The following is a 56373-nucleotide window of genomic DNA, read 5'->3' on the forward strand; positions in this document are numbered from 1 at the left end:
CCAAGTCGCGCTCGCTGGCCGGCCTGCGCGTCGGTTTCGCCTGCGGGCAGGCGCACCTGATCGACGCGCTCGTGCGAGTCAAGGACAGCTTCAATTCCTACCCGATCGATCGCTTGGCCTCCGCCGGCGCCGTGGCCTCGCTCGATGACGAGGCGTGGTTCCGCAAGACACGCGACCAGGTCGTCGACACGCGCGAAGGCCTGACTCTGCAGCTCGAAGACCTGGGCTTCGAGGTGCTGCCGTCGCAGGCCAACTTCGTGTTCGCGCGCCACCCGCAGCGCGATGCGGCCGAGCTGGCCGCGCTGCTGCGCGAGCGCGCGGTGCTGGTGCGGCATTTCAGGCAGCCGCGTATCGCGCAGTACCTGCGCATCAGCATCGGCACGCGGGATCAGTGCAGCACGCTCGTGCAGTGCTTGAGCGAAATCCTCGCCTGAAACCCTGAGAGAAATCCTGTCGATGTCGACCCTTCACGCCGATCCGCGCGCCGTGGCCTGCGCATCGTTCTGGCAAGCCTTGAGCGACAAGCTCGAGAGCCTGCAGTCCTTGTCCGGCCACGCGCTGGTGGGTGAATTGAATGCGCTGCTGCAGCCCTTCTTTCCGAACCTGGCGGCCGAAGTGCTGGGCGACCCGCCGGCTTTCACGCTCGTGCTGACAGCGCACGGCGCCGAAGACGATTTCGAGGACCTCATGGCGCTGGTGCACAGCGCGCCCGCGTTGCCGCAGGTCGAGGTGGAGGCCTTCCGGCAGCGCATGCGCGAAGGTTTCAGCATGCGCATGAACGACTTCGAACTGGCCAGCGCGGACGTTCTCGTGAAGCACGAGCCCTACAAGGGGCGGGTGGCGCTGGAGATCGGCTTTGCCAAGCCCATTCCGATGGACATGCAGGACCACGCGCGCCACATGAGTCTGATCATGCTCGATCACATCCTGGGCGAGTACGACTTCGCCGTGAAGGTCGGGCCGGTCGATCACGTCGAGGCCGATGCGCAAGCGGATTTCGATGGCGTGCCGCTCGACGGCTTCGTGTCTCTGTTCGATGCGTGCTGGCGCGAGGACCTGGGCCACACCGGCGTGTTTCCCTCAGGCGAGCACGGCTGGTCGGGCCTGACCGCCACGCGCACCGCCGAGGACGGCAGCGAGGTCGAGGCGGTCGTGATGCGAAACGACGCCGCGAATGCACTGCTCGGGCGCGCCGACCTGGGGCATCGGCTTTCGGCTGCCGTCCCCGTCGAATCGGGCGAAGAGCTGGACGAGGCCCGTGTCTACGAAGACCGGCTGACCGCGCTGCTGCAGACGCACGGCGAAGGCTGCTGCACGCACATCGTGCTGGAGGAGGGCGTTCGCACCGTGCACTTCCATGTGGCCGATCCGCAGGCGGCCATCGCGCATGCGCAATCGGTTCAGGAAGCGTTGGAGTTGCCGGTGACGCTGGCCCTGGCCTTCGACCCGACCTGGAAGTCGTACCGCACCTGGCTGGCCTGAGCGCGGCCGGGCCCTCGGTGCGGCGTCAGTAGCGCGTCTGGCTCAGCTCGGCGAACAGCTCGCCGTAGATCTTGTAGCGTGAGGCGCTGATCGGTCCGGGTTGCGTCGCCGTTTCGACGTTCGAGATCACGCCGCAGCCGGGTTCGTGCAGGTGGGTGCAGTTGTAGAACTTGCAGTCGCCCGTGTGCTCGGCGATGTCGGGCATGAGGCCGGCGAGCTGCATCGGCTCGATGTGGTTCAGGCCGAATTCCTGGAAGCCCGGCGAGTCGATGAGGCCCGTGGTGCGGGCCTCGTCGATCCAGTACCAAGTGGTGCTGGTGGTCGTGTGCTTGCCCGAGTTGAGCGCCTGCGAAATCTCTTGCGTCAGCACGCTCGCACCGGGCACCAGCAGGTTGGTGAGCGTGCTCTTGCCCGAGCCCGACGGGCCGAGCACCAGGGTCGACTTGCCCGCCAGCAGCTTCATCAACGAGGCGTAGTCCGCCTCGCCCGAGGCCTTGAGCGACAGCGGCAGCACGCCATGGTGCATGCGGCGATAGGGCGCCAGCTTGGCCCAGGCGCGCGCAAAGGGCTCGACGAGGTCGCTCTTGTTGAGCGCGATGATGGGCGTGATGCGTTGGGCCTCGGCCGCGATCAGCGCGCGCGCCAACTGGTGTTCGGAGAACTCCGGCTCGGCCGCGATCAGGATCAGCACATGGTCGAGGTTGGCCGCGAACGACTTGGTGCGGATCTCGTCCTGCCGGTAGAAGAGGTTGCGGCGCGGCAGCACCTCTTCGATGGTGCCTTCGTCTTCGGTGGCCTGCCAGCGCACGCGGTCGCCGACCACGGCCTGGCTCTTCTTGCCGCGCGGGTGGCAGATCAGCCGCTCGCCCGTGGGCGTTTCGACGAGGCAGTGACGCCCGTGGCTGGCGACGACGAGGCCGTCGTGGTGCGCCTTCCCCGTGTTGTGTGCTGCGGGGGTGAAGGCGGCGCGGCCCGGCTTAGCCACAGGCGTGTGTCCTCATGCGGCGGGGCTCGCAACCAGCGCGTCGGCCTGCCGGGCGCAATCGAAATCCGTGATCGAGAGACCGTTCACGTCGTGCGTGTTGAAGCGCACCACGCAGCGGTTGTAGTGCACCGACAGGTCGGGGTGGTGGTCCTGCGTGTGGGCCACCATGGCCAGTGCGTTCACGAAGGCGATGGTCTCGAAGTAGTTCGCGAAGGTGAAGGTCTTCTCGATCGCGACATTGGCGCCGTCGCCGGTGAGCTTCCAGCCGTCGAGTTGGGCCAGGCCCGAGACGATCTCGGTGGCGCTCAGGGCCTTGCGGGCCGGGAGGTTTTTCCAGTCCTTGGGTTTGAACATGCTGCTCATGAGGGGCTTCGCTGAAATAGGGGGTCGAGGATCACGCCGCGGCCATGCGCGCAAGGCGCTCGGAGGCGGGCGGGTGGGAGTAGTAGAACTTGACGAACACCGGGTCGGGCGTGAGCGTCGAGGCGTTGTCCTGGTAGAGCTTGAGCAGGGCGGCCGACAGGTCGGCGCCGCTGGTCTGCGCCACGGCGTAGGCGTCGGCCTCGAACTCGTGCTTGCGCGACAGGCGCGCCGGCAGCGGGGCGACGAAGAAGCTGAACACCGGCACGGCCAGCATGAACAGCAGCAGCGCCAGCGCGTTGTTGGGCGCGGCCGGCGACAGGTTGGGCTGCACGCCCAGGCCGGCGTAGAACCAGACCTGGGTCGACACCCAGCCCAGCAATGCGAAACCGGCGAGGCTCAGCGCGAACATCGCGATGAGTCGCTTCACGATGTGGCGGTGCTTGAAGTGGCCGAGTTCGTGCGCGAGCACGGCTTCGACTTCGCCGGCGTTGAGCTGGCGCAGCAGCGTGTCGTAGAACACCACGCGCTTGCTGGCGCCGAAGCCGGTGAAGTAGGCATTGGCGTGCGCGCTGCGCGTGCTGCCGTCCATCACGAACAGGCCCTTGGCGGCGAAGCCGCAGCGCTTCATGAGCGCCGTGACGCGCGCCTTGAGCGTCGGGTCGTCCAGCGGCTTGAACTTGTTGAACAGCGGCGCGATGAAGGTTGGGTAGATCAGCATCAGCAGCAGGTTGAAGCCCATCCACGCGCCCCAGGCCCAGAGCCACCACAGCGTGCCGGCCGCGCCCATGAGCCACAGGATGAGCGCCGCGATCGGCAGCCCGATCAGCGCGCCGAGCAGCGTCGACTTGACGGCGTCGGTGAGCCAGAGCTTCCAGGTCATCTTGTTGAAGCCGAAGCGCTCCTCGAGCCTGAAGGTCTGCCACAGCGTGAACGGCAGTTCCAGCAGGCCGCCGATGAGTGCAAAGGCCGCCAGCAGCGCCAGTTGCTGCACCATGCCGCCGCCCAGCCACACCAGCAGCAGCTTGTTCAGCATGTCGAGCCCGCCGAGCAGCGTCCAGCCCAACAGCAAGGCGGCGCCCCAGGCCATCTCGATGAGCCCGAAGCGCGCCTTGGCGATGGTGTAGTCGGCGGCCTTCTGGTGCGCGGCCAGCGTGATGGTCTGCGCGAAGGCGGCCGGCACGGCGCCGCGGTGGCGCGCCACATGGCGCACCTGGCGGGTGGCCAGCCAGAACTTCACGAGCAGGCCCGCCACGAGCGCCGCCGCGAAGGCAAGGGTGAAGATGAGCGAGTAAGACATCATGAAGCGGCGAGTTTAGTCCCCGGTATATCGGGGCGCAGGCCTTCGACGACAATCCTGCGATGCCCGAATCCCTTGACCCGACGCCCCCCGCAGCCGCCCCCACCCTGAAGAAAAGCGACCAGAACCTGGTCTGGCTCGACTGCGAAATGAGCGGCCTCGACCCCGAGAAAGAGCGCCTGCTCGAGATCGCCGTGGTCGTCACCGGCCCCGACCTCACGCCCCGCATCGACGGCCCCGTGCTCGTCATTCACCAGAGCGACGCCGTGCTCGACGCCATGGACGCCTGGAACAAGGGCACCCACGGCCGCAGCGGCCTGATCGACAAGGTGAAGGCCTCCACGCTGGACGAAGCCGCGGCCGAGCAGCAGCTGCTCGAATTCATCGCCAAGTACATCCCCAGGAGCGGCTCGCCGATGTGCGGCAACACCATCGGGCAGGACCGGCGTTTCTTGGTCAAGTTCATGCCCAAGCTCGAGGCGTACTTCCACTACCGCAACCTCGACGTCAGCACCCTCAAGGAGCTGGCCAAGCGCTGGAAGCCCGCGGCCTACACCGCCTTCAAGAAGCAGCAGGCGCACACCGCGCTGGCCGACGTGCACGAGTCCATCGAGGAGCTGGCGCACTACCGGGAAACCTTCCTGCGCTTGGTGGATTGACAACAATTAGGTAAAAACCCGAAGCCGTGCCATAATCGCAGGCTTCGCTGATTTGAACGCGTCTTTGGACACAGATCAGCGTCTCTCGCATCTCCCTATCTTGCACACCGCGCCCGATCGCATCCGCTGATCAAAAAGGGCCGCAGCCTCCGACGAAAGCCGGAAGTTGAATGTCGTTGGATGGTTGATGTTTTTAACCACCAACGGGGCGCCGCCTACGGCAGCGCTCGCGTTTGAGATTGATATTCATGACCGACGCTTTTGAAGCGCAGGGCGAACTCGCGCCTGTGCAATCCGCTACCCACAACGAATTCACCGCTGTCGCGGAAACCGTGTCCGAGGCCCCGATCCTCGACGCACTGGACGCCGCAGCCCCCGAGGCCGCCGAAGCCGAAGCGCCTGCCGCGCCCAACGGTTTCATCAAGCTGGGCCTGGCCCCCGAACTGATCGCCGCCGTGGCAGACATGGGTTTCACCCAGCCGACCACCGTGCAGGAAAAGGTCGTGCCGATCGCCATGGGCGAAGCCGGTTCGGCCCGCTTCGTCGACCTGATGGTGTCGAGCCAGACCGGCTCGGGCAAGACCGCCGCCTTCCTGCTGCCCGTGCTGCACACGCTGATCAAGCGCCAGGCCGAAGCCGAAGCCGAAGCCAAGGCCGAGTTCCAGCGCCTGGCCGCTGAAGCCGCTGCCCGCGGCGAAGCGCCGCTCAAGAAGCCCAAGCGCAAGGACCCGACCAACGCCCGTCATTTCAAGGCCGCCACCCCCGGCGCCCTGATCCTGTGCCCGACGCGCGAACTCGCGCAGCAGGTTGCACACGACGCCATCGAACTGGTTCGCCATTGCCGCGGCCTGCGCGTTGCCAACGTGGTGGGCGGCATGCCTTACCAGCTGCAGATCGCCAAGCTGCAGAACGCCGACCTCGTGGTTGCCACGCCGGGCCGTCTGCTCGACCTGCAGCGCTCGCAGCAGCTCAAGCTCGACCAGGTCAAGTTCCTGGTGGTCGACGAAGCCGACCGCATGCTCGACCTCGGCTTTGCCGACGACCTGGCTGAAGTCAACCAGCTCACCATCGAGCGCCAGCAGACCATGATGTTCAGCGCCACCTTCGCGCCGCGCATCCAGCAGCTGGCCCAGCGCGTCATGCGCGAGCCGCAGCGCATCACCATCGACAGCCCGCAAGAGAAGCACGCCAACATCAAGCAGTCGCTGTACTGGGCCGACAACAGCCAGCACAAGCGCAAGCTGCTCGACCACTGGCTGCGCGACACCAGCATCAACCAGGCGATCGTGTTCGCCAGCACGCAAGTCGAGTGCGACGGCCTGGCCAACGACCTGCAGCAAGAAGGCTTCAGCGCTGTCGCGCTGCACGGCGCCCTGAGCCAGGGCCTGCGCAACCGCCGCCTGATGGCACTGCGCCAGGGCCAGGTGCAGATCCTGGTGGCCACCGACGTTGCCGCCCGCGGCATCGACGTGCCGACCATCACCCACGTCTTCAACTTCGGCCTGCCGATGAAGGCCGAGGACTACACCCACCGCATCGGCCGCACCGGCCGTGCCGGCCGCGATGGCCTGGCCATCACGTTCGCCGAGTTCCGCGATCGCCGCAAGATCATGGACATCGAGCAGTACAGCCGCCAGCAGTTCAAGGCGGAAGTGGTTGCCGGTCTCGAGCCGCAACAGCGCATGCCGCAATCGCGTCCCCCGATGGGCGAGTACCGCGGCGGCCGCGGCGACAACTTCTCGCGCGATCGCAAGTTCGGCAATGGCGGTGCAGGCGGCGGCGGTGGCTACCGCGGCAACAACAACGGCGGCGGCTATGCCGGCGCCAGCGGCTTCAACGACCGCAACGCACGCGGCCCGGCCCAGGGCCAAGGCCCGCGCGGCTTCCAGGGCGGCCAGAACGCCGGCTTCGGCGGCGGCCGTGACGAAGGCGGCAATGGCGGCGGCTACGGTCGCAAGCCGGGCTGGGGCGACAGCGCCCCGCGCGGCGGCCACGGCCATGGCGGCGGTCGCGGCGACGGCGGTTTCGCACCCCGTGAAGGCTTTGCGCCCCGCGAAGGTTTCGCACCGCGCGGCAACGGCGCCGGTCACGGCGGCCCGGGCAAGGTGTTCGTGCCCCGCGACGCGCAAAAGCGTGCGTTCAAGCCCAGCCGCTGATCGCCCCCGCAAGCGGCCCTGAAAAGGGCTGCTTCCCCCCAAAAAGCCCGCGCTTCTCACGAACGCGGGCTTTTTCGTTGTCGGGTTTCCGAGCACTCCGGCGCCCATGAAGTTGGTTGACACCTGAATCGATGAAAAGTAATGTAATAGTGCATTGCTTCTCCCCGGTCCGTTCGCGGCTGCCGGTTCATCGACACCTGTTCTCGACTTTCGATCATGAAAATTGCGATTCTTGGGGGGGGCCACGGCGCCTATGCGGCCGCTGCGGACCTGTCTGAAACCGGCCATGAAGTGCGCCTGTGGCGCCGCGACGCCGCCGCGCTCGAACCCGTCGTGCAGGCCGGCGCGATCACGCTGAAAGACGCCGCCGGGGCGCGCGAGGTGCCCATTGCGCTCGCCACCGCCGACATCGGGGCCGCGCTGAAGGGCGCCGAACTCATCGTCATTCCCACGCCCGCCATCGCCCAGCACGACATCGCGCTGGCCATGGCGCCGCACCTGGTCGACGGCCAGGTCGTGTTCCTGCCGCCGGGCACCTTCGGCAGCTACGTGATGGCGCAGGCGGTGAAGGCCGCCGGCAACCGCGCCGACGTGGCCTGGGCCGAGACCGGCACCTTGCCGTACCTTGCGCGCAAGCACGGCGAGCGCGAGGTCAATGTCACCATCCGCGCGATCCGCCTGCCCACCGGCGTCTACCCGGCGCGCAAGGAGGCGCAGGCGATCGAGGTCATCCGCCGCGCCTACCCGGCCGTGCACGGCTGCGGCGACGCGCTGTCGGGCGCGTTGATGAACGCCGGCCCCGTCATCCACCCGCCGCTGATGGTGATGAACGCCGCGCCGCTGCAGCACTTCGAGCGCTGGGACATCCACAACGAAGGCACGCAGCGCGCTGTGCGCGACGTGACCGACCGGCTCGACCGCGAGCGCATGGCCGTGCGCGAGGCCTTCGGGCAGGGCGCGCCGCACTATCCGCTGGCCGACCACTACAACAACGACCAGTGGATGTACGGCGATGCGCACAAGCAGCTCGTCAAGTCGGGCGACTGGCGCGAGAACATCGACCTGCACACGCACCGCTACATCACCGAAGACACCGAACTCGGCCTGGCCTTCCTGGCCTCGGCCGCGCGCCATGCGGGCGTGGATGCGCCCATTGCGCACGGCCTGCTGGCCATCGTCGGCGGCTTCCTCGGGCGCGACCTGCGCCAGGGCCCGCGCACCTTCGAAAGCCTGGGCCTGGCCAGCCTGAGCGCGAGCCAGCTCAAGCAGAGGCTGCACGATGGCGAATGAGCCCGCGCCGCCGCGCTTTGCCGCCGTGGGCGCCGGCCGCATGGGGCGCGGCATCGCCATCGCGTTCGCCTATGCGGGCCACCGCATCGCGCTGATCGACCTGCGCCCGCGCACGCCCGAGGCCTGGCAGCGCTTGCGCGGCGAGGCGCAAGCGGAAATCGCGGCGAGCCTTTCCGGCCTTGCGCAGCTCGGCGTGATCGACGCCTCGCAGGTCGAACGCATCGCCGCGCGCGTGGACTTCGTGAACGCAGCAGAAGCACCGCGCGTACTGGCCGCCGCCGAGCTGGTGTTCGAAGGCGTGCCCGAAACCATGGACGCCAAGCGTGAGGCCTTCGAGCAGCTCAACCGCCATTGCAGCGACGACGCGATCCTCACCTCGACCACCAGCAGCATCCTCGTGACGCAGCTGGCCGCGCTGGTGCGCCGGCCCGAGCGCTTCCTGAACATGCACTGGCTCAACCCGGCCTACGTGATCCCCGTGGTCGAGCTGAGCTGCCACCCCGGCACCGACGCCGGCGTGCTTGCGCGCACCAAGGCACTGATGGAGGCCATCGGCAAGCTGCCCGTGGTCTGCGGCGCCTCGCCGGGCTACATCGTGCCGCGCCTGCAGGCGCTCGTGATGAACGAGGCGGCCCGCATGATCGAAGAAGGCGCTGCCACAGCGGAAGAGATCGACAAGGCCACGCGCTACGGCCTGGGCCTGCGCTTCGCGGCGCTCGGCGTGGTCGAGTTCATCGACTTCGGCGGCTGCGACATCCTGCACCATGCGAGCCGCGAGATGTCGGCCTCGCTCGACGCGGGCCGCTACACCGCGCCGGCCATCGTCGGGCGCATGGTCGAGGAAGGGCGGCTGGGCCTCAAGACCGGCAGCGGCTTCTACGACTACGCGGGCCGCGACACCGCCGCCTACCGCCGCGACGTGCTCTCGCGCACGCTCGGCGAACTGAAGCACGCCGGCCTGTGGCGTGCGCCGGCCGACGAGACGCTGTCATGACGATCCGCCGCGCCTTCGCCGACCTGTCGGTGGGGCAGGTGCACCACGCCATGTGCGGCGACGCGCAGGCGCCGGCCGTGCTGCTGCTGCACCAGTCGCCGCGCAGCTGGGCCGAGTACCGCGAGGTGCTGCCGCTCGTTGCCGGCGCGGGCTACCGCACCATCGCCATGGACACGGCGGGCTTCGGCGATTCGGCCGACGGCGGCGTGCCGGCAAGCATTGCGCAGTGGGCGCGCGTCGCGTGCGAGCTGCTCGATGCGCTCGGCATCGCGCAGGCCGACGTGGTGGGGCACCACACCGGCGGCGTGATCGCGATCGAGCTGGCCGCTGCGTTTCCCGAGCGCGTGCGCAGCCTCGTGCTCTCGTCCACGCCGTACACCGACGAGGTGTTTCGCCGCGCCCGCGCGCAGCGTCCGCCCATCGACGAAGTGGCGCCCAGTGACGACGGCAGCCACCTCGCCGCGCTGTGGCAGAAGCGGCAGGCCTTCTATCCGCCGGGGCGGCCCGACCTGCTCGAGGCCTTCGTGCGCGATGCGATGAAGGTCGGCCACCGTGTCGAAGAAGGGCACCGCGCCGTGGCTTCGTACTGCATAGAAGAGCGCATCGGCCGCGTGACGCAGCCGACGCTCATCGTGCGCGCCACGCTCGACCCGTTCGCCGCGCCGCATGCGGCAGAGCTGCAGCATCAACTGCCGCAGGCGCGCATCGTCGACATCGACGGCGGCATGGTGCCCTTGCCCGACCAGATGCCCGAGGCCTTCGCGCGCACGGTGCTCGACTTTCTGGCGACACGGCCATGAAGGCCGTTCGCATCCATGGCTTCGATGCGGTGCCGGTGCTCGAAGACGTGGCCGAGCCCGTGGCGCGACCCGGTCGCACCCTTGTGCGCATGCAGGCCGCCACCGTCGGCCACATCGACCGCACCGTGTGGCAAGGCCGCTTCCTGCGGCATCCGCCGTTGCCGTACACGCCGGGCGTGGAGGCTGCGGGCGTTGTCGTCGCGAGCGAGCGGTATGCAGAAGGGCAACGCGTGTGGTTGCGCGGCAGTGGCTTGGGCACGCTGTTCGACGGCACCTGGTGCGAGCTGATCGATGCACCCGACGACGCACTCGGTGTATTGCCCGATGCCGTGCCGATGACGCTCGGCGCTGCGTTCTTCTCGCCCACCACATCGGCCTGGGTGGCCTTGCATGAGGTCGCCCGATTGCAGCCTGGAGAGCAAGTGTTGGTGACGGGCGCAAGCGGCGCGGTGGGTTCTCTGGTGATGCAGCTGGCACACGATGCAGGCTGCGCCGCGACGCCTGTCGATCCGAAAGCCGCACCGCCTGAAGTCGCCAGCGCCGACCTGCTCATCGACACCGTCGGCGGCGATGTGCTCGCCGCCGCCTTGCCGGCCGTGCGCCCCGGCGGTCGCGCCGTGCTGGTCGGCTACACCGCCGGCCCCACGCTGCAGCTGGACATCGCGCACTTCCTGCAGCGCGACGTGGCGCTGTTGCCGCTCAACATGTTCCGGCGCGAAGCCGCAGGCCGCGCAGCCGCTCCAGAGTTGCTTGCGCGGCTGGCCGACGGCCGCCTGCACCTCGACGTGCAGCCCTTCCCGCTCGCCGATGCAGCCCTCGCACTCGACTGGATCGCCCAACGTGGCCATCGCGGCCGCGCGGTGCTCGTGCTTTAGTCAGACCTCAGGCCGCACGCTTCAGTCTTCGTCCGGCACCTCGACCGGCACATGCACATGCAGGTCGATCATCTGCCGCAGCGTCTGCTTGAGCTCTTCGGCGCGTCGCAGGCCGAAGGGTTCGAGCACGCGGCGCTCGTGCTCGCGCGCCAGCTCCATCAGGTGCTCGACCGCCTTCAGCCCCGCGGGCGTGATGCGCACCAGCGTGATGCGGCGATCACTTTCATGGGGCAGGCGCTCGACCTGGCCGCGCGCTTCCATGCGGTCGAGCAGCCGCGTCACTGTCGGCTGCTTGGTCACCGTGACCTGCGCGAGTTGGCCGATGCTGACCGCGTCGCTGCCGGCCAGCGACGCCATCACGCGCCACTCCGACACCGAAAAACCCTGCTGCCGCGCCACCTCGTGGAACTCCGAAGAGATCAGCTGGCTGGCCTGCGCAAGCAGCGCGGGCAGGTAGTCATCGACGAAGCGATGCGTTTCCTTGGATGGTTCAGACATGAAGGCGCCTCCTGTTTGCCGCAGGCATGCGGATTGCATGGCTAGGGTAATTCATGATTGTGGATACATTCATTTCTAAACATTATAGGAACCGTGATGTGACCCCGGGGCCGCATCCTCCCACGAGAAAGAAGAAGGACATCCATGGCTGAGCGTTCGTTCGTCGAAGAAGTCAAGAAGCTGAGACTTACTGGTGGAGAAGTGTTCCGCGGCGAAGGCATTCTGGCCGTCACCAAGGCCCTGCTGGAGTCGGGGGTGTCGTACGTGGCGGGCTACCAGGGCGCGCCCATCTCGCACCTGATGGACGTGCTGGCCGACGCACAGGACATCCTGGCCGACCACGGCATCCGCTTCGAGAACAGCGCCAGCGAAGCCACCGCCGCTGCCACGCTGGCCGCTTCCGTCAACTACCCGCTGCGCGGCGCCGTCACCTTCAAGGCGACAGTCGGCACCAACGTGGCGTCCGATGCGCTGGCCAACCTGGCCTCGGGCGGCGTCACCGGCGGCGCGCTCATCATCGTGGGCGAGGACTACGGCGAAGGCTCGTCGATCATGCAGGAGCGCAGCCATGCGTTCGCCATGAAGTCGCAGATCTGGCTGCTCGATCCGCGGCCCAACCTGCCGAGCATCGTCGATGCGGTGAAGACCGGTTTCGACCTCTCGGAGGCCAGCCACACGCCCGTGATGCTGCAGCTGCGCATCCGCGCCTGCCACGTGCACGGCCACTTCATTGCCGGCGACAACAAGCGCGCCAAGTTCACGCTGAAGGAAGCGCTGGAGAACCCGCAGCGCGACGTCAGCCGCATCGTGCTGCCCCCCGCGAGCTTCGTGCACGAACAAGAGAAGGTGAAAGACCGCTGGCCCGCCGCCGTGCGCTTCATCGAAGAGCGCCAGCTCAACGAGTTCTTCTCCGAGGACGCCGACGACATCGGCATCATCGTGCAGGGCGGCAGCTACAACACGCTGCTGCGTGCGCTCGAACGCCTGGGCCTGGCCGACGTGTACGGCGAGACCCGCGTGCCGCTGTACGTGATGAACGTGGCCTACCCCGTCATCGAGAGCGAAGTCATCCGCTTCTGCGAGGGCAAGCGCGCCGTGCTCATCGTGGAGGAAGGCCAACCCAACTTCGTCGAGCAGAACCTCGCGACCATCCTGCGCCAGGCCGGCTCCACCACCGCGCTGCACGGCAAGGACATGCTGCCCGTGGCCGGCGAGTACACGACGCTCGAACTGCTCAAGGGCACGCGCACCTTCTGCGAGCGCTACGAACGCCTCGCGCCGCTGCCCGTGCCCGCACCGGTGCGCAAGGTGATTCCGCTGAAGGAAGTGGCCGCCATCGGCGTCGACGATGCGCCCGAGCCCGCGCAGCCGTCGAGCGCGCTCGGCGACGTGGTGCATTCGCGCCCGCCGGGCTTTTGCACCGGCTGCCCCGAGCGCCCGATCTTCAGCGCGATGAAGCTGGTCGAGCGCGAACTCGGTGCGCACCACGTGAGCGCCGACATCGGCTGCCACCTGTTCTCGATCCTGCCGCCCTTCAACATCGGCAACACGACGATGGGCTACGGCCTCGGCGGTGCGGGCGCTTCGGCACTCAACGCGCCCGCGGGCAAGCGCGCGATCTCGATGATGGGCGACGGCGGCTTCTGGCACAACGGCCTGACGAGCGGCGTGGCCAACGCGGTCTTCAACAAGAGCGACAACCTCACCATCATCGTCGACAACAACTACACCTCGGCCACGGGCGGGCAGGACATCCTCTCGTCCACGGCTGTCAACAAGACGCGCAGCACCGGCCACGAAATCGAGCGCGCCGTGCGCGGCGTCGGCGTCGAATGGGTGAAGACGATGCGCCGCACCTACGACGTCGCCGGCATGCGCGACGCGCTGAAAGACGCACTCACCACCACCAAGAAGGGCCCCAAGGTCCTCATCGCGCAGTCGGAGTGCATGCTCAACAAGCAGCGGCGCGAGAAGCCGCTGGTGCGCAAAGCCATCGCCGACGGCAAGCGCATGGTGCGCGACAAGTTCGGCGTCGACGCCGACACCTGCACCGGCGACCACTCGTGCATCCGCCTGTCGGGCTGCCCGTCGCTCTCGATCAAGCCCAACCCCGACCCGCTGCGCGTCGACCCCGTCGCCACCGTGCTCGACAGCTGCGTGGGCTGCGGCAACTGCGGCGACGTCTCGCACGCCGCCGTGCTGTGCCCCTCGTTCTACAAGGCGCAGGTCGTGAGCAACCCGACCGCCTGGGACCGTTTCCGCCAGCGCGTGCGCACCGCCGTCATCGGCTGGATGCAGCGCGGCGACGCGCGCCGCCGTGACGCCTATGCCTTCTGACGCCATGACGAACAAGGTTCAACCCATCAAGATCGCCATCCTCGCCATGGGCGGGGAGGGCGGCGGCGTGCTCGCCGACTGGATCGTCGACATGGGCGAGGCCAACGGCTACGTCGCCCAGACCACCTCCGTGCCGGGCGTGGCCCAGCGCACCGGCGCGACCATCTACTACGTCGAGCTGTACCCCGATGCACAGGCCCACGCCGACGGCGGGCGCCCCGTGCTCGCGCTGATGCCGCTGCCGGGCGACGTCGACGTGGTGCTCGCCTCCGAGCTCATGGAGGCCGGCCGCGCGGTGCAGCGCGGGCTGGTCACGCGCGACCGCACCACGCTCATCGCATCGACGCACCGCGTCTTCTCCATCGCCGAAAAGAGCGCCATGGGCGACGGCCGCGTCGACAGCGATCAGCTGCTCGCCCACACCGCGCGCGCCGCCAAGCGCTTCATCCGCTTCGACATGGCACAGGCCGCCGAAGCCTCGGGCAGCGTGATCAGCGCCGTGCTGTTCGGCACGCTGGCGGGCTCGGGCGTGCTGCCCTTCGGCCGCGCGCAGTTCGAGGCCACCATCGAGCGCGGCGGCGTGGGCGTGAAGCCCAGCCTCAAGGCCTTCGGTGCGGCATTCGACCGCGCCCAGGACGGCGACGACGGCGAACCCGCCAAGGTGGCACCGGCCGCCACGCCCGCACCGCAGCCGCGCCACCCGGCCGTGCGCGCACTGGTCGAGCGCGTGCAGCGCGACTTTCCGCTGCCCGCACACGACTTCCTGCTCGAAGGCGTACGCCGCCTCATCGACTACCAGGACCTGGCCTACGCCGGCCTCTACCTCGACCGCATGGCCGCTGTGGCCAAACTGCCCGACGACGCCCACCGCCTGCTGCGCGAAACCGCGCGCCACCTCGCGCTGTGGATGTCCTACGAAGACACGGCCCGCGTCGCCGCCCTGAAGACTCGCGCCACCCGCTTCGAGCGCGTGCACGGCGAGGCCGGCGTGCAGCCGGGCCAGCTGCTCGCCATCCACGAGTACATGCACCCGCGCCTGCAGGAAATCTGCGAGACGCTGCCCGGCGGCCTCGGCCGCTGGCTCATGCACTCCACGTTGCCCAGGAAGATCGTCGAGCGCTTCACGCAGCATGGCCGCGTGATCCGCACCAGCTCGCTGCGCGGCTACCTGATGCTGCGCATGGTCGCGGCCTGCAAGCGCTGGCGCCGCTCGACGATGCGCTACGCCGACGAAAACCGCCGCATCGAAGAATGGCTGCAACGCATCGCCGCCACCGCGCCACGCAACCCCGCGCTCGCCGTCGAACTCGCCCAGTGCCAGCGCCTGGTCAAGGGCTACAGCGACACGCACGAGCGCGGCCTGCGCAACTACGACACCGTGATGCGCGCATTCGAACGTGCGGGTGCCGCGCTGGCGCCCGCCACTCTGCGCGAACTGCGCGACGCGGCGCTGGCCGACGAACACGGCCACAAGCTGCAGGCCGCGCTGGTGCAGCACGCCTTGGCCTGAAGGGACCCGAACCATGACCGCCCCCACGCTCCAGCTTCGCGTCGCCGAAGCGCGCGCCCTCAACCCGCTGATCCGCCTGCTGCGCCTGCGCGCTGAAGACGGCCGCGCGCTGCCCGGCTTCGCCGCCGGCGCGCACATCCGCGTGCAGGTGACGCTGGCCGACGGCACCACCGACTGGCGCCACTACTCGCTCATCAACTTCGCCACCGAGCGCAACGCCACCAACGCACCGACCGACTACGTGATCGCCGTGCGCAAGGAGGCCGACGGCCGCGGCGGCTCGCGCTTCATGCACGAAGGGCTGACCGAGGGCAGCGTGCTCACCATCGAGCCGCCGAAGAACGACTTTCCGCTGCACACCGGCCCGGGCGGCACGGTGCTGGTGGCCGGCGGCATCGGCGTGACACCGCTGGCGTCGATGGCCGCGCGCCGCCGCGCCGAAGGCGCCGCCGTGCGCATGCACTACGCCGGCCGCAGCCGCGACCTGATGGCCTTCCTGCCCGAGCTGCAGGCGCTGCTGGGCGACGACCTGCGCGTGCACGCCGACGCCGAGGCCGGTGCACCGCTGGACATCGACGCGCTGCTCGACGCCGTGCCCGCCGGCGACCGCCTCTACGTGTGCGGTCCCAAGGTCATGCTCGACGCCGTGCTCGCGCGCACCCAGGCCCGCGGCTGGGAACACGACCGCGTGCACTTCGAGCTCTTCACCGAACCCGTCGTGGAGGAGGGCGACCGGCCCTTCGAGGTGGAGCTTGCCCAGTCGGGCCAGCGCTTCACCGTGCCGGTCGGCCAGAGCATCCTCGACTGCCTCATCGAACACGGCTGCGACCCGATGTTCGACTGCAAGCGCGGCGAATGCGGCGTGTGCGCCGTGCCCGTGATCGAGGGCGAGATCGACCACCGCGACTACGTGCTCACCGCCCGCGAGAAGGCGGAAGGCACCGTCATGCAGATCTGCATCTCGCGCGCCAAGGGAGCGCGCCTGGTGCTCGACCTCTGAGAAAAGCCAGCCAGGAAGGAGCCAGGAGAACCATGCCTTCGTACCGAGACAACCCCGATGCCGTTCGCGCGCTCGTGCAGAACGACCGCGTACACCGCGACCTGTACACCAGCCAGGAGCTCTTCGAGCTGGAGCAGGAGCACTTCTTCGCCAACACCTGGAACTACGTCGGCCACGAGAGCCAGCTGCCGAAGTCGGGCGACTGGATCACCAACGAGATCGCGGGCCGCCCGCTGATCGTCGTGCGCCACAGCGACGGCAGCGTGCGCGTCATGATGAACCGCTGTGCCCACAAGGGCTCGCGCCTGGTGAACGGGCCCTGCGGCAACACCGGCAAGTTCTTTCGCTGCCCGTACCACGCCTGGACCTTCAAGACCGACGGCGCGCCGCTGGCCATTCCGCTGAAGACCGGCTACGAGCACACGCAGCTGCACGAGTGCGAGTCGGGCAAGGGCCTCACCCCCGTGAAGCACGTGCGCAGCCACCGCGGCTTCATCTTCGTGAAGATCAACGACGCCGGCCCCGACTTCGACGCGTATTTCGGCGATTCGCTGAGCTCCATCGACAACATGGCCGACCGCTCGCCCGAGGGCGAACTCGAAATCGCCGGCGGCTGCCTGCGCTTCATGCACCAGTGCAACTGGAAGATGTTCGTCGAGAACCTCAACGACACCATGCACCCCATGGTGGCGCACGAGTCGTCGGCCGGCACCGCCAAGCGCATGTGGGCCGACAAGCCCGAGGACGAACCCAAGCCCATGGCCGTGGAGCAGTTCGTGCCCTTCATGTCCGACTACAAGTTCTTCGAGGACATGGGCATCCGCACGTACGACCACGGCCACAGCTTCACGGGCGTGCACTTCAGCATCCACAGCAAGTACAAGGCGATCCCCGAGTACGACGACGCCATGAAGGCGCGCTACGGCGAAGAGAAGACGGCGCAGATCCTGGGCATGGCGCGGCACAACACCGTGTACTACCCGAACCTCACGATCAAGGGCGCGATCCAGGCGATCCGCGTGGTCAAGCCCATCTCGGCCGACAAGACCCTCATCGAGAGCTGGACCTTCCGCCTCAAGGGCGCGCCGCCCGAGCTGCTGCAGCGCACCACCATGTACAACCGCCTCATCAACTCGCCGTTCTCGGTGGTGGGCCACGACGACCTGCAGGCCTACCGCGGCATGCAGGCCGGCCTGCACGCCAGCGGCAACGAGTGGGTGAGCCTGCACCGTGACTACGACGCATCGGAGTTGAAGGGCGGCGAGATCACCACGGGCGGCACCAACGAGCTGCCCATGCGCAATCAATATCGCAGCTGGGTGCAGCGCATGACGGAGACGATGTAATGGCCGCCGTCAATATCACCCGCCAGGACCTCGTCGACTTCGTCGTCAACGAAGCGCGCCTGCTCGACACCCGCCGCTACGAGGAATGGAACGCACTCTTCACCGACGACGCGTTCTATTGGATTCCGCTCGTGCCCGACCAGGAAGACGGCCTGAACCACACCTCGCACCTGTACGAGGACAAGCTGCTGCGCGAGCTGCGCATCGAGCGCCTGAAGAGCCCGCGCGCGTTTTCGCAGCAGCCCCAAAGCCGCTGCCACCACCTGCTGCAGGTGCCCGTGGTCGAGACCTTCGACACCGAGGCCCAGCGCTTCGTGGTGCGCACCGAGTTCCACTACACCGAGTCGCAGGGCGACGAGCTGCAGTTCTACGTCGGCACCTTCTTCCATCACCTCACGGTGCAGGACGGCGCGCTGCGCATGACGCTCAAGCGCGTCGACCTGCTCAACTGCGACGCGGCGCTTCCGGCCGTGCAGCTCTTCATCTGACAGGGACGCGATGACCCACGCCACCGTCCACCAGGTGTTCGCCGCCACGGCCGCGCGCACCCCGCAGGCCGAATTTCTCTTCACCGAATCGGTGACCGCCGCCGCCTACGGCATCGCCGCCGGCGCCATCCGCTGGGGCGAAGCCGCCGCAGAAATCGAGCGGCTGCGCAGCGCCTACGCGCAGGCCGGCTACGGCCACGGCCACCGCGTTGGCCTGCTGCTGGAGAACCGGCCCGCCTTCATCTTCCACTGGCTCGCGCTGAACGCGTTGGGCGCGAGCGTGGTGCCGATCAACGCCGAGATGCGCTCGGCCGAGCTGGTCTACCTCATCGGCCACAGCGAGATCGGCCTGGCCGTCACGCTGCCCGAGCGCGCCGCCGACCTGCAGGCCGCCGCCGCGCAAGCCGGCGTGGCCTTCGAGACCATGGGCCCCGACGATGCCGTACCACCCGCGAAGACCGCCGCGCCGCGCGCCGGCGAGCCCGTGGGCACCGACACCGAATGCGGCCTGCTCTACACCTCGGGCACCACCGGCCGGCCCAAGGGCTGCATCCTGAGCAACGCGTACTTCCTGCGCGCGGGCGAGTGGTATGCGGCGCTGGACGGCGTGTGCAGCATCCGTCCCGATGCCGAGCGCGTGATCACGCCGCTGCCGCTCAACCACATGAACGCGATGGCGTTCTCGACCATGGTCGTGCTCATTGCCGGCGGCTGCCTCGTGCAGCTCGACCGCTTCCACCCGAAGAGCTGGCTGGCCAGCGCGAAGGAAAGCGGCGCGACCATCGTCCACTACCTGGGCGTGATGCCCGCGATGCTGCTGTCGGCACCCGCGTCGGCGGCCGACCGCGACCACGCGATCCGCTGGGGCTTCGGCGCCGGTGTCGACCGCAAGAACCACGCGCCCTTCGAGGAGCGCTTCGGCTTCCCGCTGGTCGAGGCCTGGGCCATGACCGAGACCGGCGCGGCCGCCTGCATCATGGCCAACCGCGAGCCGCGCCTCGTGGGCACCAGCTGCTTCGGACGGCAGGAAGACTTCGTCGAGATCCGCCTCATGGGCGAGGACGGCAGCGACGTGGGCACCGACATGCCCGGCGAACTGCTGGTGCGCTCGGCCGGTGCCGACCCGCGCCGCTATTTCTTCTCCGGCTACCTGAAGGACGAAGAAGCCACGCGCGAAGCCTGGGCCGACGGCTGGTTCCACACCGGCGACCTCGTGCGCCGCGACGCCGACGGCAACTTCTTCTTCGTCGATCGCAAGAAGAACGTGATCCGCCGCAGCGGCGAGAACATCTCGGCCGTCGAGGTCGAGAGCGTGCTCAACCAGCACCCGGCCGTGAAGACCTCGGCCGTGGCCGCCACGCCCGATGCGGTGCGCGGCGACGAAGTGCTGGCCTGCATCGTGCTGCGCGAAGACACCGGGGTGGCGCAACGGGAAGCGATCGCGGCCAGCATCGTCCAGCATGCGCTGGCGCAGCTGGCGTACTACAAGGCGCCCGGCTACGTGGCCTTCGTCGACGCGCTGCCGCTCACGCCTTCGCAGAAGATCCAGCGCGGTCAGCTGCGCGAGATGGCGCAGACGCTGCCGGGCCAGGGCCATTGCATCGACACGCGCTCCATGAAAAAGAGGCAGGCATGACCAAGCGACGGCTCTCTTACGAAGGCGTCGCGGTCGCGGTGCCCGTCACCGTGCCCTACGTGCGCTACTCCACGCGCACCGCGCACTGGTTCGTCGGCCAGGCCATCGACGCGCTGGTGCAGGCCAGCGGCGTGGCCAAGGAACAGATCGACGGCCTGTGCCTGAGCAGCTTCTCGCTCGCGCCCGACACGGCCGTGGGCGTCACGCAGCACCTGGGCCTGTCGCCGCGCTGGCTCGACCACATGCCCACCGGCGGTGCCTCGGGCGTGATGTGCCTGCGCCGCGCCGCGCGTGCCGTGCAGGCGGGCGATGCCGACATCGTCGCCTGCGTGGGCGCCGACACCAACCACGTCGACTCCTTCCGCCAGACGCTGGGCAGCTTCAGCAACTTCGCGCGCGACGCCAGCTACCCCTACGGCTCGGGCGGCCCGAACTCGATCTTCGCGTTCATCACCGCCAACTACATGCGCACCTACGGCGCCACGCGCGAAGACTTCGGCTGCATCTGCGTGGACCAGCGCACCAACGCGCTGGGCAACCCGAACGCCATGTTCAAGAAGGGCCTCACGCTCGACGAGTACATGGCCGCGCGGCCCATCTCCGACCCGATCCACCTGTTCGACTGCGTGATGCCCTGCGCGGGCGCCGACGCCTTCCTCGTGATGAGCGAGGAGCGCGCGCGCGACCTGGGCCTGGCGCACGTCGTGATCCGCGGCGCCATCGAGCGCCACAACGCCTACGCCGAAGACCCGGTGATGGTGCAGGGCGGCTGGCGCAAGGACCGCGACGACCTCTATGCCCAGGCCGGCGTGCAGCCCGCCGCGCTCGACTTCGTGCAGACCTACGACGACTACCCCGTCATCGTGATGATGCAGTTCGAGGACCTGGGCTTCTGCGAGAAGGGCGAGGGCTCGGCCTTCGTGCAGGCGAACACCATGACCTTCGACGGCAGCTTTCCGAACAACACCAGCGGCGGCCAGCTCTCGGCCGGGCAGGCCGGTGCGGCGGGTGGTTTCCTCGGCATGGTCGAGGCGATCCGCCAACTGACCGACCAGGCCGGCGCCCGCGCCGTACCCAATGCCCAGCTGGGCCTTGTCGCCGGCTTCGGCATGGTGACCTACGACCGCTGCCTGTGCACAGGCGCCGTCATCCTCGGGAGACCCGCATGACGATGCCCATGATGCGCCCCCCGCGCAAGAACCCGGTGCTGCGCACCCGGCAGATGAACCTGCCGCCCGGCGCACGCGGCCGCGTCGCGCTCGGCCTCACGGCCGCCGCCGCCGAAGGCCGCTTCGAGCTGCAGACCTGCGAGGACTGCGGCACGGTGCAGTACCCGCCGCGCGAGGTCTGCCACAAGTGCCTGTCGTCGGCGCTGCGCTGGCGCCAGCAGAGCGGCGAGGGCGCGCTGCTCGGCAGCACCACGCTGCACCACAGCAACGACCTGTTCTTTCGCGAGCGGCTGCCCTGGCGGCTGGGCCTGGTGCACCTGGATGCCGGCCCGACGCTCATGGTCCACCTGCACGGCGAGGTCGGCGATGCGCCCACGCGCGTGCGTGTCGGCGCCCGGCTCGACCGCGCCGGCCAGGCCGTCCTCATTGCTTTTCCGACTGAAGGGAGTCCCCACATGGCCGACGACAAGATGCTGCGCGAAATGACCAGCGACCCGAAGTTCCGCAAGGTGCTGGTGACCGACGGCAAGACCGAGACGGGCCAGGCCCTCGTGCGTGCGCTGGTGAAGGCCGGTGCCGACATCGTCTGGGTCGGCCATGCCGAGCCGTGGAAGAAGATGGGCGACGGGCTGGACGACATCTCGGCCCTGCCGCAGGTCACGCTGGTGCCGCTGGACCTCACCAACGGCCGCCAGGTGACCGAGCTGGCCGGCTCCATCGGCGGCAAGGTCGACATCGTGATCAACAACGCCGAGGTGCACCGCACCTTCGGCATCGGTGCGCGGCGCGGCACCGACGTGGCCAAGGCCGAGATGGACATCAACTACTTCGGCCTGCTGCGCCTGGCGCAGGAGTTCGGCCCCGCGCTCAAGGGCCGCTCGGCCGACGGGGCCACGGGCGCGACGGCGTGGGTCAACCTGCTGTCGATCTACGCGCTGAGCAACTTCCCGCCGCACGGCACCTTCAGTGCCTCGAAGGCCGCGGCGCATTCGCTGGCGCAGTGCCTGCGCGCCGAGATGCGGCCCGCCGGCATCCGCGTGATCAACGTGTTCCCCGGCCCCATCGACGACGAATGGAACCAGCACACGCCGCCGCCCAAGCTGGCACCCGCCACGCTGGCCAACGCCATCGTGAAGGCGCTGCGCGACGGCGTGGAAGACGTGTACCCCGGCGACGTGGCGCAGGAGTGGCTGGAGCGCTGGCGCGACAACCCCAAGGTGCTCGAACGCGAACTCGCGGCGGGCGGCTGAGCAGAGGAATCACACGATGACCACGACCACCAACGAACTGATGTCCGCCGCCGAAGTCCTCGGCAGCCTCGTGACCGCCATGGCCAGCGGCCGCATCCGCGTGATCGATCTCACGCAGACGCTCACGCCCGAGTTTCCTCAGATCGCGCTGCCGCCTGAGATGGGCCAGTGCTGGCCCTTCCGCATCGAGGAGGTGTCCAAGTACGACGAGCGCGGTCCGGGCTGGTACTGGAACAACTTTTCCTGCGGCGAGCACACCGGCACGCACTTCGACGCGCCGATCCACTGGATATCGGGCCGCGACCTGCCGAACAACTCGGTCGACACCATCCCCGTGCAGCACTTCGTGGCGCCGGCCTGCGTGATCGACTGCTCGCCGCAGGTGAAGGACGACCCCGACTACCTGCTGACGCTCGAAGATATCGAGGCCTACGAGGCCGCGCACGGCCGCATCCCCAAGGGCGCGTGGGTGCTCATGCGCACCGACTGGTCCAAGCGCACCGACCCCGAGGCGTACCAGAACTTCGATGAAACGGGCCAGCACACGCCCGGCCCGAGCACCGAGGCCGTGCGCTTCCTGGTCGAGCAGCGCGACGTGCTGGGCTTCGGCTCCGAAGCCATCGGCACGGACGCGGGGCAGGGCTACCACCTGCGCCCGCCCTACCCCTGCCACTACTACATGCACGGCGCGGGCCGCTACGGCCTGCAGTGCCTGAGCAACCTCGACCTGCTGCCGGCATCGGGCGCGGTACTGATCTGCCCGCCGCTGAAGATCGAGAAGGGCAGCGGCAGCCCGCTGCGCGTGCTGGCCCTGGTGGGAGCCACGGCATGAGCGCCGCCGCACCCCGGGTCGCGGCCGTCACCGGCGGCAGCGCCGGCATCGGCAAGGCCATTTGCGAAGACCTGCTCGCGCAAGGCTACGAGGTGGTTTCGCTCGCACGCCGCAAGGCCGAGATCGACCACCCCAAGATGCACAGCCTCGAGGTCGACCTGGCCGACCGCGCCGCCACCGGCCAGGCCGTGCGCGAACTGGTCGAGCGCTTCGCACCGACCACGATCGTCCACAACGCCGGCGTCATCCGCGCCGCGCTGCTGCCCGACGTGAAGCTCGACGACCTCGATGCGCTGGTCGACCTGCACCTGGGCTGCGCCATCCAGCTCGTGCAAGGCGCACTGCCCGCGATGCGTGCGCAGCGCTTCGGTCGCGTAGTGCTGCTGTCGTCGCGCGCCGCGCTGGGCCTGGCCACGCGCACCAGCTACTCGGCCACCAAGGCCGGCATGCTGGGCATGGCGCGCACCTGGGCGCTGGAACTCGCGGCCGACGGCATCACGGTGAACGTGGTGGCGCCGGGCCCGATCCGCACCGACATGTTCTACGACGTGGTCGAGGCGGGCAGCGAGAAGGAGCGCGCGCTCGCGGCCTCGGTGCCCGTCAAGCGCCTGGGCGAATCGGCTGACGTGGCACGCGCCGTGCGTTTCTTCGCCGCGCCCGAGAACAGCTTCGTCACCGGCCAGGTCTTGTATGTCTGCGGCGGCACCAGCGTCGGCAGCCTCGCCCTCTAGTTTCATTTCAGCGTCCGTTTCGTTCCGTTCAAAAACATCACCTCTGGAGCATCGCCATGAAAGTCCTGAACCGAATTCGCACCCTCGCGGCCGTCGCCGCGGGCCTCGGCGCGCTGAGCGCCGCCAGCGCGTGGGCCGCCGATCTCAAGGTCGGCTTCATCACCTCGCTGTCGGGGCCGGTGTCGTCGCTGGGCATTCCGTACGAAAAGGGCATGAAGGCCGCGCTCGCCTACAAGGCCGACCTGGGCGGCCGCAAGATCCAGCTGGTGCAGCTCGACGATGCGTCCGACCCCACCACGGCCGCGCGCAACGCACGCAAGATGATCGACGAGGACAAGGTCGACGTCATCATCGGCACGGCCGGTTCGCCCGGCGCGCTGGCCATTGCCGGCGTGGCGCGCGAAACCAAGACGCCGCTGATCTCCATCGCCAACGCCAACCTGCCGGGCGAAGAGGGCGCGTGGATGGTCACGCTGCCGCAGCCCGCGCCGCTCATGGTGAGCGCGGTGGTCGAGCGCATGAAGAAGTCGGGCGTGAAGACGGTGGGCTACATCGGCTTTTCCGACGCCTGGGGCGACCTGGTGTACGGCGCGCTGCAAAAGAGCGCCGAGCCGGCCGGCATCAAGATCGTGTCGAACGAGCGCTATGCGCGCGGCGACGCCTCGGTGACCGGGCAGGTGCTCAAGATCGTGGCGCTGCGCCCCGACGCGGTGATCACCGGCACCTCGGGCACGCCGGGCGCGCTGCCCTACCTGGCCCTCTCGGAGCGCGGCTACAAGGGCCAGATCTACGGCATGCATGCGCTCATCAACCCCGACTTCGTGCGCGTGGGCGGTGCGTCGGTCGAAGGCCTGCTGGCCCCCACCGGCCCGGTGATCGTGGCCGAGCAGCTGCCCGCCGACAACCCGATCCGCAAGGTGTCGATGGACTTCCGCGCGGCGTATCAGAAAGCCAACGGCGCGCCGCCGACCGACGCTTTCTCGGCCTACACCTTCGATGCATGGCTGGTGTACCTGGACGCCGCCCAGCGCGCGCTCGCCACCAAGGCCGAGCCGGGCACGCCGCAGTTCCGCCTGGCGCTGCGCGACGCCATCGTGAGCACCAAGGAGCTGGTGGGCACGCACTCGGTCTACAACTTCAAGCCCACCGAGCGCTACGGCTCGGACGACCGCTCGCGCGTCGTCGTGAAGCTCGAGAAGGGCCAGTGGAAGCTGGTGCCCTGAACGCCCTCGCGTCGATCCGATGAACGCCGCCCACCCCATGCACCCGCTTCTTCGTTCCCTGCGCCGCCGGCGCGCGACCGGCACCGTGCTGTTCGCCGCCGCGCTGCTGGCCGGCTGCGCCGCGACCGCGCCCAGTGGCAATGGCGAAGTCACCATCAAGCGCGACCGCTACGGCGTGCCGCACGTCTACGCCAGCGACACGCGCGGCCTGTTCCACGGCTTCGGCTATGCCGTCGCCGAAGACCGGCTCTACCAGCTGGAGATGGCGCGGCGCTCGGGCAACGGCAGCGTGGCCGAGGTGCTGGGGGCCGAGTTCGTCGCGACCGACAAGGCCACGCGCGCCAACATCGATCCGGTGTCGATCCGCCGCCAGATCGATGCGCTGAACGCGGACGACCGCGCCATGTTCGAAGGCTATGCCGCGGGCGTCAACGCGCGCATCCGCGACGTGCTGGCCGACCGCGGCAAGCTGATGCCGCGCGAGTTCATCGACAACGGCTTCGAGCCGGCGCCCTGGACCGCCGACGACGTGGCCATGGTCTGGATCGGCCTGATCCTCAACCGCTTCTTCGCGGGCACCGCCGAGGTGGCCAACCTCTCGCTGCTCAACCAGCTCAAGGCGGCGCGCGGCGACGTGGCCGGCCTGCAGCTGTACGAGCAGCTGCGCTGGCTCGAAGACCCGACCGCGCCGACCATCGTGCCGCGCGGCAACGCGAACCGGCTGGCAAGCGCCGAGCCCGGCGACGCCGCGCTCGCGCCGGTCTCCGCGCAGGCCGCCGCCGACTTCCGCGCCACCCAGGTCGCCCGCATGGGCCTGGCCGCCACCGAAGGCATGCCGACCGCCAGCAACGCCTGGGTGCTGGGCCCCTCGCGCAGCAAGGAAGGCGTGGCCGTCCTGTACAACGGCCCGCAGCAGGGCTTCAACAACCCGTCGTTCGTGCACGGCATCGGCCTGCACGGCGCGGGCTACGACCTCACGGGCCTCACGCCCATCGGCCTGCTGCCCGTGCTGTTCGGTACCAACGGCACCATCGCCTGGGGATCGACGGTGGGCTCGCTCGACACCAACGACATCTACCAGGAAGAACTGAACCCGGCCAACCGCCACGAATACAAGTACGACGGCGCCTACCGCCCGATGACCCGGCGCACCGACGTCATCCGCGTGAAGGGCGCCGCGCCGCAGAGCGTGGACATCTACGCCACGGTGCACGGCTTCGTGCAGAGCTGGGACGTGGACAACGCCCGCGCCTACACCGCGCGCAGCACCTGGCAGGGCCGCGAGGTCGAGACCATGCTCGGCTGGGCGCGTGCCGCGCGGGCGCGCGACTGGTCGGGCTTTCTTGCGCAGGGCGAGCGCGTGGCCGCGTCCATCACCTGGTTCTATGCCGACGTGGCGGGCAACATCGGCGCCGTGGGCCTGGGCCGCATGCCGCGCCGCCCGGCCACGCAGGACATCCGCTTTCCCGCACGCGGCGACGGCAGCATGGAGTGGCAGGGCAGCCTGCCGTTCAGCGCCAACCCGCGCGCCTACAACCCCGCGCAGGGCTACCTCGCGAGCTGGAACAACCAGATCGCCGAAGGCCTGCGCGCGGACGGCGCGAACTTCTCGCACGTCGACCGCGTGGCCGAAATCCACGCGCAGCTGCAGGGCACGGCCAAGCTGGGCGCCGACGAGATCTGGCGCGTGAGCCAGGGCGCGGCATTGGCCGACCTGAACGCGCGCTACTTCGTGCCCCTCATCGTCGACGCGGCGAAGGGCCTGCCGGCGGGCGACCCCGCGCGCCGCGCGGCCGACCTGCTCGCGAACTGGGACCTGAAGAACCGCGTCGCCCCGGGCGGCGAGGTGTACGACAACCGCGCCACCACCGTGCTGCGCGCGTGGCTGGGCGCGATGTCGCGGCGCCTGCTGGCCGACGACCTGCCGCCGGCCGTGTTCGCCACCTACGCCAACCTGGGCTACCCCACGCTCACGCCGCGCGGCTCGCCGGGCAGCGCCCAGCCCGCGGCCGTGGCCAAGCTGCTGTGGAACGCGCTGAGCGGCCCGGCCTCGGGCGTGCCGCAGCGCCACGACTTCTTCAACGGGCAGGACCCGCGCACGATGGTGCGCGCCGCACTGACCGATGCGGTGGGCGAACTGCGCACCCGCCTCGGGCCCGACATGGCCGCGTGGACCACGCCCGTGGTGCGGCACCGCTTCTCGCGCATCAACGCCATCGGCGTGCCATGGGCCGGCGTGGGCGACGAGCCCGAGGTCAGCCCCTACATGAACCGCGGCACGCTGAACTACCGCGTCGTGCTGCGCCCGGGCGCGCTCGACATGTGCTCGGTCGCCGCGCCGGGGCAGAGCGGCTTCGTGAGCCCGGCCGGCGTGCGCGACCGCCACTACGCCGACCAGCTCGCGCTGTTCGAGCGCTTCGAATGCAAGCCGGAGCGGCTCACGCCCGCCCAGGTCGACGCCGACCTCGAATCGCGTCGCACCTTGCGCTACTGACCCGTCCCTCGTCCCCATTCCAACCCCCGAAGAGGAAGCTCCCATGAAGAAAATCTCCCGCCTTGGCCTCGCGCTGCTGGCCGCCTTCACCGCCGTCGGTGCGGCGGCGGCAGACCTCAAGATCGGCTTCATCAGCTCGCTCTCGGGGCCGGTCGCGGCGCTGGGCGTACCCTACGAGAAGGGCATCCGCGCGGCCATTGCCGAGCGGCCCGAGATCGGCGGGCGCAAGGTGCAGCTCATCGTGCTCGACGACGCCTCCGACCCGACCACCGCCGGGCGCAACGCACGCAAACTGGTGACGGAAGACAAGGTCGACGTGCTCATCGGCACCTCGGGCGTGCCGGGCGCGATGGCCATCGCCTCGGTGGCGCGCGAGCTCAACACGCCGCTCATCTCGCCCACGCCCGTGACCATTCCGGGCGCGGACGGCGCATGGACCGTCACCGTGTCGCAGCCGTTCCCGCTCATGGTGGCGGGCGTGGTCGAGCGCATGCAGAAGTCGGGCGTGAAGACGGTGGCCTTCATCGGTTTCTCCGACGCGCTGGGCGACCTGGCCTACGACTCGCTCGTGAAGAGCGCCGCCACCGCCGGCATCAAGGTGGTGGCCAACGAGCGCTATGCGCGCAGCGACTCCTCGGTGGCCGGGCAGATCCTGAAGATCGTCGCGGCGCGGCCCGACGCGGTGTTCGCAGGCAACTCCGGCACGCCGGGCGCGCTGCCCTACCTGGCACTGGCCGAGCGCGGCTACAAGGGCAAGATCTACGGCACGCACGGCCTCATCAACGCCGACTTCGTGCGCGTGGGCGGCACGGCCATCGACGGCCTGCAGGTGCCCAGCGGCCCGGTGCTGGTGGCCGACCAGCTGCCCGACAGCAACCCCATCAAGAAGGTCGCGATGGGCTTTCGCGCTGCGTACCAGAAGGCGAACGGCGCGGTGCCCACCGATGCCTTCTCGTCGTACACCTACGACGCCTACCTGCTGCTGGCCGACGCGGCCTCGCGCACCAAGGGCGAGCCCGGCACGCCGCAGTACCGCACGGCGCTGCGCGATGCCATCGTGGGTACGAAGGAGCTGGTGGGCACGCACGGCATCTACACCTTCAAGCCCGACGACCGTTACGGCTCCGACCAGCGCGGCGTCGTGATCGTGCAGATGAACAAGGGCCAGTGGAAGCTCGTTCCCTGACCTCGGTTTAACCGAAGCCCACCGCCATGACCGCCTACCGCAACCGCCCCGATCTCGTCGCGGCGCTGGTCCGCGACGACCGGGTGCACCGCGACCTGTACCTCAGCGACGAGCTGTTCGCGCTGGAGCAGGAGCGCCTGTTCGCCCGCACCTGGGTCTTCCTGGGCCATGCCAGCCAGGTGCCGGCGGCGGGCGACTTCGTCACGCAGGAGATCGCGGGCCGCCCGCTGCTCATGGTGCGCCAGCCCGACGGTGCGGTGCACGTCATGTACAACCGCTGCGCCCACAAGGGCACGCAGCTGGTGACCGACGAGAGCGGCAACACCGGCCGCTTCTTTCGCTGCCCGTACCACGCGTGGACCTACAAACTCGACGGCGCGCCGCTGGGCCTGCCGCTGAAGAACGGCTACGAGGGCACGCAGCTCAAGGCCTGCGAGTCGGGGCAGGGACTGTCGGTGGTCAGGCACGTGAAGGTGTACCGCGACTTCGTGTTCGTGCGGCTGTCGGACACGGGCCCGACGTTCGAGGACTACTTCGGCGAGGTGCTCGGCGCGCTCGACAACATGGTCGACCGCTCGCCCGAGGGCAAGCTCACCGTGGGCGGCGGCGTGCTGCGCAACATCGTCCATTGCAACTGGAAGATGTACCTGGAGAACATCAACGACACGGTGCACCCGATGTCGACGCACGAGTCGGCCACCCAGGCGGCCGAGGCGCTGTGGGAAGGGCATGCGCCCACCGACCCCAAGCCGATGGCGATGGAGCAGATATTGCCCTTCGGCTCGGGCTACGAGTTCTTCGACCAGATGGGCGGGCGCGTGTTCGCCAACGGCCACAGCGTGCTGGGCGTGAACTTCAGCATCCATTCCAACTACGCGCAGCTGCCCGAGTACGAGGCCGCGATGCAGGCCGCGCACGGCGTGGAGCGCGCCGCCGACATCCTGCAGCGCTCGCCGCAGAACTCGGTGCTGTACCCGAGCCTGTCGGTCAAGGGCTCGCCGCAGGCCATCCGCGTGATCCGCCCGCTGGCGGCCGACCGCACGCTCATCGAGGCCTGGAGCTTCCGTGCGGCCGGTGCGCCCGCGCTCTTGTTCGAGCGCGCCATGAGCTACAACCGGCTCGTGTTCTCGCCCATGTCGGTGGTGGCGCACGACGACGTGCACCTGTTCGAGAGCATCCAGCAGGGCCTGCGCGCGGGCGGCAACGAATGGGTCAGCCTGCACCGCAACCACGACCCGGCCGAGACGCAGCAGGCCACGGTGACCACCAACGGCACCAACGAACTGCTCATGCGCAACCAGTTCCGCGCCTGGGCCCGGGCCATGACGCCGGAGGTGGCGGCATGAACGACCCGCGCGACTTCATCGCCCACGAGGCGGCCCTGCTCGACGCGCGCCGCTTCGACGACTGGCTGGCCCTGTTTGCCAACGACGGCCACTACTGGGTGCCGCTGCTCGGCGCGGCGCAGGCCGATCCGTTTTCGCACAACTCGCTGGCCTACGAAGACCGGCTGCTGCTGCAGCTGCGCGTGGAGCGCCTGAAGAACCCGCGCGCGCATTCGCAGCACCCGGCCAGCCACAGCCAGCATGTGCTGCAGCCCTCGCGCATCGAGGAAGAGGGCGCCGACGACGTGCGCCTGCGCACGCCCTTTCTCTACATCGAGGCGCGCGGCGACGACCAGCTGTTGCTGAGCGGCACCGCTCGCCACCACCTCGTCCGCACCCCCACGGGCTGGTCCATCCGCGAGAAGCGCATCGACCTGCTCAACGCCACGCGCGCGTTGCCCGCGATCCAGTTGTTCATCTGAGTTTCCGTTCCTTCCATCCTTCCTCACTGGAGCTACGACATGAAGAACCTGATGCAGACCTTGACGCGCGGTGCCCTCGCCGCGGCGCTGACCGCCTGTGGTGTGGCGAGCGCACTGGCGGCCGACCTCAAGGTCGGACTCAGCGTGTCGCTGTCGGGGCCCAACTCCTCGCTGGGCGTGCCGTACGCCAAGGGCATGCAGGCCGCGCTGGCCTATAAGGGCGAGGTCAACGGCCGCAAGATCCAGCTCGTGGTGCTGGACGACGGCTCCGACCCGACCACGGCCGGGCGCAACGCGCGCAAGCTCATCGAGGATGAAAAGGTCGACGTGCTCATGGGCACCTCGGGCGTGCCGTCGGCCATCGCGATGGCGCAGGTGGGCAAGGAGGCGAAGACGCCGATGATCGGCCTCACGCCCATCCTGCTCGACCCGAACGAGAACCCGTGGGTCATGACGGTGGCGCAGCCCACGCAGCTCATGATCGACGCGGTGGTCGAGCGCATGAAGCGCAACAACGTCAAGACGGTGGGCTACATCGGTTTCTCCGACGCCTGGGGCGACCTGGTGTACGAGGCCCTCAACAAGGCCGCGCCCGCCGCCGGCATCAAGGTGGTGAGCAACGAGCGCTACGCACGCGCCGACGCCTCGGTGACCGGCCAGGTGCTGAAGATCGTGGCGCTGCGTCCCGACGCGGTGATGACCGGCGGCGCCGGCACACCGGGCGCGCTGCCGTTCCTGGCGCTGCAGGAGCGCGGCTTCAAGGGCGGCGTGTACGGCCAGCACGGCCTGATCAACCCCGACTTCGTGCGCGTGGTCGGCGCGGCCGGCCAGAACGCGCTCATGCCCACGGGCCCGGTGATCGTCGCCGAGCAGCTGCCGGCCGACTACCCGACCAAGAAGATCGCGACCGACTTCCGCGCCGTGTTCCAGAAGGTCAACAACGCGCCCACCAGCGACGCCTTCTCGGCCTACTCGTTCGACGGCTGGCTGGTGTTCGCCGATGCCGCCTCGCGCGCCATGAAGAAGGCCGAGCCGGGCACGCCCGAGTTCCGCGTGGCGCTGCGCGACGCCATCTTCAGCACCAAGGAAGTGGTCGGCACGCACGGCGTCTACACCTTCAAGCCCGGCAGCCTGTACGGCGTGGACGAGCGCGCCCGCGTGATCGTCAAGCTCGACAACGGCCAATGGAAGCTCGCCCCTTGAATCTCCTGTTTTTCTTCACGACAACGACAACGATGACTCCGACAGAGGTTTTTCTATGAACTGGGACGTGGCGCTGATCCTCGTCACCGACGGCCTGGCCAACGGTGCCGTCTATCTGCTCGCCGGCCTCGGGCTGGTGCTGATCTTCTCGGTCACGCGGGTGGTGTTCGTGCCGTTCGGCGACATCGCGGCCTTTGCCGCGCTGTCGCTGGCGGCCTTCGAAACCGGCCGCGTGCCGCCGACCATCGGCATGGTGGCGGTGCTGGCCGCGCTGGCGCTGGCCACCGAGATCGGCAGCCTGCTGCGGCGCGGCGAGGCCGCGCGCATACCGAAGGCAGTGCTGATGTGGGGCGTGCTGCCCGCCATTCCGTGTGTGCTCGCCTGGCTGGCGGCGCGGCCCGGCGTGCCGGTGGCGGTGCACATCGCGGTGGCCGTGCTGCTGGTGGTGCCCATCGCGCCGCTGCTGGCGCGCGTGGTGTTCCAGCCGATCGCCGATGCCTCGGTGCTGGTGCTGCTGATCGTGTCGCTCGCGCTGCACTTTCTGCTCTCGGGCCTGGGCCTGCTGTTCTTCGGGCCGGAGGGTTCGCGCACCACGCCGCTCACGAGCGCGGTGTTCACGCTGGGCGACGGCTTCACGGTCAGCGGCCAGGTGGTGCTGATGGTGGGGGCGGCCGTGGTGCTGAGCGGGCTGTTCTTCCTGGTGTTCGAGCGCACGGTGGCCGGCAAGGCGCTGCGCGCCACGGCCGTGAACCGCGTGGGCGCACGGCTGGTCGGCATCCGGCCGGTGCGCACGGCGCTGCTGGCCTACGGCTGCGCCTCGCTGCTGGCGGGGCTCATCGGCGTGCTGATCGCGCCGGTGACCACCATGTACTACGACTCGGGTTTCATCATCGGCCTGAAGGCCTTCGTGGCCGCGATCATCGGCGGGCTCGTCAGCTACCCGATGACGGCCATCGGCGCGCTGGCGGTCGGCGTGGTCGAAAGCTTCGCGTCGTTCTGGAGCGGCGCGCTGAAAGACGTGATCGTGTTCAGCCTGCTGATCCCGGTGCTCATGCTGCGCTCCTTCATGGCGGCCCATTCGGAAGAGGAAGAAGACGAGGTGGACCAATGAACGGCAACACCAAACGCATGGCGTGGATCGCGGCGGTGATCGTCGTGCTGGCCCTGGTGCCGGCCGTGGCGGGCAGCTTCACGGTTTCGCTGCTCAACGACATCGGCATCGGCGCGCTGGTGGCGCTGGGCCTCGTGCTGCTCACCGGCGTAGGCGGCGCCACCTCGTTCGGCCAGGCGGCCTTCGTGGGCATCGCGGCCTACGCCACGGCCTGGCTCACGACCGCGCAGGGCCTGTCGCCGTGGCTGGGGCTGCTGTTCGCGCTGCTGCTCACGGGCGTCTCGGCGCTGGCCATCGGCATGCTGACCTTGCGGCTGGGCGGGCACTTCCTGCCGCTGAGCACCATCGCCTGGGGGTTGTCGATCGCGATGCTGTTCGGCAACGTCGATGCGCTCGGGCGCCACACGGGCCTGTCGAACATCCCGGCGCTGCAGATCGGCGGCTGGTCGCTGGCCGATCCGCGCGCCATGTACTACCTGATCTGGGTGGTGGTCGGGCTGGCCTGCCTGTTCAGCCACAACCTGCTGCAGTCGCGGCCCGGCCGTGCCATTCGCGGGCTGCGCGGCGGCGCCACGCTGCTGGCCAGCGTGGGGGCGGATGCGTACCGCGTGCGGCTGTCGCTCTTCGTCACGGCGGCGCTGTTCGCGGGGCTGGCGGGCTGGCTCTATGCGCACATGAACCGCTTCGTGAGCCCGTCGCCCTTCGACGTGCGCGCCAGCATCGAGTACCTGCTGATGGCCGTGGCCGGCGGGCTCGGGCAGCTGGCGGGCGCGCTGGTGGGCGCGGCGCTGGTGCTGGTGCTGAAGAACGGCCTGCAGGACGTGCTGCCGATGCTCACGCAGCGCGCAGGCCAGCTGGAGGCCGTGGCCTTCGCGGCGCTGTTCATCCTGCTGCTGCACTTTGCGCGCGGCGGCGTGATGGGCCTTCTGCGGCGCTGGACGCGCCGGCGCGCCGCGCCGCAGGGCGCCTCGCGCTACACCGGTGCGCCGGTCGAACCGCTGCCGCACCGGCAGCTGCCGGCGCGCGGCACGCAGGTGCTGTCGGTCAACGGCGCCGTGAAGCGCTTCGGCGGGCTGGTGGCGGTGAACGACGTGAGCTTCGACGTCAAGGCGGGCGAGATCATCGGCCTCATCGGGCCCAACGGCGCGGGCAAGTCGACCATGTTCAACCTGCTGACCTGCACGTTGCCGATGAGCGCGGGCCAGGTGCGCTTTCTCGAGCACGACATCGCCGGCATGCCGCAGCGCGCGGTGGCGCGGCTCGGGCTGGCGCGCACCTTCCAGCACGTGAAGCTGCGCCCGCACATGAGCCTGCTGGACAACGTGGCGCTGGGCGCGCACTCGCGCACGCGCTCGGGCATCCTGAAGGCGGGCCTGCGGCTGGACCGCACGGAAGAAAGCCAGATCCTGCAGGAGGCGCAGCGCCAGCTCGACCGCATCGGCCTGGGCGACCGTGCGCACGAACTCGCGGGCAGCCTGCCGCTGGGCACGCAGCGCATCCTGGAGATCGCGCGCGCGCTGGCCGCCGACCCCGTGCTGCTGGTGCTCGACGAGCCCGCGGCCGGCCTGCGTCGCAAGGAAAAGATGGCCTTGGGCGACCTGCTGCGCAAGCTGCGCGAGGAGGGCGTGACCATCCTGATCGTCGAACACGACATGGACTTCGTGATGAAACTGGTGGACCGTTTGGTGGTGATGAACTTCGGCTCCAAGCTCGTGGAGGGCGTGCCATCGGCGGTGCGCGCCGACGAGCGTGTGCAGGCCGCATACCTCGGGAGCGTCGTATGACCGCGATGCTGGAGATTGGCGATCTGCATGTGTCGTACGGGCAGGTCGAGGCCGTGCGCGGCGTGTCGCTCGACGTGCAGCGGGGCCAGATCATCTCGGTGATCGGCCCCAACGGCGCGGGCAAGACCACGCTGCTGGCCGCGGCCATGGGCCTGCTGCCGTGCAAGGGCACGCTGCGATTCGAGGGTGAAGACCTGCAGGGGCTCGATGTGGAGTCGCGCGTGGAGCGCGGGCTGTGCCTCGTGCCCGAGCGGCGCGAACTGTTCGGTGAACTCACTGTGCTCGACAACCTGCAACTGGGCGCCTACGCCAAGCGGCTGCGCGGCGACGCGATGAAGCGGCAGCTGCAATCGGTGTACGACCGCTTCCCACGACTGGCCGAGCGCCGCGCGCAACGCGCCGACACGCTCTCGGGCGGCGAGCGCCAGATGCTGGCCGTGGGCCGCGCGCTCATGTCGGCGCCGCGCCTCTTGATGCTCGACGAGCCCAGCCTGGGCCTGGCGCCGCTGATCGTGCGCGACATCCTCACCATCGTGCGCAAGCTGCGCGACGACGGCGTGTCGATCCTGCTGGTGGAGCAGAACGCACGCGCCGCGCTCGAAAGCTCGGACGAAGGCTATGTGCTGGAGACCGGCGAGATCGCGCTGTCCGGTGCTTCCGGTGACCTCGCGAGCGACCCGCGCGTGCAGGCCACCTACCTCGGCGGAGGCACGCACGATGACGAGTGACCTGCGCGCGGTGCCGCCGGCGCAGCGCACGCTGCCCGCCATGCTGCAGCGGCAGGCGGCGCTGTTCGGCGGCCGCCCGCTGCTGCGCATCGCGGGCCGGCAATGGACGCACGCAGACGCGGCCGATGCGGCGGCCACGCGCGCCGGTGCGCTCGCACAGCACGGCGTGGCGCGCGGCGACCGCATCGCCGTGATGTGCGGCAACCGCATCGAGTTCCTCGACACCTTCCTCGGTGCGGGCTGGCTCGGCGCCTCGGTCGTGCCGGTCAACACCGCGTCGATGGGGCCGCAGATCGAATACTTCCTCGCGAACAGCGAGGCGAAGCTGCTGGTGATCGAGGCGGGCTTTCTCGATCGGCTGGCGACGGCCGACCTGGCCCGCACGGCGCTGCGCGAGGTGTGGGTGGTCGGCGAGGCCGAAACGCCGTGGGCGCCGCCCGCCGGTGTGCGCGTGTCGGCCTACCCACCGGGCGCGCAGGCCCTGCCGCCCGCTGCGGTGCAGCCGGGCGACCCGCTCGCCATCCTCTACACCTCGGGCACCACAGGCCCGGCCAAGGGCGTCATCTGCCCGCAGGCGCAGTACTTCTGGTGGGGCGTGAACAGCGCCGAGGTGCTCGGCGTGGGCCGCGACGACGTGCTGTGCACCACGCTGCCGCTGTTTCACATCAACGCGCTCAACACCTTCGCGCAGGCCGCGCTCACCGGGGCCGAGGTGGTGTTCGAGTCGCGCTTCTCCGCCTCGGGCTTCTGGCCGGCGATGCGCGCCAACGGCGCGACCGTGGTCTACCTGCTCGGCGCGATGGTGCCCATCCTGCTGGCCCAGCCCGAAGGCGAGGGCGAGCGCAACCATCGCGTGCGCACCGGCCTCGGGCCCGGCGTGCCCGCGGCGGCGGGGCTGGCCTTCAAGGCGCGCACGGGCGTGGCGCTGCTCGAAGGCTACGGTTCGACCGAGACCAACTTCGCCATCGCCACCGCGCCCGATTCGCCGCGCGGCGGCGTCATGGGCTGGCTGCGCCCCGGCTTCCAGGCCTGCGTGGCCGACGAAGACGACGTGCCGCTGCCGCCCGGCGAGGCCGGCGAACTGCTGTTGCGTGCCGACGAGCCCTATGCCTTTGCCAGCGGCTACTTCCACATGCCCGAGAAGACCGTCGAGGCCTGGCGCAACCTGTGGTTCCACACCGGCGACCGCGTGGTACGCGATGCCGACGGCGCGTTCCGCTTTGTCGACCGCATCAAGGACGCGATCCGCCGGCGCGGCGAGAACATCTCGTCCTTCGAGGTCGAGCAGGTGCTGCTGAGCCACCCCGGCGTGGCCTCGTGCGCGGTGTACCCTGTGCGCTCCGAGCTGGCCGAAGACGAGGTGATGGCCGCGCTGGTGGCGCGCGAAGGCGTGGCCATCGACCCGGCCGAGCTGGCGCGCTTCTGTGAAGGCCGCCTGCCCTACTTCGCGGTGCCGCGTTACATCGACCTCCTGCCCGACCTGCCGCGCACCGAGAACGGCAAGGTGCAGAAGTTCAAGCTGCGCGAGCGCGGCGTGGGGCCGCAGACCTGGGACGGTCGGCCCGCCAAAGCCGGATGACGCACGCCACCGCGCTTCCGCTGGCAGGGCGCGTGGCCTTCGTGACCGGCGCCGGGCAGGGGCTGGGTGCGGCCATCGCGCGCGGACTGGCGCAGGCCGGTGCGCGCGTGGCGGTGGCCGATATCGACGAAGCCAACGCCCAGGCCGTCGCCGCAGAAGTGAACGGCCTCGCGCTGCCGCTCGACGTGCGCGACGAGCAGGCCTTCAGCGACCGCTTCGCGCAGGCCGTGGCGCACTTCGGCGCCGTCGACATCCTGGTCAACAACGCGGCGCGCACGCCGACCACCTCGCTGTGGGACGTCACGCCCGCCGAGTGGGACGACGTGCTCGCCATCAACCTGCGCGGCAGCTTCTTCGGCTGCCGCATCGCCGGGCGCCACATGCGCGAACGCGGTGCGGGCCGCATCGTCAACCTGGCCTCGCTGGCGGGGCAGCAGGTCAGCAGCGCCACCGGCGTGCACTACGCGGCCAGCAAGGCCGGCCTGCTGGCGCTGACCCGTGCCTTTGCGCAGGAGCTGGCGCCGCACGGCGTGACCGTGAACGCGCTGGCGCCCGCCGCCATCGAGAGCCCCGCGCTCGCTGCGCTGGCGCCCGAGCGGCAGCAGGCGCTGAAGGCCGGCATCCCGCTCGGCCGCTTCGGGCTGGCCGACGAGGTGGCCGCCGCCGTCGTCTACCTGGCCTCGCCGGCCGCGGCCTTCATGACCGGGGCGACGCTGGACCTCAACGGCGGCCGTTTCATGCGGTAGCACCCTGCTGGTGCGCAAATGGCTAAAATGATTCAGAACTAAACCATTCAGGTATGCACACAAATTCGCTCACTGGCCGTCATGCCCTCGTCACCGGCGCCGCTCGCGGCATCGGCGCAGAGATCGCCCGCACCCTCGCCGCCCAGGGCGCTGTGCTGACCCTGTTGGGCCGCGACGCGCAGGCCCTGCAGCGCGTGGCCGAGACCCTGGCGGGCAGCGGCCACGGCGTGGTGGCGGCCGACGTGGCCGACCCGCAGGCCGTGCAGTCGGCCTTCGCGCAGGCGCGGGCCGAGCGCGGGGCGGTGACCGTGCTGGTCAACAACGCGGGCGCCGCCGAGAGCGCGCCGTTCCTGAAGACCTCGGTCGAGTTGTGGCAGCGCATGCTGTCGGTCAACCTCACCGGCAGCTTCCTGTGCGCGCAGGCCGCGCTGCCCGACATGCTCGACGCCGGCTGGGGCCGCATCGTCAACATCGCCAGCACGGCAGGGCAGAAGGGCTACGCCTACGTGTCGGCCTACACGGCCGCCAAGCACGGCGTGATCGGCCTCACGCGTGCGCTGGCGCTCGAAGTGGCGCGCAAGGGCATCACCGTGAACGCCGTGTGCCCGGGCTACACCGACACCGACATCCTGCGCAACAGCGTCGCCAACGTGGTCGGCAAGACCGGCCGCAGCGAAGCCGATGCGCTGGCCGAGTTCTCCAGCGTGAACCCGCAAAAGCGCATCGTGCAGCCGGCCGAAGTGGCCGACGCCGTGCGCTGGCTGTGCGGCGAGGGCGCCGCGTCGGTCACGGGCCAGTCGATCTCCGTTTCCGGAGGAGAAGTCACATGAGTCGCAACGATGCCTCCCACGCCGTGCTGAGCGACGCCGAAGAACTCGGCCACGAAGCCCGCGCCGGCCATGAAGACCACGCCATGCTCAAGCTGTGGCTGCGCATGCTCGCGAGCACCACGCAGATCGAGGCCGAGATCCGGCGCCGTCTGCGCGAGCGCTTCGGCATCTCGCTGGCGCGCTTCGACTACATGGCGCAGCTGTACCGCTACGAAGACGGCCTGAAGATGCGCGTGCTCTCGCGCTACCTGATGGTGACCGGCGGCAACGTCACCGGCCTGACCGACGAGCTCGAGCGCGAAGGCATGGTGGCGCGCGCGCCCAGCCCCGACGACCGCCGCGCCTGGATCGTGAGCCTCACGCCCGAAGGCCGCAACGCCTTCGAAGCCATGGCCACCGAGCACGAGCAGTGGATCCTCGAGATGTTCTCGGGCCTGGACATGAAGACCGTCAAGCAGATGCACAACCAGCTCGGGCTGCTGCGCGTGCACGTGATGCGCGGCGACGGCGCGGTCGAGGACCGCGCATGAGCGGCGAGGGCGGTGGCGTGGAGTTCCAGCGCCCGCGCCTGATCCGTTTTTCCGACTGCGACCCGGCGGGCATCGTCTTCTATCCGCAGTACTTCGTGATGCTCAACGGCCTGGTCGAAGACTGGGTGAGCGACGGGCTCGGCGTGGGCTACCACGCACTGATCGGCGAACGCCGCGTCGGCCTGCCGACCGTGAAGCTCGACGCCGACTTCCGCGCCGTGAGCCGCATGGGAGACCGCGTGACGCTCGGCCTCTCGGTGGCGCAACTGGGTTCGCGCTCGATCACGCTTGCGTTGCGCTGCTTCGAGCCCACCACGGGCGAGGTGCGCATGCAGGTGCGGCAGGTGCTGGTGACGACCTCGCTCGACACCCACCGCGCCATCGCCGTGCCGGACGACATGCGCGCGGCCATCCTGCGCGATGCGCCGGCGCTGGCTGCCGCCGAGCCCGCTGGCAAGGCCTGAAGGCCTGAGCAAGGCTAGGGCGCCGGCGCAGGGCCGTCGGCAGGCTCGAGCGCCTTCTTCTCCAGCGCGTGCTTCTTCAGCCAGCCGCTGAGTTCCCGCTTTCCCTTCGCATTGGCCTGTCGCCACGCGTCACGCGCGGCGGCCACGAAGCGTTCTTCCGCCGCATCGGGCGGTGCTTCTGAAGGTGGTGTGTTGTCTTCGTCGAGCCAACCGGCGGCCACGTCGCAGTGCCGTTCGATCTGCCGCGCGAGCTTGTCGCCGATGGGCCGCGCGCTCTTGATCTGGCTCCACATGCTCGGAGAGATCTCGAGCTTGCGCGCGAACGCCTGGTCGAGCCCCTTGGCGGGCAGGCCCGCCGCGACGGCGTCCTCGAGAAAGCGGCGATGCAGCACAAGCGCATTGCGGCGGCGCGCGACGGTGGTATGGGGCACTGTTCAAAAACAACAACAAGACAAGAAAAGATTGTCCCGGTTGTTGACGTCGCCGTAAACACTCTTTACAGTTGCCTCCAATTCACGGCACAAGCCGTCCCTTTTTTCCAACCCCTTACAGCCGACAGCGGCAATTTTTGACCAGGAACCATCGTGAACACCGCACCGATCCTCACCAGCCATCGACCCGCCTCGGGCCGACCGCTCGTGCGCGTCGGGTTCTGCCATGGTTTCGACATGCCGTCGCCCTTGTCGTTGTCTTCGCGCCTGAACACCGCGTACGTCGCCCAAGCCGCAGCCCGTCTGCGCGTGGGTGGTCAGTTCGAGGCTCATCAGGTGCCCCCGGGTGGAGGTCGCGCGTAGGCGCGCATCTCTCAAGCTCTCTCGCAAAGAGGCCCGGACACCGCAAGGTTCCGGGCCTTTTTGTTTTTGCCGCTTTCCATTTCGGGTGTGCCTTCACCCCACCGCCAGAAATTGCCGCGTCGACGGTCTGGCGGGATGTGCATGAGTTGATCACTCCTGTGCAGCGACGTTCGACGGGGCCGCGCCCAGCGCGCGGCCCGTCGCGTGAGGACACAACCGAAATGGAAGCGCGGCAGGCTTTGTTTGTTTTTCTTCCGTGTGTGGCGCAGCCTGGTAGCGCATCTGGTTTGGGACCAGAGGGTCGCAGGTTCAACTCCTGCCACACGGACCACACCCGAGCGGGACCGGGCCATGCCAACGCATGGCCCGCCCGCGGAAACCGGCCGCAAAGATAGGGCGGCGCCGGAACCCGTCACCGGACATTTTTCAAGTCATTACTTTCTTTTTTCGTCACCCACCCAGGAGGCCCTCATGCGCAAGCGCAACTCACCGATCCGGATGATCGCCGTGCACCCGGCGCCGCTGCCGCGCAGGCACATGGTGTGGTCGCTGGCCCAGCGCTTCGGCGTGGGGCTCGGGCCGCGCTACGTGGCTGATCGCGCGTCGGCATTGCAGGGCGGCAGCGAGGCGTCGCTCGACAGCCTCGACCTCGACCAGCGCGTGCGCGCGTCGGGCGAGTGGTAGCAACTCGGCACTGCTCGTCTTCTGTTTCTTCAATGGTGCGTGTAGCTCAATGGCAGAGCCGCGGGTTGTGGTCCCGCTGACAACGGTTCGATTCCGTTCGTGCACCCCATCCGTTCACCCCAAGTCATCGCCGCGAAGGGAGGCGATTCGTCATGCATTCACACGTCCTGCAACTCGATATTCAGGGCACGCCGCAAGCCTGGATCTCGCTGGAGCAGGCGGTGTTGCACTACGCCACCGGCAACGTGGCCTGGGAAGACGGCGCGCTGCCGCTGGCCACGCTGCGCGGCGGCTTCAACGTGGCGCGCGGTGTGCAGTCGCGCATCGACGTCGCGCCCATCATCGCGCTGCGCGGTGCGTCGAAGATCAACCTCTTCGACGTCGTGCCCGGCGTGACCAAGGCCAAGCTGCTGCGCCGCGACCGCCACACCTGCGCCTACTGCGCGCAGGTGTTCGCCGACCGCGACCTGCAGTGCGAACACGTCATGCCCGAGTCGCGCGGCGGCCCATGGAGCTGGACCAACCTCGTGAGCGCCTGCGCCGTCTGCAACAACCGCAAGGCCGCGCGCACGCCCGAAGAAGCGGGCATGCCGCTGGTCTACCTGCCGTACGTGCCGAGCCGCTTCGAGAACTTCCTGCTCGAAGGCCGCAACATCCGCGCGGACGTGCACGAATGGCTGGCCAAACGCCTGCCGCGCGGCTCGCGGCTGCAGTAGCGCCACGCGCACAAAGAGAAAAGCCCGCTGCCCGTTGGATCAACGGACAGCGGGCTTTGCCTTGTGCGGCTCGCGGTGTGCGAGCGATGTGTGTGAGTGAATGAAGGCGCGAGTGGCTTGCTTGTTTGTGTTCAGCGCCCCGCGCCAAAGAAGCTGTAAGCCACTGCTGTGGCTGCTGCGAGCCCACCGAGCAAGATGAAGAGCACCTTCGTCGTACGGCGAGGGCCGCGCCGTGAACGGACCCAATGTTCCGGCCCGATCAGGTCGATCGGAACCGTGGGTTTGCCTATGTCGGATGCCTTTTCCATGCCAAGAAATATAGCGCAGGCGCCAAGGCAAGAAGTTACAACGGCTTTTTGGCCCCATCGCACCGTGGCCCCTTGCCGACACCAGACAGAAACGTGTGAAATATTCCTCATGAACCAACAAATCATTCTCGAGAGCCTGGTCCGCGCCCTGGAGAGCTGGGTCCGCAACGCCTCCGCGGCCGAGCTGTGGCGCGTGCACCGCGAGGGCGGCCTGGGCGCATCGATCCGCACCGAAGGCGAGAGCGTCGTGCACGTGCGCATCGCGCTCGACGGCCCGCCCGAGGCGTTGTCGGACATCGGCAAGACCGACGGCCGCCTGCCGATGACTGAAGCGTTCAGAGGCGCCAACGGCGAAGCAGGGTGGGGCACCCCGCCACCGCAAGGCAGCGCCGAGCGCGAGCAGTGGTTTCTGTCGAGCGATGTGGCGCAAGAGCAGGCGCGGCAGTACCTGCTGGCGGAGGTGGCGGCGCGGCGGGATGCGTTGGTGCGGCGGGTGGAGGCGTGGGCGGCGGGTGCGGGTTGAGGCAAGTGAATGGTTCGCAGAGCCGTTTGTTGTCGACCCGTAAAGCAATTCCGCTAGCAGCCAATGATCTCGTTCAGAAGTTGTGCGGAGCGCGTAAGGTGCGCTGACCGCGCGAGAGCAGTGACATGCGAGCGGTGTGCTTCAACTGCACGAAGCCCAGTGCAGTTGTCCTGCTGTTGATCCATGCCAAGGCGAACCTTGATTCGATCTCTTGCGAAACGTTGAGGGAGTCGCGCGATGTCGCAGAAACAGCCGATGAGTGACGCCGAACTGACTGCCTTCGACGCAGGTCAGGACTTCGATGCGTTGCTTGTGCAGTCGGCGCGAGAGATGGGCGATGGGAAAGCGCGCAAGGTCGACACGCCTGTTGTCACAGCGCATGAGAAGGCAGGTCTTTCGCTTGAAGCACTCCAGATGGGCTCAGACCACAAGCTGCATGACGTTCGCTGAGTTGAGTGAGGTGAAGCAGAGAACGGTTCAAGCGTCGGCATCGTTGAATTCATCACGAGCACATCACACGTTCTGCAAAGTCGCCGCGAGTCCTCATTTGTTCACCGTGTGAGGCTTCCGTTGCCGCGCTTCTCTCCCTACATTTGAACGAGCGCCGCGCCTCACGGCGGGACATCGATGCACACCGCAGTGATGTCGATGTGAGGCACAAAAGGCGACGGTCAGGGTGCGCTAACACCCTGACCGTCTGACCAAGCAACGTGCATTACCTTCGAAGGAGCACATCAAGTGGCTGATCAAATTATCGCCGGGCGAAACACGCCCACATCTCGCGAGGAAACCTCCGAACCGGATGCACTAGACAGTCTTGAGAAAAAGTTGTCTCAGCTGCGAGCGTTGCTTGGTTCTTGCTACGGCATGGGCAGCGATTGGTTCGAGGAGATCGGGGCTAAAAATCGAGATATGGTCATGTGGATCGCGGCAGATCTGGTCACAGACGCAGAGCGATTGTTTCAGGCTGTCGCGGCCAAGGTTTGGGAACACGAGGCTATGCCGAAAGGCCCGGAAGTGCCGCGCTAGAGTTTGCTCGGGACCGACTCGCTGTGCGAAGGGCGAAGTGACTGGGGTCGTCTGTTCGTCTAGAACATGGGCCGCCTCCAGGCGGAATGATGAACTCTGAGTTGATGATCGTGCGCTCTTACTGGGCGATTTGGCTTGTTGGCATTGGCTGCTTTCGATGGATGCGCTGGAGCGAGCCTCTCATATGGAATGCTCATTGAGCATACGTAGATAACGTATACTTTTCGAGTTCTATCCGTCAGCTTTTTGGAAGCAGTACGCTAAGGAAAACGAGATGACTAAGCGCCAGATTTTGTGGGGCGTCGAGGTGTTGGACTCCGAGCGACAAGACAAGACAACTTTAAGGTCTCATAAGGTTCAGCTCACAGAACTTCCCGAACTGACCGCTAAGGAGTTGATGGATATCAGGCAGCGCCTGAAGATGTCCAGGGCCATTTTTGCCATGTACCTGCGAACGAACGCTAGGACGCTTGAAGGCTGGGAGCAAGGGCGTTCCAGGCCGAACGCACAGGCGGTCACCTTAATAAGGCTCGTGCAGAAGCATCCAGAGACGGTTTTGCACCTTGCGGCGCTGTCGTGACTTTCACTCTTTCCCTTTTCATCTTATTGGTCTTGTTGCGGCACGGATTTCAGCTGTCTCTGCGACTAGGACCTTTCTATCTCAGATCGAATTTAACTCCGAATGACAAATTCAATCCTTGAACAGGTCCGCGCCCGGATACGGGTGGAAGGAATAGACCTCGTTGAAGCTGCTGTATCCATTGGAATTGGTGCGTCAGCGCTTATTCGTCATCTCAATGGTGAGTATGTGCGCAGCGATTCCCTCGCCAAATATCGTTTATGGCTAGATGGGAATGAAAAAAAGTCGCGTCCTACTGCATCGTCTACAGGGGATCTATTTAAATCCGAGTTAGATGATTCTGCTCAGATTACAGCGGAGTTGCATTCCAATCTTCTGCCGAAACGACCGCGTAATGTAGTGGATTTGTTCTGCGGCTGTGGCGGAATGTCTCTTGGCTTTGATCGTTTCAATGGTGGAGGGGTTTTTCGGATTGCAATGGCTCTTGACATTGAAGATCCCATGGTGCGTGTCTTCAATGACAATCATCCATCTCCATCTGGCGAAATACCTATAGCACGGCAGGCGGACATTTCGGATTTCATGAGTGAGAGTGAAATCCGAGCCTATTATCTTGATCATTTTGCTCGGTCTACTGGAGACAATTCTCTCAGATCCAAGCTGGCTGACATCGGATATGGAGGTGTTCCGATGCTGCGCAAGCATCTACGTGAGATCGATCGCGTTTTCTTGGAATCCTTATCTCAATTACGGCGAGATCAAGGCTATACGGAAGCTCTGAAGAAGATGGGAGGGGGCGTTCTCGGACAGACCTCTATAACGGGCTTCCACAATGCGACAAAGTTACCTATGTCGGGGACTAGTTATCCCAAGGTGGGGCCCTTGATTTGGCACATGGATGGTGAGGTCAGCGATGAAAGCGTCAGCGTTGCACCTGTAATTGATGAAAAGCTCCTGCGTGCTTGCAAATCGCGCGCACGCAAGCTTTGGGATGCGGAGGTAGGAAAGCTGAATACGCGGGGCGAGGGCTCGGGTCGCGGTCAGCTGGCATCAGCTGCTGAACGGATTCAACGCTTCGAACAGTTTCTGGAGTGCGCGCCAATGCATCGAGTCCGACGCCTTTGGATTGACTGGCGTGCTGAGAGAGAAGCAATACGTACTACGTTCTTCGATGATGCGACGATAGAGAAGTGCCTGCGCGATCTCTATGCGGATGGCTACCAAGTGTCGGTTTTGCTCGGTGGGCCGCCCTGCCAAGGATTCAGTCGTATCGGCCGCGGAAAGATTCGAAGCCTGCGCGAGCAGAGCGTTCATGTGCATGAGGATGAAGATTCTGTTGATAGCCGCAATCAACTGATGCACCAGTATGTCTTGTTCGTCGCTGCTCTTGCCCCAGAAATTTTTCTTTTTGAAAATGTCAGACATTTCCAGGCGGTAGTAAAGTCTGATGGAGTCGAGTTTGATGCGGCAGATATCCTAGCGGAAGCGATTGAAGCAGTCTCTGAGCAAGGTCTGGGCTATAAAGTGTCTCGGCGCATTGTTGTGGCTTCTCAGCATGCTGTACCTCAGAGCCGAGAAAGATTCGTAATGGCGGGGGTCCGCAAGGATGCAAGCGAACTGCTTGCAGATGTTGATGCCGCCGAGTGGTGTCTGGCGTTGCCGCGTCGTGCTGCTGTTCCCCTCCAGACCGCACTTGAAGATCTCCCCGCCCCCGAATTTGATAGCCAAAGCAAAAAAACTGTGAAGCGATCGATCGCAGGAAAAAAAGACTCCTTAGAATATCGCGAAATTTCTGCAGATGACATTTTTAGACGATGGGTTTTTTGCGGAGAGGCGATTGATGCTCACATCGCCCGTCCCCCTCGAGCAGACGACGCTGCCTTCTTTTCGCTGATGGGGCCTGGCAAGCGATGGATGGACTATCGATGTGATGACGTGCCGACCTTAGGGCGATTGTCTGCGGTGATCAATGGATTGAAGGATGCATTTGCGACCTCTCCGGAATTAGCCAAGAAGCTTGGTCTTCCCGCCGATGAAGTCACCCAGTTAGCTGGGATGATGAATGGCTCCTTGAGTCTTCGGCTTTTGCTTGAAGGTATTCGCCCGCAGCCTGGAGAGCTGCAACACCATCTGCTTGCAGAAAACTATCTTCGCAAGCGTGATGGCGCTCACGGTGACTGGCTTTCCCGAATGGACGCGACTTACCCGTCCAAGACAATTGTTAGTCACATGGCTAAGGATACGTACGCCTATGTACATCCTTTCCTACCGCGGACACTTTCGGTGCGTGAAGCCGCCCGCGTGCAGTCATTCCCCGACGATTATCGTTTTGGTGCGGTAGGGTTGGTTGACGGTTTTAAAGTGGTCGGCAATGCTGTCCCACCTCTCTTGAGCCTTCAATTTGCAGAGAGAGTTTCTGCAGTTCTTTTTCGTGTGGATGAGGCCTCAGAGTCAAGAAAAGAAGCCCTATCGACTCGCGTCGAAACTACCGAGCCTAAGCGGGATTTAGTCATGTTGTGAGAAAAATGGGTGTCGAAAATCTTAGCGAAATTCGCAGTGTTAACATGGCGCGGATTCGCGGGGAAAATACCCGCCCAGAAATTCTTCTTCGCACGGAATTGTGGAGGAGAGGGCTGCGATACCAGCTCAATCGGAGAATCGAGGGGTTACGCCCGGATATCGTTTTTGGGGTACGGCGTATAGCCGTGTTTGTCGATGGTTGCTTTTGGCACGGGTGTCCTGATCACTACGTGCGGCCGAGATCCCGCGGCGATTTTTGGGCTGCCAAGCTGGCAAGCAACACGGCACGAGACAGGCGTCAAACTCGACAGTTGATCGCCAACGGATGGATTGTTCTCCGGATCTGGGAGCATGAGATCCGCACCGACCTAGACGGGGCAGCGAGCAGAGTGGCTGACGCCGTCATAAATGGCTGCCGAGTACTGTTAGCACATCAAGTAGTCGTCCAAGTGGAGGAAAGCACAGCGGACCCTGGGCGTGAAACTTGGTTTCTGGAGGACCTTCTAGACCCGGGTCGATCTCAGGTTGAGATACGAGAGCGAAGGCCAATTCGTTTGCTAGCTCGAAAAAGTCAAGATGCTATTGAGGGTAGCTGAGATCGCTTGAGAGGCCGGAGACCGGATCACAGGGTTGCTCGATACGAGTTTTTCGATATCGGTGGCTACAAGATGAATGCAGCCACTGTCGTTCGGTACTTCATATGACTTTGTCCAAGACTCTGCCATCCATGCTGCTCTCGGAACAAAAATGAATGCATTGCGCACAGCAAAGCGGCTTAGATAGGCATTGACTTGGTAAAGATCTTCGCGATTCACACCATGTGCCCTGCCAGTGGCGCTTACGCGTTTCCACTTGGCATCAGCTATAGCCAAGGGTGCATCTGGATGCCCTATGGTGTAGTCCGGCCTTAACCGCACCACGCCACTGCCATCAAGTGGGTCGGCAAGAAGAAATCGAGGTGCACTGCGATGACTGACGGAAATGCCTGAGCCTTGAAGCGCTGTGGTAAGTACGTTGCGCATCACCCTCTCAAATAGATGCTGTAGCGGAAATAACATCGAGAAGGCTTCACTTGCACCCGAGAAAGTTGGATCGGGAGAGCTTCCTGCGAGTAGTAGTTGCGCTAAGCTGATAGGGCGAGTCCAAAGGGACTCAGAGCGTGACAACTGCAGTCGATTCAGTTTATCCAAAGTTAGCGGATGGGTTTCCACGCCGCTGAACTCATGAAGAAGAGATGCGAACTGCTGTCTATTTTTTGCACTCCGAGCAAGTCGATGTAAAAGCACCGCGATGCCTTTAATGCATCGAGCTAGTTCGTTGTCTGTATGTAGCGGTGAGTGTCGTACAGGCAGTAGCACTCGCTCGCCAGGGAGCCTCAGAGACAGTCGTGAGAAGTCAATCCGCCCTCGAAGCGTTGGAAGTTCCTCGCGTTTCTCCTCGTAGCGGCGCGAAACCCCTTTGCGCAAGGCTTCGGCCATGTCTTCGGCAGTCTGCGAGATGAGAGCTTCAAGCGGGTCTTGTGTAGAAGACCTGACATTAGCTGCACTGGCATATGGCTGGCTGAGATATCCCGCGGCCCGGAGCATGTTTAAGAGAAAGTCTTGATCTCGGTGAATCTCTGCCGTGTCTGATTTCGGAAGAATATTTAACCGAAGCCGCCCGATTTGGATGCATCCAACTACTTCGGCTGCGTGCAATCTTCCTCTCTTTACGCGGAAACAGGGCGCCGAATTTTTTTCGGTAGCCCTCATTAATCGATTGGAAAAAGCGCGCTGATCCATTCCTTCGGGGAAAGGAACGGGCATACCTTCCCATGTCGTCAATGTAGGCAACCGGCTCTCCTTCTTCTTGAGGTCATTGACCAGCGGAGATGGCGATCATAAAGGCCTGGAAACGGCCTCCATCCCACTCTTCTCTTGATGGATTCCACCATTGAGCAAGGTTACCAGCTCTGGCATCTGGAAGGTCGTATTCGTCTGACAATCGAGCAGTGAACTGTGGGTCTGCTTCTGGTGGCGCAAACAGGGATTCGGGGCCTGCGGCGGTTCGCGTCTGACCAATGATTGCGCTGACCTTCCCCCAATCTTCGTGAAAATACTCTGCCATAGTAGGAACTATGTTTACACGAAGAACATGTGCTAATGCGCGAAGCTGACCATCGGGTAGCGCTGTCCAGTTGCCTGCGTCTTTGACCAAATTAAGGCGATCCTCCATAAAGAAAGAATGACCAAATTCATGTCCACTGCCAAGAAGGCGATGTACGCGTGAATTGATCCGGTCGAGTAGGGCTCGAATGTTCACTCCGGCATATGCTTCGGGGAGTAGGCTTGAATCTGCCGGAATTAACTCAAAGTCGAATCGCCTTCGTATTGCAAAATCCAATGCAGTCAGGGAGCGATCTACTGTGTTCATCGTACCAATCACTGAAACACTCGATGGTACGGTGAAGAGAGCCTTTGAGTAGGGCAACATGATTCGCTTCTCTTCTGGCATCCCCTCGCGTTTATCTGCTTCAAGTAACGTGAGTAACTCTCCAAAAACACGTGAAGGCTCGGCGCGATTAATTTCGTCGATTACGATTGCGACAGATTTTCTGCCATCTGGAACATGTTCTTGTGTCGTAAGGAAACGCCTGACAACTGAGCCTATGTGAGATGCATTGCTTAGGTCAGAGCTGGAGAACATTCCAGTTCGCGCTGCAACGATCTTACGGATCGTTGATCCTGTACGTGTTGTTTGACCTTCTTGTCCGGTCGCTGCTGGAACATCTTCGTCTGCAGGGTCTATTCCATAATCGGCAAGTTCAAGCATCGCCTTGCCAGGAATTGAGAAAATTCTCGGCGAAAATCCGCGTTCGAGGATTCGATTCACTACAAAGCGAGGAACATATTTGTTTATCGTGGTTGCAACTTCGTCGGATCTGTTCGGCGTCACTTGGACAATCCATCCGCCCGCGTCCTTGTCTACAACAATGCCAGCGGGGCGCTGAGATGCATCTACTAGCTGTTCTCCAATCTGTAGGTCAGAGTCAAAGCGAGCACGAAGGCATAGTGCTTTAAATGGGCCGTCAACTACACGGTAAGTAAGTTGTCCTGCCTCATCAACCACAGGCCTATAACCTTCGATAAAATCCTCGTACGAGTAGCTCGGATGAAATGTCACCCAAAGAATTCTTCCTTCTGCAACGAGGGCTGCTTGAATTCTTCGAAGTTCGGTGTCGGGATTGGCTGAAGAAATTGCGGTCGCAAATAGCTGAGGCTCGATAGCTTTGACCGCCTCCCTTCCCGCGTGCCAGGTCTTACCTGTCCCGGGCGGTCCATAGAGGATTTTCATCGTCGGCCCAGGCATTTTTTTCTTTTCTCCGTGATTTTTGGGGGGATGTTTTCGGTCCGCGCTGACGCTGTGCATCAGAAGTGCATTGGAAGTTGCGACGGCGCACTTGAATATATCCGGAAATTTGCGTTTGGAAACCCTTGTGTCTTAGGGCATGCTCGAGGTCATACTAACCAAGCCGCATGAGCGCTCACCAATGCATTGATGTGGGTGAGTTCCCGCCGAACGTGGTCTTTGCCCGCTGCATGTCTGCCTCGCAAACACTCGAACCTTGATTCGTGTGTGGTGAATTGCGGAGGCTGCGAACCTATCGCGCTGGGCAAGGCGCGTCCCAATTTGACCGGCACCGAGCGCGAGAAGATGCTCGTGTCAGTGGGGGGGGTGCAAGTATGGTGTCGGCGCGCATGCTTGAAGCGGCATCGATTGTTTCGCACTCAGCGTGCATGACGCCGGGAGCTCTAAATTCTTCTGCTCTTCGACGGCGGCCGTGTTGACTAAAAACAAAAAAGCCCCCGACTCTTGCGAATCAGGGGCTTTTTATTTGGTGCCGGAGAGATGAATCGAACACCCGACCTTCTCATTACGAATGAGCTGCTCTACCGACTGAGCTACACCGGCGAAGCCTCAGATTATAGCCAAGAAATCAAGGCTTCTCGGCGTGGTACTGCGTCAAACGCTCGACTTCGTGACGCGAACCCAACATCACGCTCACGCGCTCGTGCAGTTTGGTGGGCTTCAGGTCGAGGATGCGCTGCTTGCCGTTGGTGGCGGCGCCGCCGGCCTGCTCGACGAGCCAGCTCATGGGGTTGGCCTCGTACATCAGGCGCAGCTTGCCGGCCTTTTCGGGCTCGCGCTTGTCCCACGGGTACATGAACACGCCGCCGCGCATCAGGATGCGGTGCACGTCGGCCACCATGCTGGCAATCCAGCGCATGTTGAAGTCCTTGCCGCGCGGGCCTTCCTTGCCGGCCAGGCATTCGTCGATGTAGCGCTTCACGGGCTCGTCCCAGTGGCGCATGTTGCTCATGTTGATGGCAAATTCCTTGGTGTCGGCCGGAATCTGGATGTCTTCCTGCGTGAGCACGAAGCTGCCTTGCTCGCGGTCGAGCGTGAACATGGCCACGCCGTTGCCCACGGTGAGCACGAGGGTGGTCTGCGGGCCGTAGATGCAGTAGCCGGCAGCCACCTGCTGGGTGCCGGGCTGCAGAAAGTCGGCTTCCTGCACGCCGGGGGTGTCGTCGGGCTTCTTCAGCACGCTGAAGATGGTGCCGATGCTCACGTTGACGTCGATGTTGCTGCTGCCGTCGAGCGGGTCGAACATCAGGAGGTATTCGCCCTGCGGGTAGCGGTTGGGCACCACGTGGATGGTTTCCATCTCTTCGCTGGCCATGGCCGCGAGGTGGCCGCCCCATTCGTTGGCCTCAATGAGCACTTCGTTGGCGATGATGTCCAGCTTCTTCTGGATTTCACCCTGCACGTTCTCGCTCTCGGCCGTGCCGAGCACGCCACCCAGCGCGCCCTTGTTGACGGCCTGGCTGATGCTCTTGCAGGCACGGGCGACCACTTCGAGCAACAGGCGCAGCTGGCCGGGAATGAGGCCGTCGGCGCGTTGCTGCTCGACGAGGTAGCGGGTGAAGGAGATTTTTTGTTGAGCCATGGATCTTGTGGGGTTCAGTGGGTTCAGTTTCCGGCGAGGGCGCGGGTGACGACCTCATGCGTGTCTTTGCTCAGGTCGGGCTTGGCGGCCACGCGGGCAATCGCTTCGCGTGCGGCGCTGCGGTACGGCTCGGCCAGCTTGCTCCAGCGGTCGAGCGCACGCGCCAGGCGGGCGGCCACTTGCGGGTTGATGGCGTCGAGCTCGATCACGCGCTCGCTCCAGAACACGTAGCCGGCGGCGTCGGCGCGGTGGAAGGCGCCGGGGTTGCCGCTGCAGTAGCTGAAGATCACGCTGCGCGCGCGGTTGGGGTTCTTCAGCGAGAAGTCGGGGTGCTTCATGAGCTGCTTCACCAGCGGCAGGATGTCGCCGCCGCGGTCGCTGGCGCCGGCCTGCAGCGAGAACCACTTGTCGATGACCAGCGCCTCGTCCTTGAACATGGCGTGGAAGCGCGCGAGCGCCTGCGCCGCCAGGGTGTGGCCCGACGACACGAGGGCGTTGAGCGCGTTGAAGCGGTCGGTCATGTTGCCCGCATCCTTGAAGCGCTGCAGGGTCTTGCCGGGCCACACGGTGTCGCCCGAGGCGCGCGCCGCCAGGCACAGGAAGTTGAGCGCCATGCCGGCCAGCGCGCGGCGGCCCGACGAGGTCGGGTCGGGCGTGTAGGCGCCGGTGTCCTTGTTGTCTTCGTAGGCCTGTTCCCAGTCGGCGAAGAGGGCGGTGGCGAGCTGGGCGCGCATGGCTTCGCGCACGAGGTGCACGCGCTGCGGATCGACCACGTCGAGCTGCTCGGCGATGTAGGTTTCCGACGGCAGCGTGAGCACCAGTTCCTTGAAGGCGGCGTCGAGCTGCGGGTGGCGCAGCACGCCGCGCATGGCGTCGAGGTAGGCGTCGTTGAGCACCGGGGTGGTGTCGGTGGCGTGCGCGGCAATGGCTTGCAGCGCGGCGCGCAGGCCCAGGCGCTGGCCGGCTTCCCAGCGGTTGAACGGGTCGGGGTCGTTGGCCAGCAGGGTGAGCAGCTGGGCGTCGGTGTACGCAAAGTCGAGGATCACCGGCGCGCTGAAGCCGCGCAAGATGGACGGCACGGGCTCGGCGTCCAGGCCCACGAAGGTGATCTGCTCGCCGGCGCGCGACAGCACGATGGTGCGGGTGCCGCGTGCCACGTCGCTTTCGCCCTCGAGCTGCATGGGCAACTCGCGGCCGGTGGCGGCGTCGAGCAGGCCGATGTTCAGTGGGATGACGAAGGGTTCCTTGGTCTGCTGGCCCGGCGTGGGCGGGCAGCTTTGCACCACGCTCAGGGTGTAGCTGCGGTTCTGCGCGTCGTACACGCCGTGCGCGGCCAGGCGGGGCGTGCCGGCCTGGCTGTACCAGCGCTTGAACTGGGGCAGCAGGCGGGCCAGTTCGGAGTCGGGGTTGGCGTCGGCAATGGCCTGGGCGAAGTCGTCGCAGGTCACGGCCTGGCCGTCGTGGCGCTCGAAGTACAGGGTGATGCCCTTTTCGAAGCCCTTGCGGCCGACCAGCGTCTGCATCATGCGAACGACCTCGGCACCCTTTTCGTAGATGGTGACGGTGTAGAAGTTGCTGATCTCGATGTAGCTGTCGGGCCGCACCGGGTGGGCCATGGGGCCGGCGTCTTCGGGGAATTGGGCGGTGCGCAGCACGCGCACGTCCTCGATGCGCTTCACGGCGCGGGCCGAGGCGTCGGCGCACAGGTCCTGGCTGAACTCCTGGTCGCGGAAGACGGTGAGGCCTTCCTTCAGCGACAGCTGGAACCAGTCGCGGCAGGTCACGCGGTCGCCGCTCCAGTTGTGGAAGTACTCGTGGCCGACCACGCTTTCGATGTTGCTGTAGTCGGCGTCGGTGGCGGTGGCCTGGTTGGCCAGAACGTACTTCGTGTTGAAGATGTTCAGGCCCTTGTTCTCCATGGCGCCCATGTTGAAGTCGCTGGTGGCCACGATCATGAAGCGGTCGAGGTCGAGCGGCAGGCCGAAGCGGGCCTCGTCCCACAGCACGGAGTTGACCAGCGAGTTCATGGCGTGCTCGGTCTTGTCGAGGTCGCCGGCGCGCACGTACACCTGCAGCAGATGTTCCTTGCCGCTGCGCGCGGTGATGCGCTGCTCGCGCGCCACGAGCTTGCCCGCTACCAGGGCGAACAGGTAGCTGGGTTTCTTGAAGGGGTCGACCCACTTGGCGAAGTGGCGGCCCTCGGGCAGCTCGCCCTGGTCGACGAGGTTGCCGTTCGACAGCAGCACCGGGTAGGCGGCCTTGCTGGCGCGCAGCGTGACGGTGTACATCGCCATCACGTCGGGACGGTCGAGGAAGTAGGTGATGCGGCGAAAGCCCTCGGCCTCGCACTGCGTGAAGAAGGTGTCTTCGCTCACGAACAGACCCATCAGCTTGGTGTTCTTGATGGGGCAGCAGGTGGTGAAGATTTCGAGCTCGAAGGCGTCGGGCAAACCGTCGATGACGAGCTGGTCGCCTTCCATGCGGAACGAGGCGCCCTGGCCGTTCACGAGCACGCGCGCCAGGTTGAGCTCGTCGCCGTCCAGGCGCAGCGGCTGGGCCGGCACCTCGGGGTTGCGGCGCAGCTGCATGCGGTTGAGCACGCGGGTCTTGGCGGGGTCGAGGTCGAAGGTCAGGTCGACGGTGTCGATCCAGAACGCCGGCGCGGCATAGTCTTCGCGGCGGATGGCAATGGGTTGCCCTTGGGCGTCACGCTGAAGCAGCATCGAGGGTCTCCAGAAAATTCGAATGGGCCAGTTCGTTGTAGTCGCGAACGGCGGCGATCACGTGGGGGCCGGCCAGCTCGGCGGCCGTATGGGTGCTGCACACGGCCACGGCGCGCATGCCGCCGCGGCGGGCCGCTTCGATGCCGAAGGGCGCGTCTTCGAAGACGATGCAGCGCTCGGGCGCCACGCCGATGCGGCGCGCGGCTTCCAGGAAGATCGCGGGCGTGGGCTTGCCCGAAAAGCCTTCGTCGCCGCCGACGATGGCCAGCGGCAGCGGGTCCATCTTCAGGCGAGACATGGCGAACGCGATGTTGTGCCTGTCGCCGGCCGTGCCCACCGCCACCTTCAGGCCGCGTGCCACCGCGGCCTTGGCGAAGGCGGTGAAGCCCGCCACTTCGGTGAAGTTGTCGTGGAAGAGTTCGCGGTAGATCTCTTCCTTCTCGTGCACCATGGCCTGGCACTCGGCATCGGAGAGCTCGCGTTCGAACAGCTCGCGCATGCTCTCGGCGCCGGTGCGGCCCGTGGTGCGCGCGAGGATCTCGCTCACGTCGAGCTGCACGCCGTGGCGCTGCGCGAAGGTCACCCACGAGCGCGCATGCCAGGGCATGGAGTCGATCATGGTGCCGTCCATGTCGAAGATCAGGGCTTCGACCCTGCCGGTGTTCAGGCTCATCGGTCAGACGCCTTGCTTGAGCGAGGCTTCGATGAACACGTCGAGGTCGCCGTCGAGCACCTTCTGCGTGGCCGAGACTTCGACGTTGGTGCGCAGGTCCTTGATGCGGCTGTTGTCCAGCACGTAGCTGCGGATCTGGTGGCCCCAGCCCACATCGGTCTTGCTGTCCTCGAGCTTTTGCTGCTCTTCCTGGCGCTTGCGCATCTCGTGGTCGTACAGGCGTGAGCGCAGGCGCTTCCACGCCACGTCGCGGTTGCTGTGCTGGCTGCGGCCGTCCTGGCACTGCACGACGATGCCGGTCGGGATGTGCGTCAGGCGCACGGCCGAGTCGGTCTTGTTGATGTGCTGGCCGCCGGCGCCCGAGGCGCGGAAGGTGTCGGTGCGCACGTCCGAAGGGTTGATCTCGATCTCGATCGAGTCGTCGATCTCGGGGTACACGAAGATCGAGGCGAAGCTGGTGTGGCGCCCGCCCGACGAGTCGAACGGCGACTTGCGCACCAGGCGGTGCACGCCGGTCTCGGTGCGCAGCAGCCCGAAGGCGTAGTCGCCCTCGACCTTGATGGTCGCGCCCTTGATGCCGGCGGTGTCGCCGGGCGTTTCGTCTTCGATCTGCGTCTTGAAGCCCTTGCGTTCGGCGTACTTCAGGTACTGGCGCAGCAGCATGCTGGCCCAGTCGCAGGCCTCGGTGCCACCGGCGCCGGCCTGGATGTCGACGAAGGCGTTCAGCGGGTCGGCCGGGTTGTTGAACATCCGGCGGAACTCGAGCTGCTTGATGTCGGCTTCGAGCGTGGCGGCGTCATCGGCAATGGCCTGCAGGCCGTCGAGGTCGCCGTCTTCCTTCGACATTTCGAAGAGTTCGGTGTTGTCCGACAGCCCGTTGGTGAGCCGGTCGAGCGTGACGACCACGTCGTCGAGCGACTTCTTTTCCTTGCCCAGTTCCTGGGCCTTCTTGGGGTCGTTCCAGACGTTCGGGTCTTCGAGCGATGCGTTGACTGTCCTCAGTCGTTCAGCTTTGGCATCGTAGTCAAAGATACCTCCGTAAATCGACCGTACGGACGCTCAGGTCCGCGAGCATTGCGCCGATTTGGTTGATCTGTTCTGCGTCCATGGGGTGTCCTGACTGTGTGAGGTTGGTGTTCGGGGGAACCCGTCATTTTCTCACGCTCGGACCACCCGCCCCGCAGAGTCCCTGTATTGCTCCTTCCCCCTCTGGGGGAAGGCCGGGATGGGGCCGGGCAGGGCGCCCCTTGCGAGCGCCGCTTGCCCCCACCCCAACCCTCCCCCGGGAGGGGAGGGAGAAAGTCCCGGGATCAGAACGCGGGGATGAGCGACCCCTTGAACTGCGTCTCGATGAAGCTGCGCACCTCCGGCGACTGGTAGGCCGCCACGAGGCGCTTGGCCCAGGGCTTGTCCTTGTCGGCGCGGCGCACGGCGATCAGGTTGGCGTAGG

At 66.5% G+C, this 56373-nt stretch carries 53 protein-coding genes and 3 tRNA genes (2 of these 56 cut by a window edge); 42 read left to right on the forward strand and 14 right to left on the reverse strand.

The genetic code is table 11. The features are described 5' to 3' along the window. Positions 1 to 434: the end of a histidinol-phosphate transaminase gene (gene hisC / locus AC07OH_RS26480; RefSeq protein ID WP_495302690.1), read on the forward strand. 643 nt of this gene lie to the left of the window's left edge; 434 of the gene's 1077 nt are visible here — the last part of the coding sequence; the start codon falls outside the window, past its left edge; it ends in the stop codon at positions 432 to 434. 22 nt (positions 435 to 456) lie between these two features. Continuing rightward, complete coding sequence (locus tag AC07OH_RS26485) at positions 457 to 1482, forward strand: hypothetical protein (RefSeq protein ID WP_495302691.1); 1026 nt, start codon at positions 457 to 459, stop codon at positions 1480 to 1482. A 25-nt stretch (positions 1483 to 1507) separates the two neighbouring features. Here AC07OH_RS26485 and rsgA read toward each other — a convergent pair whose 3' ends face one another. From rsgA to AC07OH_RS26500, 3 genes are read right to left on the reverse strand one after another with little or no spacing between them, the layout of a single operon-like run. Next, positions 1508 to 2467, reverse strand: a complete 960-nt coding sequence (gene rsgA, locus AC07OH_RS26490) for a ribosome small subunit-dependent GTPase A (RefSeq protein WP_489058032.1) — start codon at positions 2465 to 2467, stop codon at positions 1508 to 1510. A 12-nt stretch (positions 2468 to 2479) separates the two neighbouring features. Next, positions 2480 to 2830, reverse strand: coding sequence for a 4a-hydroxytetrahydrobiopterin dehydratase (locus AC07OH_RS26495; RefSeq protein ID WP_495302692.1), 351 nt, complete (start codon positions 2828 to 2830; stop codon positions 2480 to 2482). 31 nt (positions 2831 to 2861) lie between these two features. After that, positions 2862 to 4127 carry a M48 family metallopeptidase gene (locus tag AC07OH_RS26500; RefSeq protein ID WP_495302775.1) on the reverse strand — a complete coding sequence of 422 codons (1266 nt, stop codon included), beginning with the start codon at positions 4125 to 4127 and terminating at the stop codon, positions 2862 to 2864. A 62-nt stretch (positions 4128 to 4189) separates the two neighbouring features. Here AC07OH_RS26500 and orn point away from each other — a divergent pair, with 62 nt between their 5' ends. The 6 genes from orn (at position 4190) to AC07OH_RS26530 (ending at position 10901) form a co-directional block, all read left to right on the forward strand. After that, the gene (gene orn / locus AC07OH_RS26505; protein ID WP_070062329.1) at positions 4190 to 4786 is read left to right on the forward strand and encodes an oligoribonuclease; all 597 of its coding nucleotides are present in this window, start codon (positions 4190 to 4192) and stop codon (positions 4784 to 4786) included. Between the two features lie 248 nt (positions 4787 to 5034). Continuing rightward, positions 5035 to 6942, forward strand: a complete 1908-nt coding sequence (locus AC07OH_RS26510) for a DEAD/DEAH box helicase (protein ID WP_307637406.1) — start codon at positions 5035 to 5037, stop codon at positions 6940 to 6942. A 216-nt stretch (positions 6943 to 7158) separates the two neighbouring features. Next, positions 7159 to 8232, forward strand: coding sequence for an NAD/NADP-dependent octopine/nopaline dehydrogenase family protein (locus tag AC07OH_RS26515; RefSeq protein WP_307637405.1), 1074 nt, complete (start codon positions 7159 to 7161; stop codon positions 8230 to 8232). Continuing rightward, a complete protein-coding gene (locus AC07OH_RS26520) occupies positions 8222 to 9226 on the forward strand; it encodes a 3-hydroxybutyryl-CoA dehydrogenase (protein ID WP_495302693.1) in 1005 nt (334 codons plus the stop codon). Before AC07OH_RS26515 ends, AC07OH_RS26520 begins: the two co-directional genes overlap by 11 nt. Beyond that, on the forward strand, positions 9223 to 10026 hold the full coding sequence (locus AC07OH_RS26525) for an alpha/beta fold hydrolase (protein WP_495302694.1): 804 nt from the start codon (positions 9223 to 9225) through the stop codon (positions 10024 to 10026). Before AC07OH_RS26520 ends, AC07OH_RS26525 begins: the two co-directional genes overlap by 4 nt. After that, on the forward strand, positions 10023 to 10901 hold the full coding sequence (locus tag AC07OH_RS26530; RefSeq protein WP_495302695.1) for a quinone oxidoreductase family protein: 879 nt from the start codon (positions 10023 to 10025) through the stop codon (positions 10899 to 10901). Before AC07OH_RS26525 ends, AC07OH_RS26530 begins: the two co-directional genes overlap by 4 nt. Before the next feature lie 21 nt (positions 10902 to 10922). Here AC07OH_RS26530 and AC07OH_RS26535 read toward each other — a convergent pair whose 3' ends face one another. Continuing rightward, complete coding sequence (locus AC07OH_RS26535) at positions 10923 to 11399, reverse strand: MarR family winged helix-turn-helix transcriptional regulator (RefSeq protein ID WP_062475035.1); 477 nt, start codon at positions 11397 to 11399, stop codon at positions 10923 to 10925. Between the two features lie 144 nt (positions 11400 to 11543). Between AC07OH_RS26535 and AC07OH_RS26540 the strand changes: the two genes are divergently transcribed. The 24 genes from AC07OH_RS26540 to AC07OH_RS26655 are packed head-to-tail and all read left to right on the forward strand — an operon-like array spanning position 11544 to position 39383. Continuing rightward, positions 11544 to 13736, forward strand: coding sequence for a thiamine pyrophosphate-dependent enzyme (locus AC07OH_RS26540; protein ID WP_495302696.1), 2193 nt, complete (start codon positions 11544 to 11546; stop codon positions 13734 to 13736). Positions 13737 to 13740: 4 nt separating this feature from the next. Continuing rightward, positions 13741 to 15246 (forward strand): indolepyruvate oxidoreductase subunit beta family protein, encoded by a 1506-nt coding sequence (locus AC07OH_RS26545; protein ID WP_495302697.1) that lies wholly within the window; start codon positions 13741 to 13743, stop codon positions 15244 to 15246. 13 nt (positions 15247 to 15259) lie between these two features. Continuing rightward, on the forward strand, positions 15260 to 16246 hold the full coding sequence (locus AC07OH_RS26550; RefSeq protein WP_495302698.1) for a PDR/VanB family oxidoreductase: 987 nt from the start codon (positions 15260 to 15262) through the stop codon (positions 16244 to 16246). A gap of 32 nt (positions 16247 to 16278) precedes the next feature. After that, positions 16279 to 17592 carry an aromatic ring-hydroxylating dioxygenase subunit alpha gene (locus AC07OH_RS26555; protein ID WP_095950543.1) on the forward strand — a complete coding sequence of 438 codons (1314 nt, stop codon included), beginning with the start codon at positions 16279 to 16281 and terminating at the stop codon, positions 17590 to 17592. Next, the gene (locus tag AC07OH_RS26560) at positions 17592 to 18080 is read left to right on the forward strand and encodes an aromatic-ring-hydroxylating dioxygenase subunit beta (protein WP_495271830.1); all 489 of its coding nucleotides are present in this window, start codon (positions 17592 to 17594) and stop codon (positions 18078 to 18080) included. Before AC07OH_RS26555 ends, AC07OH_RS26560 begins: the two co-directional genes overlap by 1 nt. A gap of 10 nt (positions 18081 to 18090) precedes the next feature. Further along, on the forward strand, positions 18091 to 19716 hold the full coding sequence (locus AC07OH_RS26565; RefSeq protein ID WP_495302699.1) for an AMP-binding protein: 1626 nt from the start codon (positions 18091 to 18093) through the stop codon (positions 19714 to 19716). Beyond that, positions 19713 to 20885 (forward strand): thiolase family protein, encoded by a 1173-nt coding sequence (locus tag AC07OH_RS26570; RefSeq protein ID WP_495302700.1) that lies wholly within the window; start codon positions 19713 to 19715, stop codon positions 20883 to 20885. Before AC07OH_RS26565 ends, AC07OH_RS26570 begins: the two co-directional genes overlap by 4 nt. Next, entirely contained in the window at positions 20882 to 22135 is a 1254-nt protein-coding gene (locus AC07OH_RS26575; RefSeq protein WP_495302701.1) for an SDR family NAD(P)-dependent oxidoreductase, read from the forward strand. Before AC07OH_RS26570 ends, AC07OH_RS26575 begins: the two co-directional genes overlap by 4 nt. A gap of 16 nt (positions 22136 to 22151) precedes the next feature. Then, complete coding sequence (locus AC07OH_RS26580) at positions 22152 to 22967, forward strand: cyclase family protein (protein ID WP_062475012.1); 816 nt, start codon at positions 22152 to 22154, stop codon at positions 22965 to 22967. Then, positions 22964 to 23698: an SDR family oxidoreductase gene (locus AC07OH_RS26585; protein ID WP_369646152.1), complete on the forward strand. Its 735-nt coding sequence runs from the start codon at positions 22964 to 22966 to the stop codon at positions 23696 to 23698. The genes AC07OH_RS26580 and AC07OH_RS26585 overlap by 4 nt, the downstream gene beginning before the upstream one ends. 56 nt (positions 23699 to 23754) lie before the next feature. Beyond that, positions 23755 to 24921: an ABC transporter substrate-binding protein gene (locus tag AC07OH_RS26590; RefSeq protein WP_159273267.1), complete on the forward strand. Its 1167-nt coding sequence runs from the start codon at positions 23755 to 23757 to the stop codon at positions 24919 to 24921. A 37-nt stretch (positions 24922 to 24958) separates the two neighbouring features. Next, on the forward strand, positions 24959 to 27415 hold the full coding sequence (locus AC07OH_RS26595; protein WP_495302702.1) for a penicillin acylase family protein: 2457 nt from the start codon (positions 24959 to 24961) through the stop codon (positions 27413 to 27415). A gap of 43 nt (positions 27416 to 27458) precedes the next feature. Further along, positions 27459 to 28601, forward strand: a complete 1143-nt coding sequence (locus AC07OH_RS26600; protein WP_159273269.1) for an ABC transporter substrate-binding protein — start codon at positions 27459 to 27461, stop codon at positions 28599 to 28601. Between the two features lie 26 nt (positions 28602 to 28627). Next, the gene (locus tag AC07OH_RS26605) at positions 28628 to 29947 is read left to right on the forward strand and encodes an aromatic ring-hydroxylating dioxygenase subunit alpha (RefSeq protein WP_495302703.1); all 1320 of its coding nucleotides are present in this window, start codon (positions 28628 to 28630) and stop codon (positions 29945 to 29947) included. Further along, positions 29944 to 30408 (forward strand): aromatic-ring-hydroxylating dioxygenase subunit beta, encoded by a 465-nt coding sequence (locus tag AC07OH_RS26610; RefSeq protein ID WP_495302704.1) that lies wholly within the window; start codon positions 29944 to 29946, stop codon positions 30406 to 30408. Before AC07OH_RS26605 ends, AC07OH_RS26610 begins: the two co-directional genes overlap by 4 nt. A gap of 39 nt (positions 30409 to 30447) precedes the next feature. Then, a complete protein-coding gene (locus AC07OH_RS26615) occupies positions 30448 to 31611 on the forward strand; it encodes an ABC transporter substrate-binding protein (RefSeq protein WP_062474987.1) in 1164 nt (387 codons plus the stop codon). Between the two features lie 55 nt (positions 31612 to 31666). Beyond that, the gene (locus AC07OH_RS26620; RefSeq protein ID WP_070062349.1) at positions 31667 to 32722 is read left to right on the forward strand and encodes a branched-chain amino acid ABC transporter permease; all 1056 of its coding nucleotides are present in this window, start codon (positions 31667 to 31669) and stop codon (positions 32720 to 32722) included. Continuing rightward, complete coding sequence (locus AC07OH_RS26625) at positions 32719 to 34506, forward strand: branched-chain amino acid ABC transporter ATP-binding protein/permease (protein ID WP_495302705.1); 1788 nt, start codon at positions 32719 to 32721, stop codon at positions 34504 to 34506. The genes AC07OH_RS26620 and AC07OH_RS26625 overlap by 4 nt, the downstream gene beginning before the upstream one ends. Beyond that, positions 34503 to 35234, forward strand: coding sequence for an ABC transporter ATP-binding protein (locus AC07OH_RS26630; protein WP_095950531.1), 732 nt, complete (start codon positions 34503 to 34505; stop codon positions 35232 to 35234). Before AC07OH_RS26625 ends, AC07OH_RS26630 begins: the two co-directional genes overlap by 4 nt. After that, positions 35224 to 36813 (forward strand): ATP-dependent acyl-CoA ligase, encoded by a 1590-nt coding sequence (locus tag AC07OH_RS26635; protein WP_495302706.1) that lies wholly within the window; start codon positions 35224 to 35226, stop codon positions 36811 to 36813. The genes AC07OH_RS26630 and AC07OH_RS26635 overlap by 11 nt, the downstream gene beginning before the upstream one ends. Next, entirely contained in the window at positions 36810 to 37559 is a 750-nt protein-coding gene (locus tag AC07OH_RS26640) for an SDR family NAD(P)-dependent oxidoreductase (protein WP_495302707.1), read from the forward strand. Before AC07OH_RS26635 ends, AC07OH_RS26640 begins: the two co-directional genes overlap by 4 nt. A gap of 53 nt (positions 37560 to 37612) precedes the next feature. Then, on the forward strand, positions 37613 to 38389 hold the full coding sequence (locus AC07OH_RS26645) for an SDR family NAD(P)-dependent oxidoreductase (protein WP_070062353.1): 777 nt from the start codon (positions 37613 to 37615) through the stop codon (positions 38387 to 38389). Further along, entirely contained in the window at positions 38386 to 38919 is a 534-nt protein-coding gene (locus tag AC07OH_RS26650) for a MarR family winged helix-turn-helix transcriptional regulator (protein WP_062473285.1), read from the forward strand. Before AC07OH_RS26645 ends, AC07OH_RS26650 begins: the two co-directional genes overlap by 4 nt. Next, entirely contained in the window at positions 38916 to 39383 is a 468-nt protein-coding gene (locus tag AC07OH_RS26655) for an acyl-CoA thioesterase (protein ID WP_495302708.1), read from the forward strand. Before AC07OH_RS26650 ends, AC07OH_RS26655 begins: the two co-directional genes overlap by 4 nt. 14 nt (positions 39384 to 39397) lie before the next feature. Here AC07OH_RS26655 and AC07OH_RS26660 read toward each other — a convergent pair whose 3' ends face one another. Then, a complete protein-coding gene (locus tag AC07OH_RS26660) occupies positions 39398 to 39814 on the reverse strand; it encodes a hypothetical protein (protein WP_495302709.1) in 417 nt (138 codons plus the stop codon). A gap of 3 nt (positions 39815 to 39817) precedes the next feature. Next, the gene (locus AC07OH_RS26665) at positions 39818 to 40147 is read right to left on the reverse strand and encodes a hypothetical protein (RefSeq protein WP_495302710.1); all 330 of its coding nucleotides are present in this window, start codon (positions 40145 to 40147) and stop codon (positions 39818 to 39820) included. 284 nt (positions 40148 to 40431) lie between these two features. Between AC07OH_RS26665 and AC07OH_RS26670 the strand changes: the two genes are divergently transcribed. From AC07OH_RS26670 to AC07OH_RS26715, 10 genes are all read left to right on the forward strand, one after another. Next, positions 40432 to 40508 (forward strand) — tRNA-Pro (locus AC07OH_RS26670). Between the two features lie 140 nt (positions 40509 to 40648). Continuing rightward, a complete protein-coding gene (locus AC07OH_RS26675) occupies positions 40649 to 40861 on the forward strand; it encodes a hypothetical protein (RefSeq protein WP_062473292.1) in 213 nt (70 codons plus the stop codon). A gap of 35 nt (positions 40862 to 40896) precedes the next feature. Beyond that, positions 40897 to 40970, forward strand: a tRNA-His gene (locus AC07OH_RS26680). Between the two features lie 43 nt (positions 40971 to 41013). After that, complete coding sequence (locus AC07OH_RS26685; protein WP_062473294.1) at positions 41014 to 41577, forward strand: HNH endonuclease; 564 nt, start codon at positions 41014 to 41016, stop codon at positions 41575 to 41577. 417 nt (positions 41578 to 41994) lie between these two features. Then, positions 41995 to 42408: a hypothetical protein gene (locus tag AC07OH_RS26690; protein WP_495302711.1), complete on the forward strand. Its 414-nt coding sequence runs from the start codon at positions 41995 to 41997 to the stop codon at positions 42406 to 42408. Positions 42409 to 42645: 237 nt separating this feature from the next. Beyond that, complete coding sequence (locus AC07OH_RS26695) at positions 42646 to 42858, forward strand: hypothetical protein (RefSeq protein ID WP_495302712.1); 213 nt, start codon at positions 42646 to 42648, stop codon at positions 42856 to 42858. Between the two features lie 288 nt (positions 42859 to 43146). Then, positions 43147 to 43437, forward strand: coding sequence for a hypothetical protein (locus AC07OH_RS26700; protein ID WP_495302713.1), 291 nt, complete (start codon positions 43147 to 43149; stop codon positions 43435 to 43437). A 274-nt stretch (positions 43438 to 43711) separates the two neighbouring features. Beyond that, a complete protein-coding gene (locus AC07OH_RS26705; RefSeq protein WP_495302714.1) occupies positions 43712 to 44017 on the forward strand; it encodes a helix-turn-helix domain-containing protein in 306 nt (101 codons plus the stop codon). A 102-nt stretch (positions 44018 to 44119) separates the two neighbouring features. Further along, entirely contained in the window at positions 44120 to 46537 is a 2418-nt protein-coding gene (locus AC07OH_RS26710) for a DNA cytosine methyltransferase (RefSeq protein ID WP_495302715.1), read from the forward strand. A 5-nt stretch (positions 46538 to 46542) separates the two neighbouring features. Next, positions 46543 to 47133 (forward strand): very short patch repair endonuclease, encoded by a 591-nt coding sequence (locus tag AC07OH_RS26715; protein WP_495302716.1) that lies wholly within the window; start codon positions 46543 to 46545, stop codon positions 47131 to 47133. On the opposite strand, the gene AC07OH_RS26720 is transcribed toward AC07OH_RS26715, so the two are convergent. From AC07OH_RS26720 to AC07OH_RS26755, 8 genes are all read right to left on the reverse strand, one after another. Beyond that, positions 47095 to 48369: an McrC family protein gene (locus AC07OH_RS26720; RefSeq protein ID WP_495302717.1), complete on the reverse strand. Its 1275-nt coding sequence runs from the start codon at positions 48367 to 48369 to the stop codon at positions 47095 to 47097. The two genes, AC07OH_RS26715 and AC07OH_RS26720, sit on opposite strands and share 39 nt — an antisense overlap. Before the next feature lie 22 nt (positions 48370 to 48391). Next, positions 48392 to 49945, reverse strand: a complete 1554-nt coding sequence (locus AC07OH_RS26725; protein WP_495302718.1) for an McrB family protein — start codon at positions 49943 to 49945, stop codon at positions 48392 to 48394. Between the two features lie 467 nt (positions 49946 to 50412). After that, positions 50413 to 50488 (reverse strand) — tRNA-Thr (locus AC07OH_RS26730). A 25-nt stretch (positions 50489 to 50513) separates the two neighbouring features. Next, on the reverse strand, positions 50514 to 51527 hold the full coding sequence (locus tag AC07OH_RS26735; RefSeq protein WP_056571748.1) for a class 1 fructose-bisphosphatase: 1014 nt from the start codon (positions 51525 to 51527) through the stop codon (positions 50514 to 50516). A gap of 23 nt (positions 51528 to 51550) precedes the next feature. After that, entirely contained in the window at positions 51551 to 54250 is a 2700-nt protein-coding gene (gene pepN, locus AC07OH_RS26740) for an aminopeptidase N (RefSeq protein ID WP_495302719.1), read from the reverse strand. After that, the gene (locus AC07OH_RS26745; RefSeq protein ID WP_495302720.1) at positions 54234 to 54923 is read right to left on the reverse strand and encodes an HAD family hydrolase; all 690 of its coding nucleotides are present in this window, start codon (positions 54921 to 54923) and stop codon (positions 54234 to 54236) included. Before AC07OH_RS26745 ends, pepN begins: the two co-directional genes overlap by 17 nt. Before the next feature lie 3 nt (positions 54924 to 54926). Next, positions 54927 to 56031 (reverse strand): peptide chain release factor 2 gene (gene prfB / locus AC07OH_RS26750; RefSeq protein WP_095950518.1). Its coding sequence is split into 2 segments (ribosomal slippage): positions 54927 to 55949 and positions 55951 to 56031, totalling 1104 coding nucleotides; the frame shifts between segments, so codons are not numbered across the junction. 202 nt (positions 56032 to 56233) lie between these two features. Further along, positions 56234 to 56373, reverse strand: partial view of a MetQ/NlpA family ABC transporter substrate-binding protein gene (locus AC07OH_RS26755; protein ID WP_307637742.1) — the final stretch only. The gene runs 685 nt beyond the window's last position; 140 of the gene's 825 nt are visible here — the last part of the coding sequence; the start codon falls outside the window, past its right edge; the stop codon is at positions 56234 to 56236.

This window comes from Variovorax sp. GW821-FHT10C12, assembly GCF_059415405.1.

Coding starts and splice junctions, on each gene's coding strand:
- AC07OH_RS26550 (WP_495302698.1), top strand. CDS start 15,260: ATGACCGCCCCCACGCTCCAGCTTCGCGTCGCCGAAGCGCGCGCCCTC.
- orn (WP_070062329.1), top strand. CDS start 4,190: ATGCCCGAATCCCTTGACCCGACGCCCCCCGCAGCCGCCCCCACCCTG.
- AC07OH_RS26605 (WP_495302703.1), top strand. CDS start 28,628: ATGACCGCCTACCGCAACCGCCCCGATCTCGTCGCGGCGCTGGTCCGC.
- AC07OH_RS26645 (WP_070062353.1), top strand. CDS start 37,613: ATGCACACAAATTCGCTCACTGGCCGTCATGCCCTCGTCACCGGCGCC.
- AC07OH_RS26520 (WP_495302693.1), top strand. CDS start 8,222: ATGGCGAATGAGCCCGCGCCGCCGCGCTTTGCCGCCGTGGGCGCCGGC.
- AC07OH_RS26615 (WP_062474987.1), top strand. CDS start 30,448: ATGAAGAACCTGATGCAGACCTTGACGCGCGGTGCCCTCGCCGCGGCG.
- pepN (WP_495302719.1), bottom strand. CDS start 54,250: ATGCTGCTTCAGCGTGACGCCCAAGGGCAACCCATTGCCATCCGCCGC.
- AC07OH_RS26535 (WP_062475035.1), bottom strand. CDS start 11,399: ATGTCTGAACCATCCAAGGAAACGCATCGCTTCGTCGATGACTACCTG.
- AC07OH_RS26600 (WP_159273269.1), top strand. CDS start 27,459: ATGAAGAAAATCTCCCGCCTTGGCCTCGCGCTGCTGGCCGCCTTCACC.
- AC07OH_RS26515 (WP_307637405.1), top strand. CDS start 7,159: ATGAAAATTGCGATTCTTGGGGGGGGCCACGGCGCCTATGCGGCCGCT.
- AC07OH_RS26745 (WP_495302720.1), bottom strand. CDS start 54,923: ATGAGCCTGAACACCGGCAGGGTCGAAGCCCTGATCTTCGACATGGAC.
- AC07OH_RS26725 (WP_495302718.1), bottom strand. CDS start 49,945: ATGCACAGCGTCAGCGCGGACCGAAAACATCCCCCCAAAAATCACGGA.
- AC07OH_RS26625 (WP_495302705.1), top strand. CDS start 32,719: ATGAACGGCAACACCAAACGCATGGCGTGGATCGCGGCGGTGATCGTC.
- AC07OH_RS26695 (WP_495302712.1), top strand. CDS start 42,646: ATGTCGCAGAAACAGCCGATGAGTGACGCCGAACTGACTGCCTTCGAC.
- AC07OH_RS26585 (WP_369646152.1), top strand. CDS start 22,964: ATGAGCGCCGCCGCACCCCGGGTCGCGGCCGTCACCGGCGGCAGCGCC.
- AC07OH_RS26620 (WP_070062349.1), top strand. CDS start 31,667: ATGAACTGGGACGTGGCGCTGATCCTCGTCACCGACGGCCTGGCCAAC.
- AC07OH_RS26610 (WP_495302704.1), top strand. CDS start 29,944: ATGAACGACCCGCGCGACTTCATCGCCCACGAGGCGGCCCTGCTCGAC.
- AC07OH_RS26655 (WP_495302708.1), top strand. CDS start 38,916: ATGAGCGGCGAGGGCGGTGGCGTGGAGTTCCAGCGCCCGCGCCTGATC.
- AC07OH_RS26690 (WP_495302711.1), top strand. CDS start 41,995: ATGAACCAACAAATCATTCTCGAGAGCCTGGTCCGCGCCCTGGAGAGC.
- AC07OH_RS26565 (WP_495302699.1), top strand. CDS start 18,091: ATGACCCACGCCACCGTCCACCAGGTGTTCGCCGCCACGGCCGCGCGC.
- AC07OH_RS26555 (WP_095950543.1), top strand. CDS start 16,279: ATGCCTTCGTACCGAGACAACCCCGATGCCGTTCGCGCGCTCGTGCAG.
- AC07OH_RS26580 (WP_062475012.1), top strand. CDS start 22,152: ATGACCACGACCACCAACGAACTGATGTCCGCCGCCGAAGTCCTCGGC.
- AC07OH_RS26590 (WP_159273267.1), top strand. CDS start 23,755: ATGAAAGTCCTGAACCGAATTCGCACCCTCGCGGCCGTCGCCGCGGGC.
- AC07OH_RS26650 (WP_062473285.1), top strand. CDS start 38,386: ATGAGTCGCAACGATGCCTCCCACGCCGTGCTGAGCGACGCCGAAGAA.
- AC07OH_RS26685 (WP_062473294.1), top strand. CDS start 41,014: ATGCATTCACACGTCCTGCAACTCGATATTCAGGGCACGCCGCAAGCC.
- AC07OH_RS26545 (WP_495302697.1), top strand. CDS start 13,741: ATGACGAACAAGGTTCAACCCATCAAGATCGCCATCCTCGCCATGGGC.
- AC07OH_RS26675 (WP_062473292.1), top strand. CDS start 40,649: ATGCGCAAGCGCAACTCACCGATCCGGATGATCGCCGTGCACCCGGCG.
- AC07OH_RS26510 (WP_307637406.1), top strand. CDS start 5,035: ATGACCGACGCTTTTGAAGCGCAGGGCGAACTCGCGCCTGTGCAATCC.
- AC07OH_RS26715 (WP_495302716.1), top strand. CDS start 46,543: ATGGGTGTCGAAAATCTTAGCGAAATTCGCAGTGTTAACATGGCGCGG.
- AC07OH_RS26705 (WP_495302714.1), top strand. CDS start 43,712: ATGACTAAGCGCCAGATTTTGTGGGGCGTCGAGGTGTTGGACTCCGAG.
- AC07OH_RS26630 (WP_095950531.1), top strand. CDS start 34,503: ATGACCGCGATGCTGGAGATTGGCGATCTGCATGTGTCGTACGGGCAG.
- AC07OH_RS26500 (WP_495302775.1), bottom strand. CDS start 4,127: ATGTCTTACTCGCTCATCTTCACCCTTGCCTTCGCGGCGGCGCTCGTG.
- AC07OH_RS26710 (WP_495302715.1), top strand. CDS start 44,120: ATGACAAATTCAATCCTTGAACAGGTCCGCGCCCGGATACGGGTGGAA.
- AC07OH_RS26575 (WP_495302701.1), top strand. CDS start 20,882: ATGACGATGCCCATGATGCGCCCCCCGCGCAAGAACCCGGTGCTGCGC.
- AC07OH_RS26540 (WP_495302696.1), top strand. CDS start 11,544: ATGGCTGAGCGTTCGTTCGTCGAAGAAGTCAAGAAGCTGAGACTTACT.
- AC07OH_RS26735 (WP_056571748.1), bottom strand. CDS start 51,527: ATGGCTCAACAAAAAATCTCCTTCACCCGCTACCTCGTCGAGCAGCAA.
- AC07OH_RS26485 (WP_495302691.1), top strand. CDS start 457: ATGTCGACCCTTCACGCCGATCCGCGCGCCGTGGCCTGCGCATCGTTC.
- AC07OH_RS26495 (WP_495302692.1), bottom strand. CDS start 2,830: ATGAGCAGCATGTTCAAACCCAAGGACTGGAAAAACCTCCCGGCCCGC.
- AC07OH_RS26560 (WP_495271830.1), top strand. CDS start 17,592: ATGGCCGCCGTCAATATCACCCGCCAGGACCTCGTCGACTTCGTCGTC.
- AC07OH_RS26595 (WP_495302702.1), top strand. CDS start 24,959: ATGCACCCGCTTCTTCGTTCCCTGCGCCGCCGGCGCGCGACCGGCACC.
- AC07OH_RS26665 (WP_495302710.1), bottom strand. CDS start 40,147: ATGAGCCTCGAACTGACCACCCACGCGCAGACGGGCTGCGGCTTGGGC.
- AC07OH_RS26530 (WP_495302695.1), top strand. CDS start 10,023: ATGAAGGCCGTTCGCATCCATGGCTTCGATGCGGTGCCGGTGCTCGAA.
- AC07OH_RS26525 (WP_495302694.1), top strand. CDS start 9,223: ATGACGATCCGCCGCGCCTTCGCCGACCTGTCGGTGGGGCAGGTGCAC.
- AC07OH_RS26570 (WP_495302700.1), top strand. CDS start 19,713: ATGACCAAGCGACGGCTCTCTTACGAAGGCGTCGCGGTCGCGGTGCCC.
- AC07OH_RS26640 (WP_495302707.1), top strand. CDS start 36,810: ATGACGCACGCCACCGCGCTTCCGCTGGCAGGGCGCGTGGCCTTCGTG.
- AC07OH_RS26635 (WP_495302706.1), top strand. CDS start 35,224: ATGACGAGTGACCTGCGCGCGGTGCCGCCGGCGCAGCGCACGCTGCCC.